Raw genomic sequence first — 48,594 nt, 5'->3', positions numbered from 1 at the left:
ATATCTAAAGATCTTCCCTCCCCCTGCATAGCAGGGGGTTTATTTTTACTGTCACACAACAAAAAATCTGCAGATTCCAATCATAAGATTGAAAAATGCAGATTTTTTACAACGATATCTGATTATTATGCCTTATTATGCCGCCTTCCGCGACTCACGTCCGGCTTATATTGCTGCAATAAGAACAACGTTATTTATTTTTCTTTGTGTTTACGATCAGCGGAACAATTTCCCCTTTTTTTACATCCACCAGTCCCTTATCAGTCAGCTTCAGTGCCGGGCTTACCGGTAATCCAAGTGTTGCCACTGACATAATCGGATTATTATGCACATATCCCAGATCTGTAAGGCTTTTTCTTACCGCCTTCAATGCAAGGCCATTCTCCCTGATTGATTTTTCGGATAAAAGCCCACATACCGGAAGTGCAAGTTCAGAAAGGATCCTTCCATCTTTTACTGTCAGAAATCCCCCCTGCAGTTCCCGGATCCTGTTTACAGCAAATAACATATCATCCGGAGAGCTTCCTGCCACAAAGAGATTATGATGATCATGAAAATATGTTGTTGCCACAGTTCCCTTTCTCAAGCAGGAGCCTGTAAGAAATCCATAGCCGATATTTCCGTTCTTCCCATGACGTTCCACCACCATAGCCAGAAGACATCCGCTGTTTTCCCAGCAGATCTTTCCGGCTTTCACCGGCATTTCCACCAGTTTTTCAGTAGTGTGGGTACGATCCGGATTGATCTCTATCACACGAACCGTTGCATATCCTTCCTGAAAAGGAGCATTCACCTGAAAATCTTTCAGAAAAATCTCCGGAAGCTGTACACTCCGGTAAAAATCTGCCGGAAATTCATATGTGGAAGCAGACAGCGGCAACTGCGGTTCATCCTTTGCATAAATCGGAACACCATTTTTGAATACAGCTTCCGGTTTAAGAACGGACGGATCTTTAAGCAGCATAAAGTCCGCAAGTTTTCCCGGTGCGATAGCTCCTCTGTCATAAAAATGCATCCGCTGACATGGTGTATATGTGGCACAGTAGATTGCCTGTTCCATCGGAAATCCCATATCGATCGCTTTCTGTACCACTGCATTCAGCGGTCCCTGCTCATACAAAACATCTGCCATAGTATCATCTGTTACAAAGGAACAATACTCGTAGAGCTGGTTCTGACAGATATATTCCAGGATTTCCGGTTTCAGCATTTTATCCTGGATTTCAAAAAACATTCCGTTTTCGATCCGCTGCTTTACTTCCTCAAGAGTATGTTCTGTATGATCACCATTAATACCCAGATAAAGAAACTTTGCAAGATCCAGATCCAGTAATGACGGACAGTGTCCCTCGATCACATATCCCGGATGGTCTTTTTTCAGATATTCCAGAAACCGGCTGATCTCCAGATCATTTTCCCGGATGATCTGCCGGTAATTCATGATTTCACCTACACATACCACATCTTTTTCTTCCAGCAGATGCTTCATTGCACTGCAGTCAATGATCCCGCCTGTTGTTTCCAGCTTTTCACTGGTTGACGGAACGCTGCTTGGAATCCCGTAAAAAATATCGATAGGTGCATTCTTTGCCGCAGAGATCATTTCCAGAATCCCTCGGATTCCTTTGACATTGGCCATTTCGTGAGGCTCTGAAACCACCGTCGTCACACCATTTTCTCCTGCACATTTTCCAAAAAAAGCCGGTGTGGCCATAGAACTCTCAATATGCATGTGAATATCTGTCAGTCCTGGAATCATGTATGATCCCTTTGCATCGATCACATTGTCAGTCTGAAGATCCGTATCCTGTTTTCTGTCTATGTAATAAAATTTTCCATCTTTCACCGCAACATTGGCAGATATGAATTTCTTAAGATAGGAATTAAATACCTTTGCGTTTTTGATCAGCAGCTGAACCTGCTCCATACCATTTCACCATCCTTAGATAATTGAATAAAAATACAACAGACAGACTGCTACCAGTACATACATGACCGGTTCAACCTTTTTGATCTTTCCTGCTGCGATCTTCATAACGAGATAAGCCGGAAGCGCCACGCAGATACCATTTGCGATATTATTTGCAAAAATCGTAAAGGTTACACATAAAAATGCCGGAATATACTCTGTAATATCCGAATAATCAATATTTCTCATAGCACCAAGCATATTGATGCCGATATAGATCAGCACCGGACCGGTTGCCGCAGATGGGATCACAAGAGCCAGTGGTGCCAGAAACAGCGAAAGTCCGAAGAAAATGCTTGTAAAAATAACCGTAAGTCCCGTTTTTCCTCCTGCTTCTACGCCTGCAGATGACTCCAGATAAGTAGTAAGACTCGGCATTCCAAACAATGCTCCAAAGCTTGTTGCAATCGCATCTACCTTAAAGCATTTATCAATACCCGGAAGATTTCCATCCTTATCCAGATAGCCTGCCTTTGCTCCCACTCCCAGAACTGTTCCGAATGTAGAAAAGAAATCCGGTACAAACAGAGCGATCAGAAATGGAATATAAGCAAAATTCAGCGCTCCCATAAAATCAACTTTCAGGAACTGATGGCCGATACCTGCCGGAAATGCAAAAATGGATTCCGGAGCATGTGTAACACCGAAAGGAATTCCTGCCAGAGTGGTCAGCAGGATCGCAAGAATCATACCACCCGGAATATTTCGTACCTTGATCACCAGAAGAATCAGAAATCCGATCACTGCTACGATCACAGATGGAGATGCAAGATCTCCAAAGGAAAGACAGTTTTTTGCATCATTTGCCACGATCAGTCCACAGTTTTTTGCACCAAGAAGTGCGATAAACAGACCAATACCGGCACTAACCGCTTGTTTCAGGCTTACCGGGATCACACGTACCACGGCTTCTCTCAGACCAAAGAATGAAATTATGATAAAAAGAACACCACTCCAGAATATCACACCTGCTGCGATCGGCATACTTACGCCTTCATTGGTAATCATAGACGCAATAATTCCAACGCTTCCAAGTCCCGGAGCCAGAGCAAACGGTCGATTGGTAACCAATGCCATTGCACAGCTGGTCACAATGATCAGAATGATCATAGCTGTCAGAGTCGTGTGTTTATCATAACCGGCACCTGCCAGAATATTTGGGATCGTGGCAAGCACATATGCCATAGTTACAAAAGTTGTCAGTCCTGCCAGAAGTTCTGTTTTTATATTTGTATTGAACTCAGACAGTCTGAACTGTTTTTCCAGCCAGTTTTTCATTTATTTTTTCCCCCTTGATATGATGATAGGATGTATTGTAAAATATGCATATCAGGAAGTCAAATTCATATTATACATAAAAATTATGCCAAAATGGAATAGTTGGAGGAAAACATGAACTATCATGAACTGAAGTACATTCTCTGCATTGCCAAATATCAGAATCTTACAAAAGCCGCACAGGAGCTTTATATTTCCCAGCCAACCCTGACCAAGCATCTCCAGAAACTGGAACGAGAAATGGGGACCAAGCTGTTCAGCCGCAGCGGAAACAGCTATACACCTACCTTTGCGGGCCGCAAATATATGGAATATGCCCGAAAGATCCTGCAGATACAACAGGACTGGGAAAAAGAGCTGAAAGATCTTACAGAAAATAATGAAGGAGAACTGAACGTTGCTTTCCCACTGATGAGGAGTACCTGTATGGTTCCTCAGATCATGACCTCTTTTTTTCAAAAATATCCTAAAGTAAAGGTCAATATCCTGGAAGAGGCATATTCTATCCAGGAAAAACTTCTGCTCAATGATCAGCTTGATTTTGGCATTTTCAATGAAGTACATAAACACCCCAAGCTGGAATACGAACTGCTGAAAAAAGAAGAAATCCTTCTGATCATGCCTCCGGAGCACCCATTGGCTGCTGCCGGCAGTGTATCCACTCACGGCATATACCCGAAGCTTGATCTCTCACTTCTGGCAGAAGAGCCTTTTATCCTGCATTTTCCAGAACAGACTACCGGACAGCTTTCGCTGGAAGCATTGAAAGCTGCCCATATCAAGCCTTATGTGCCAATTCAGAGCCGCAACACAGAAACCTGTGTCAAACTCTGCATGCAAGGACTTGGTATGTGTTTCACCCCGGAAACCTATGTCCAAAATATGGACCTCCCTGTAAAACCAGCCTGTTTTTCCATTGGTGAAGATGGCGTCTTCAGCACACTGACAATTGCATACCGAAGAGGTACCTATCTCCCACAGTACGCCCGGGATTTTATATGTACTGCGAAGAAGGTCCTGTAGTGTTTTGATCAACATATATTGAAGCAAAAAATCTTCTGTTCAGAGGGAATATTTTTATTGCATTATTCTGAATATTCCTGTATAATTGACACAATAATCAAAACTTAAGAGCGTAACGTACAAGGGCGTACAGCACATATTTCCTGTGTCTGTACGCCTTTGTGTTATTTCTGCAGTCCTGCGGATATTTCGCTTTGAGAAAGGGAGGAGATTTCTATGATGAATGCAATCGGAAGTGTGATAAACCAGATCGACAGTCTGGTGTGGGGCTGGTGGATGATCATTTTACTTCTGGGCACCCATATTTTCATGACCATCCGTACCGGTGTGATCCAGCGTAAGATTGGTACCGCCATTCGCCTGTCTGTCACCAAAGATACCAATGAGGAAGGTGAAGTCAGCCAGTTTGGCGCCCTGACAACAGCCCTTGCTTCCACTATTGGAACCGGAAATATCATCGGTGTCGGTACTGCCATTGCTCTTGGTGGTCCCGGTGCAGTCCTCTGGTGCTGGCTTACCGGTGTCTTCGGAATCGCCACCAAATACAGTGAGTCTCTCATCGCTGTAAAATACCGCGTCAAGACCAAAGACGGCCGTATGCAGGGTGGTGCTATGTATGCCCTGGAGCGCGGATTAAATATGCGCTGGCTTGGTCTGATCTTTGCCTTTTTCGGTGGCTTTGCTTCCTTTGGAATCGGATGTGCTACCCAGGTCAATGCCATTGCAACGGTATGTAATGAGAACCTTCATATTTCGCCGGCAGCGATCGGCATTGCTGTGGCAGTTCTTACTGCCCTTGTTATTTTCGGCGGGATCAAATCCATCGCCAATGTATGTGAACGTCTTGTTCCGTTTATGGCATTTTTCTATGTGATCGGATGTATCATCATCCTGGGGATCAATTTCGATTTTATCATTCCCGCAGTAAAAACCATCTGCAAATTTGCATTTACCCCTGGTGCTGCTGCAGGAGGTCTTGTAGGACGTGGTATCATGATGGCCATGCAGTATGGAATCGCAAGAGGACTTTTTTCCAATGAATCCGGTATGGGTTCTGCCCCCATCGCCGCTGCTGCCGCACAGACAAGAAATCCGGTTCGTCAGGCTCTCGTTTCCAGCACCGGTACATTCTGGGATACCGTTGTGGTATGTCTGATGACCGGTCTTGTTCTGGTAACCAGTATTATGAAAAATCCTTCGATCGACATGGGAAATATCACTGATGGCGGTGTTCTTACTACACTGGCTTTTCAGCAGATCCCGGTTCTTGGTCCTGTGATCCTTGTAGTGGGTATCATTTCCTTCGCATATTCTACAGTCCTTGGATGGGCATATTATGGCGAGCGGTGCGTGGAGTATTTCTCCGGCAAAAAGGGACTCATCCCCTATCGTGTGCTGTATATTGCGGTAGCTGCCATCTCCCCTGTTATTTCTCTGAACCTGGTATGGACCGTAGCGGATATCCTGAATGCACTGATGGCTATTCCAAACCTGATCGCAGTACTACTGCTTTCCAATGTGATCGTAAAAGAGACCAAAAAATATATCAACGATCTGGATGCACGGGATGACACACCGGTGGAAGTGATCGATAAATAAAAAAACGATAAATATAAGCATTTTATATAACAAAGTTACAGCTCCGACTGCTTCTCATATTACAAAGCAGTCGGAGCTGTCCGTTTACAAATGTCTTCTTCACTTTTTTATAATACATCCTGTGCTTTCATCTCTTCGGACACAGCAAGATATTCTTTGCTGTTTTCCACGATACCAAGCTTCTCTTCCCAGGTAAGATTTCGTTTGATCCTGGCCGGACTTCCCATTACCAGAGAACCATCCGGGATCACCGCATTTTTAGTCACAAGACTGCCGGCTCCTATGATACAGTCGTTTCCGATCTTTGCACCATCCAGGATCACGGCTCCCATTCCGATCAATGTCCGGTCTCCGATGGTACATCCATGGATCACCGCATTATGTCCCACAGTAACGTTGTTTCCGATATGGACCGGCATGTTGTGGCTCACATGAATGGTACAGTTTTCCTGGATATTTGTTTCTTCTCCGATCACTACCGGCGCATCATCCCCGCGGATCACCGCATAATATAATACACAGCTGTCACGGCCGATCGTTACATTTCCAAGGATCACAGACTGCTTTGCGATCCTGGCACCTTCTGCGATCTTTACATTTTTATAATTCATTTTTCCTCCTGAATCTGCTTTCCCTGTACAGGATTCTGCCATATGATATTTCTGATCATGGGTTCTATACGCAACAGCAATTCCTTTTTAACCCATATTATATTTCGTCCGGATCACAATATCTGTATACTGGTATTCCTTTTCCGGTGCCTTGCTGTCAAAGAGAAGCTGGAACAAAATAATCACCGGAGAATGTCCCTGTACAGCCGCATCCTGACCGATAAGGAAATTGATCGTCCCCTCTTTCAGCCATTTCAGATTTTCTTCCAGGAAATCATTGGCGATCACATGCATAGTTTTATCCTTTCCAAGCTTCTGCAAGGTCTGGCAGACACCCTTTACACCATGACCCGCAATATAGATCCCGGTCAGCTCCGGATAAAGCTCCAGAAATTCTTCCACAATCTTGGATGCCACCCATTCGTCATCATAAGAATACCTTATATCCACGATCTCGATTCCCGGAAAGCTTTCTTTGATCTCTGTCGTAAATCCTTTCTGCCTGCTGATCAGACCAGGATTGGCAACCTGTCCGGAAATTATGGCAACCTGCCCGTTTCCGCCTGTCATCTCCCCCATCAGACCTGCTGCCGTACGACCGGCCTGAAAGGTATCCTGTCCCACAAAGCATAACCTTTTTGTATCTTCCAGATCCGCATTAAAGGTAACTACCGGAATTCCATACTCTTCCTGATACTGATTGATCCTCGCTCTCAAAAGCTGATCTTCTGATGGAGTCAGCGCGATTCCATTAAAGCCCTCTTCCCGGAGTTCTTCCATTGCAGCCATTACTTTTTCCGGTTCCACGCCCTCGATCTCATAGATCTTTACTGTTCCGCCAAAGCTCTCCACTTCTTCTTTTGCTTCCAGGACCCCATTTAAAACCTGCTGCATAAAAGGAGTCTCCATATACTGAAGGATCACACCGATACGGATCTTTCTCTTTGCCATGGCAAGGGCACGACCGGCACGGCTGGGCTGGTATCCCATCTCCCGGGCGATCCTTTTGATCCTTTCTTCTACTTCCGGGCGGATACGGCCTCTGTTGTTCAGTGCCCTGTCCACAGTGCCTCTTGAAACTCCTGCTGCTTCCGCAATCTGTTGTAATGTTACTGCCATATTTTACCCTCCAAAACCTCTCCTGTGTGCTTTGTGTTCACGCGCACGCTCTTTTATCTCATTATACACATTTACACTTTCTCAGGCAATCCCTGATTTCATTATTTTTATAATTTTCCTTTACGATCAGACAGGCCCGGCATAAACAGGTGCATTCCCTCAGCCAAAAATGCTTCCGAAAAAATCTCCGGAAGCATTTTTATCATTGCAAAACAGATCCCTTTGTCAGTCCAGAAGCTCCTGTACCATCTCGGGGGTAAAGGTTACAGCCTTCACATGATCCACCTCGATCTGATACAGAGCATTGGCCGCAATATGCTCCGCAGCCTGCTCCAGATCACGGATTCCTGTGGTATCTTCAAATTTCTTAATTACTGCGTCCAGCGCCTCATCCGTTACGATACATTCTTCCTGTTTCAGGCTCATACGTTTCAGAACCTTGGGAAGCGCAAATCTGGAAAAGATGATCTTCTTTTCCTCCGGTGTGTAATCCGGAATATCGATCACTGCAAAACGTGACATCAGAGGTGCGCTGATCTGTGCCTTATCATTGGCTGTGGCAATAGGATAGACACCAACTGTCGGAACCATACATTCCATATAGTTATCTGTAAAACCAAGGTTATCCAGCAGTGTCAGAAGCACGTCTGCCGGATTTCCGTTTCCTTTACCTGATGCAGCCTTGTCAAGCTCATTGATGATAAATACCAGATTGGATTCTCCTGCCATGGAAAAAGCCTCCATGATGATTCCAGGCTTGGCATTTGCATAAACACGAGAGCTTCCTGTAAGCTGTTCCGGATCATTGATCGAACTCATATCCAGGGTTGTCCACGGCATTTTCAGGATTCTTGCAACTGCATAAGCGATCTGAGATTTACCGGTACCTGCCGGTCCTACAAGAAGCAGTCCGTAAGCAGGAAGTGTATGAGTACGGTTGATCTGAATGATCGTCTCAATGATCCTCTGTTTTACACGCTCCATTCCATAAAGCTCCTCATCCAGGATACGACGTGCTTCCTTCGGATCAATAGACTCAAAATAATTATGCTTCCACTGAATATTCATCATGATGGAAAGTGCTCTCTGGGCATGGCGTCTTTCCTCCTGAGAAACCTCATGAGAACGGGCAACTGCCAGATTTCTTCTTGCCCAGAGACGGATATTATCCGGCATAGTCTTTCCGGCACAGTTCATAAAGTCGGTGATACTCTGAATACTGGTAAGCTTCATATCGTCACCGTCTTCTTCCTCCTCATCGTTCTCATTTTCTTCTGCCGGCGCACTGCTTGCAAACAGACGCTCGATCATAAACTGAAGAAATCCGTCCTCAGCAGAAAGCTTGGTGCCTCCGCCAAAAGCGATCTCGCGGATTTTGTAAACAGCATATCCTTCTTCTGTATTCTGTCCTGAAAGACGGATGTTGATATGATTTTCTCCGAGCCATTTGATCAGGCTTGTAAAACGGGAATCGATCTTCAGGATGTCTGCCGGAAAAACACCGTCCTCTTCCTTAAACTCAAATGCAGTCTGCTTCGCAGGATTGGAAAAATATCCGCAAGAATGATGTTTCCACTCTCTTTTGCTGTTATCCAGGATCAGCATCGGTTTCTCCGGTGTGGCTTTTGTTTCATTAGAACGAAATGTTGTATATGTGCACTGGCTTTTTGTCTCTTTTTTATCTGCCGGCGCTGCGCTGAAATCAAAAACTGGCATATTTTTTACTCCTCTTTCTCTGAAAAATATCTTCATTCAGTTTATCATGGATTGGAAATCTCAACAACTGCTGATATAATTTTTTATGCATTTTTTGTATTCGTCATTTTTCCGTAAGTTGTTTAAACAATTTTGCAGTTTGCCGATTGACACTGCCTGTAAACTATGTTATCGTGCAATCATGTCTGCTTTCACTTTTACGAAAGCTGACACAGTTACCATGTATGTGATTTACTGTTTTTCACGTCATTGTAATTGTATTTTTTTGGAGGAGGAAATGAGAAATCAACTTTCACAGCAGGATGATTTTTATCCACAGATCGTTAAGCTTGTCATCCCCATCATCATTCAAAATCTGCTAAGTGCAGCGGTCAATTCCGCCGATGTTATCATGCTGAACTTTGTAGGTCAGTCATCCATCTCCGCAGTATCCCTGGCAGCGAATTATTCCAATGTCCTGTTTATGGTTTATTACGGTCTTGGTACGGGAGCCACCCTGCTTTGTGCCCAGTATTATGGAAAGGGAGATTACAAAGCCATTCAGATCATCGAGGGAATCGCTCTTCGTTTTTCCATGATCATCTCTGTTCTCGTGGCACTCGTTGCATTTACCATGCCACAGATGATGATGAAACTGTTCACCAACGATCCGGAGCTTCTGGCCATTGGTTCTTCCTATATTCGCATTATGGGTATCACCTATATCTGCTGGGGTATGACGGAGGTTTATCTGGCTGTTCTTCGAAGCATTGGACGGGTGACTACCAGCATGGCGATGAATATGCTGGCCTTTGGACTGAATATTCTTTTGAATGCGACTTTTATCTTCGGATTGTTCGGAGCACCCAAGCTTGGTGCTACCGGTGTGGCTATTGCTACTGCACTTTCCAGAATGATCGAGCTGATCGCCTGTTTTATTGTTTCTGCTTTCAGCAAAAATGTCCGACTGGATCTCCGATGTATGTTCACAAAAAGCAAACTGCTGTTCAGTGATTTCGTGCGGCTTTCCCTGCCGGCTCTTGGCAATGATATTTCCTGGAGTATTGGTTTTTCCATGTACTCTGTGATCCTGGGGCATCTTGGTACGGATGCGGTTGCTGCCAATTCTCTGGTTGTAGTAGTCCGTAATATCGGCTCTGTTTTCTGTTTCGGTATTGCCAGTGCAGGAGGTATCCTTCTAGGCAATGTTATGGGGCAGGGCGATCTGGAACGTTCCAGGCGTTATGCTTCCAAAACACTGAAGCTTACTGTTATTGCAGGTTTTTTGGGCGGACTTATCGTTCTTGCCATCACACCGTTCGTAATGAGATTTGCGTCCCTGACACCCACTGCCATGCATTATCTGAAATATATGCTTCTGATCAACAGCTACTATATTATGGGGTCTGCCGTAAATACAACCCTGATTGCTGGTGTGTTCCGGGCAGGTGGTGATACAAAGTTTGGTCTGATCTGTGATACCATTGATATGTGGGTATATGCAGTACCCCTTGGATTCTTCGCTGCTTTTGTACTGAAGCTGCCGGTTATGTGGGTGTATTTTCTGCTCTGTACGGATGAATTTGTGAAGTGGCCATGGGTGATCAAAAGGTATCTCAGTGGGAAGTGGGCTAAGAATATTACCCGCGAGAATATATTTGAAAATAAATAGAATACAGAAACATTTTAGACGGCTGGAATCTGCGTTATTTTTCAAAAATTCGCTGTTTGAGCGAAGAAAGTTTCGGACTTTTGGAAAATAACTTTAGCAGGTTCCGGCCGTTCGTTACTCAACTACCGCTGCAGTCCTTCTATCACCATCTCTGTCAGACGCACAACACTTCCCTGCACCTCCCGGATCTCTTTCTCCGAAATACCATCCTTATGAAATCCCCCGGTGCAAACCACTCTCTTTCCCAGCTCTTTCGAAACCTGCTCCGCCATCCACCGGCAGATCACCTCGTCCTTATGTCCCGGAAAATTCAAAACTGAAGAAGTCGCACTCACAGAACCATCCCCTGTCAGAGACACTCTCGGTTCCGTCTGCACCACACATCCCAGATGAGGTCTCTCTCCGCCTTTCAGACAGATAAGCACATCCTCTCCAACAAATGCAGCACTGACCTCCAGCTTACAGCCTGCAGTCTCCACACACTCTTTTACAATCCATTCCATCTGCGATACTCCTTTGCTTCGATCCCAAACGGTTCCAAAAGCTTTGCCGCAATATGATACACCATATCATCAATGCTCTCCGGTTTATGATAAAACGTCAGCATCGGCGGAATGATCCGCACTCCCGGAAGCATGGAAAGCTCATAAAGATTTCGGAGATGAATCCCGCTTAACGGTGTTTCTCTGGCTGCCAGCACCAGTGTTCTCTGTTCCTTGACCGTCACATCTGCCGCACGCAGAATAAGATTATCCGCATAGCCACTGTGGATCCCCGCGATCGTCTTCATGCTGCAGGGCACGATCAGCATCCCCTCTGTTTTGAAAGAACCACTGGCCGGTTTTGCCCCAATTTCTCCCGGTGCACATACATGATCTGCCAATCGTTTCACATCCTCCGGTTCCAGCTCCGTCTCCTGGCGAAGAGTCAGCTCTGCACTGGAACTCATGATCAGATAAGACTCAAAATCCAGATTCTCCCGGATGATCTCCAGACATTTTACAAGGAGCGGCAGGCCGCTTGCACCTGTCGCACCAACTATAATTCTCTTTTTCATTTTTTCAGCCATTTCTCCGGATCCAGTTCCATAAAACGGGCTCTGTGAAAATCTTCCTTCAGATCATAAGGCACCGTACAGTCAAAAATAGTCTTGCATGCAATTCCATGATCACGGATACTTGGAGAAAATGCAGGATCATTAGACGGATCAAGAGGATGACAACGGACACCCGGAATGGTGATCACATCCACATCCCCCTGGAATCTCGTATTCATCGCCCAAAGTACGTCATTCATATCAAAGCAGTCCACATCTTCATCTACCAGAAATACATTTTTCAGCTCACTGAAGGCGGAAAATGCAAGAAGTGCAGCCTGACGCTGTCTTCCCTCATCACTTTGAGAAAGCTTTTTAAACTGAAGGACAGCCATATACTTTCCACCTCCGGCACTGCTGCAGTATACGTTCTGAAGTCTTCCAGGCATTGCTTTTTCCACCATGCCATAGATGCTGGCCTCTGTAGGGATTCCCGCCATGGATACGTGCTCCTCACTTGGCCCGATACAGGTCTGCATGATCGGATTTTCACGATGTGTCACTGCTGTAACCTTGATCAGCCAGCACTGATCACTTGCAGGCCCTGTATATCCCGGAAACTCCGGCATGGCGTATCCGGTATTGCTGTTCTGATCTTCCTTTACACGCACACCCGGAATCACTTCTCCCTCGATCACGTATTCCGCATTGGCGATGGCACGCTCGTTAACGGTTAAACATTTACAGAGTTTCACCGGCTCTTTGCGCAGTGCACCGGCTACAGACAGCTCATCATACCCCAGTGGTGTTGTAGGCGGCTCAAAACAGGAACCGATCTCAATAGCAGGATCAACTCCGATACTGATAGAAATCGGCAGCCTTTGTCCCAGCTCCTCAGCACGCTCTGCCATTGCTCCGATATGTCTGGCACCAGGTGTAAAGAAAATGGAAAGCTCATCTTTTCCCTGAATGCAAAGACGATGAATGGTCACATCGTGAACTCCAGTATCCGGGTGTGTGGCGTAGCACATGCCAAGTGTGATATACGGGCCCGCATCATCCGGTGTGTTCGTTGGCGCAGGAACCAGCTTATAGAGGTCAAAATCCGGATCTGCTGCCTTATGCACCACCTGCTGACACGGTGCATCACTTTCAAGATCGACCGGTGGAATTGGATTCTCCACGCTTTTGCAGAGCATCTTTCCAAGATTTTCCGGCTGAGTGTCAAGTAAAGCAGCAACCCTTTTTCTGCTTGCCAGAAGACCGATAGCTACTCTTGCATCCGGGTGTCCTTTTATACGATTAAAGATCATGGCAGGTCCTTCCTTTGTGGGACGCTTCACCGTTCCACCGGCTCCTACATAACGATATACCCCTGCAAGCTCTGCCATCGGATCAACTTCCACCTCTGTTTCGATCAGCTGATCTGGCATCTGCTCCAGAAGTGCCAGAGCACTTCTCAGATCTCTTACTTTTTCTGCCATAAAAAACCTCCTGCGTTATCTTTATATTACTGTTCACTCCGTTCTCAGTAACATCTTTATTTTCTTATGTTATTTTATCTCTTTTTTACATGGTGAATCAATTCTTTCTATGATATAATTGTTTCCAATATGGAATGATTTGTCACTATTTTCTAAAAGGCAGGTGTTACCATGACTCTTGAACAGATCGACTATTTTATCTGTGCAGCTCAATCCCGGACTTTTTTTGATGCTGCAGAAGCTATGCATATCTCCCAGTCCTCCCTTTCCAAGCAGATCATGAAACTGGAAAAAGAACTGGAGCTTACCTTATGGGACCGCAGCAAGCGTACTGCTGTGCTTACTCCTGAAGGAGAGTTTTTTTACAAAGAAGCACTTAAGATTTCCAGACAGTATCATCGTTCTCTGGAAGCAGTGTACCATTTTAAGGACAGTAAGCTCCAGGCACTTCATATTGGAACACTTCCTTTTCTTTCTCAGTACCATCTTACTTCTGTGATACACAGTTTTTGTGATACACACCCGGAGCTTTCTTTTTCTCTGAAGGAGGTAGAAGACGAAGAACTTCTTTCCGGTCTTGAAAAAGACTTTTTTAATCTGATCTTTGTACGAAAACACATGATAGACCCGGAGCTCTATACTTTTCATGCTCTCACAGCAGACCGTCTGGTTGCTGTTTTTCCTGAAGCTCATCCCTCTGCGTCCAAAAAATCGGTCTCTCTTTCCGAACTGAAAAAAGAATCTTTTATCCTGATGCCTCCGCACACCTCCATTTACCGTTTCTGTATGCAAAGTTTTCATAATGCAGGGATCCACCCTCAGCTTCTGCGTACTGCCCGCGCAGAATCTATTGTCAGCGCAGTGGAAATTGGCGAAGGGATCAGCCTTCTTACAGAAAGCAGCTTTCAGTTCTTTCGTCAGCCTTCGCTTGTTGCTGTCCCGGTTAATGGACTGAAAAAGCTATCTGTTGGAATTGCCCATAAAAAAAATATGGCTCTCACAACCTCTGCAGAATGTTTTCTGCAGTTTGTGAAAAGCCATATGTAAGGTATTTTTTCTATAATCCAAGCATCATTCCCACACCATGTACCGCAAACGCAACGATCCATGCAGTGGCACACTGTACTGCTACAATACCGGCGGCAGCTCTTACAGTTCCCATCTCCCGACGCACAGTTGCAATAGCTGCAACACAGGGTGTATAGAGCAAGGTAAAGATCAAAAATACGTAAGCAGTAAACGGTGTAAACAACGTCTGAAGCAACGCCGTATTTCCGCCCAGAAGGACTGTCAGCGTAGACACAACACTCTCTTTTGCCATAAAGCCCGTGATCAATGCGGTGGATACTCTCCAGTCACCAAAGCCCAGCGGAGCAAAAAGTGGTGCCACGATGCTTCCGATCTTTGCCAGAAGGCTCTGATCTGTGCTGGTAACAAGGTTAAGACCTGCATCAAAGTTCTGCAGGAACCACACGATCAGCGTTGCCGCAAAAATAATTGTAAACGCTTTCTGGATAAAGTCCTTCGCCTTTTCCCAGATCAGCTGTCCTACACTTTTTGCAGAAGGAAGCCGGTAATTGGGAAGCTCCATGACAAACGGAACCGGCTCTCCCTTATATTTCGTCTTTTTCAGGATCAGCGCATACAGGATCCCGCAGAGAATTCCTGCAAAATAAAGGCTGATCATCACAACTCCTCTCCACTGCTTCGGGAAAAATGCACTGGTGAGAAGTCCGTAGATCGGAAGCTTGGCACTGCAGCTCATAAACGGAGTAATCAGGATCGTCATTTTCCGGTCACGTTCACTGGATAATGTTCTGGTTGCCATAATGGCCGGCACCGAACAGCCGAATCCGATCAGCATCGGCACAAAGCTTCTTCCGGAAAGTCCGATCTTTCGAAGGAGCTTGTCCATAACAAAGGCTACACGAGCCATATATCCGGTATCTTCCAGGATTGACAGGAAGAAAAACAAAGTAACGATCGTAGGAAGAAATCCGATCACGCTTCCGATACCGCTTAAAATTCCATCCACAACCAGTGACTGCAGTACTGAGCTGACACCTGCCACCTCCAGTCCCCTGCCAATAAGTGCAATTACCCAGTTCACGACCATAGTCATTCCGTCTGAAAGCCAGGCTCCCAGATAATTAAACGTCATCACAAATACAATTGCCATAATTCCCACAAAACAGGGAATTGCTGTATATTTTCCGGTAAGGATACGATCTATGGCGACACTTCGTTTATGTTCACGGCTTTCTGCCGGTTTTACCACAGTTTTCTCACAAAGCTTTTCAATAAAATTGAAGCGCATGTTCGCAAGAGCTGCCTCACGGTCCAGACCGCCATCCTTCTCCATAACATGTACCAGCCCATCAAGAACCTTTTTTTCACCTTCAGGCAAATCCAGACGTTTTTCGATCAGAGAATCTTTCTCTACGATCTTCGTAGCTGCAAAACGTACAGGAAGTCCTGTTTTTTTTGCATAGGGTTCGATCAGATGAACGGCTGCATGGATACATCTGTGAAGTGCGCCTACCGGATCCTTCGGTGACTGATTGTCAGTACAGAAATCAATTCTTCCTGGTGCTTCTCTGTATCTTGCAACATGGACTGCATGATCGATCAGCTCATCAATTCCTTCATTCTTCGCTGCTGAAATAGGTACAACCGGAATTCCTAAAATCTCCTCCAGTTCATTGATCCGAACAGAGCCTCCATTTGCCCTTACCTCATCCATCATATTTAAGGCCAGCACCATTGGGATTCCAAGCTCCATCAGCTGCATGGTAAGATAAAGATTTCTCTCAATATTGGAAGCATCTACAATATTAATGATTCCTGTCGGCTTCTCATTCAGCAGAAAATCTCTTGTTACGATCTCCTCGCTGGAATACGGGGAAAGTGAATAGATTCCAGGAAGATCCGTTACCGTTGCCTCCGGATGCCTCCGGATGCTTCCTTCTTTCTTGTCAACAGTTACACCCGGAAAGTTACCAACATGCTGATTGGAGCCTGTCAGCTGATTAAAAAGAGTTGTCTTTCCACAGTTCTGATTACCTGCCAGTGCAAACGTGATCGGTTCCCCTTTGGGAATCGTATCACCGATCCGGTTCTTGCGATAATCTCGAGCCTTTCCAAGTTCTCCCACACCAGGATGAGCAATCGGCTGATGCCGTTCATTTTCTTTCTTCGTTTCCGTCATGGATTCGATCGATACGATCTCAATCTTTGCAGCTTCCGCCAGCCGCAATGTCAGCTCATATCCGCGCAGCACAAGCTGTACCGGATCTCCCATAGGAGCTGTTTTACGAAGAGACACTTCTGTCCCCGGTGTAAGCCCCATATCCAGAAGATGATGTCTCAGCTCCCCCTCGCCACGAACACTGATGATTCTGCCACATTCTCCAGTCTTTAATTTGTCCAGTGTCATATTGTCACCTCATCATAAGTACAATTTACATGGTCAATACATATATCTGTATTATCCACTGGTACATCGTTTCGTAAATAACTATATCAATCGGATTCACAGACAAGTGAATGGTATAGTTATTTCAAAAACGATGTATTAATATAAATGTAACACAATTTAAGTTATTTGACAATAACTGATTAATCTGATAAGTTTCATATAAATAATACCAATTCAAAAGTTATTTATCATTAACATTTATATTTTTTCTCACTTTAGCACAATTCCTGTTTGATAAACAAACATCTTCATATTTTTTTCAGACATACAATAACATCCATGTATATTCCCGCAATAAAAAAGCGCAAACGACATATTATCTGTCGTCTGCGCCTTTTTATTGCGAGAACCGCTTCGGTGAATCCTTACTCACCAATTAACCAATTGTACATTTCCTCATACTGGCGTGCGGAATTGTTCCAGGAAAAATCTGCAGCCATCGCGCGATCTACCATTTTATTCCATTCACGTTTCTTGTCATAATATACACTCTCTGCATAACGGATCGTAGCAAGCATTTCATGTGCATTGTAATTTACGAAGGAGAATCCTGTTCCGGTTCCCTCGAATTCATTGTACGGGACAACTGTATCCTTCAGACCACCGGTCTCTCTGACGATCGGAAGAGTTCCATAACGAAGGCTCATCAGCTGGCTTAAGCCACATGGCTCAAACAGTGACGGCATCAGAAATGCGTCAGATGCTGCATAAATTCTGTGAGACATTGCCTCATCATAGTAGATCTGTGCAGATACCTTGCCATGATACTTCCAGTCAAAATGACGGAACATATTCTCATAACGTTCCTCACCGGTACCAAGAGCAACGATCTGAACCGCATCCTGACACAGTTCGTCCATAATATAAGCGATCAGATCAAATCCCTTCTGATCTGTCAGGCGGGATACAATACCGATCATCATAGCTTTCGGATCCTGCTCAAGTCCAAGATCTTTCTGAAGCTGGATCTTGTTCTTGATCTTCTCCTTGCGGAAGTTCTTTGCATTGTAGTTCTTGGTGATATTCGGATCTGTCTCCGGATTGAATTCATTGTAATCAATACCATTTACAATACCACGCAGGCTGTTGGCTCTCGCATTGAGAAGTCCGTCCAGCTTCTCACCATAAAACGGTGTCTTGATCTCTTCTGCATAGGTATTACTTACTGTGGTAATGGCATCTGCAAATACCATACCGCCCTTTAGGAAGTTTGCGTCCTTGTATGCTTCCAGTTTATCCGGCGCAAAGTAGTAATCGGAAAGGCCTGTGATATCCTTAACAGTCTTAACATCCCATACACCCTGAAATTTCAGGTTATGTATTGTCATAACAGTCTTGATTCCACGGAAGAATTCATTCTCCTGGAAAGAATCGTGAAGGTAAACCGGAACAAGTCCTGTCTGCCAGTCATGACAGTGGATGATATCCGGTCTGAATCCGATCACCGGAAGAACCGATAACACAGCTTTGGAAAAGAAAGCAAATTTCTCAAGATCCCATGGTACGCTGTCATATGGTTTCGGACCGCTGAAATAATATTCATTGTCAATGAAGTAAAACTGGATCCCGTCATACTGCATCTGCATAATGCCTACATAGCAGTTCTTAAATCCCAGATCCATATAAAAATGGGTCACATACTCCATTTTGTCTTTCCATTCCTGTTTCATACAGGCATATTTCGGTAAGATCACGCGGATATCAAAATATTTTTTGTCAAAGCACTTAGGCAGTGAGCCGGCAACATCAGCGAGTCCTCCTGTTTTGATAAAAGGTACTGCTTCTGATGTAGCAAACAGAATTTTTTTCATCTGTATTCCCCTCCCTGGGTACACCCGTTTTTATTTATGATTATACTCCAAAATTCATCTAATTTAAAGACCGATTTTTATATTCTAGTCTGATTTTATCTGCGATCAGTGCTATAAATTCAGAATTCGTGGGTTTCCCTTTTCCGGTGCTTACAGTATATCCAAACAATTCATCAATGGTATCCATCTTTCCCCGGCTCCATGCCACCTCGATCGCATGTCGGATCGCCCGCTCCACTCTGCTCGGTGTTGTCTGATGGCGTTTCGCAATGGTTGGATATAATACCTTGGTAATGGAATTGAGCATTTCCATGTCATTGACAGACAAAATGATCGCATCCCTTAAATACTGATACCCCTTGATGTGTGCCGGAACTCCGATCTCATGAATGATATTCGTCACATCGGTTTCCAGATTCCTCTCCGGCTGAGGCTTTTTGGTTTCTGTGATACCTGGCCTTGCAATCTCCCGCACTCTTCTGTCCCCAATCTTCCGAATATGTTTGATCCGGTTTAAAAGTGTGGTGTTGTCAAAAGGCTTCAAAACATAATAGTCTGCTCCAAGACTGAATGCATCCTCTGTAATCCTCTCCTGTCCAATTGCAGATAATACGATAAACACTGGAACTTTTTTGACATTTGCGTTATGGGAAAATTTCTCCATAACGGAAAGGCCGTCCATCTTCGGCATAATGATGTCGAGAATCACCACATCCGGCTCCTTATCTTTGATTATGTTACAGATTTCTTCTCCGTTGTGTGCTTTTCCGACCAGTTCAAGGTCTTTATCTTCTTCGATCATCTGACCGAGCATGTCTGTCATTTTCGCGTTATCATCAGCAATTGCAACATTTAATTTGTCCATGAGGACCCTCCTAACTTCTATCTCCTTGGGTTTCCAGACATACCCCCTGTCACCACGGCAGTAACCGACACTGTTAGCTGCCTGCGCTTTCCCCTTGCTGGCGACAAAATTATTATAGTGGAAATCCTGTAGTAAAATCAAGATAAAAGTAGTTATTTTATCACACTTTCGTACGATATTTTTCGACATTTTTTCTCTTATATATCACAAAATTCACCAAAATGTAGGTATTTCAATCTGTATCCGGCATTTTTCCCCATATAAAAAAGAGGCACTTTTCCCGGACTTTTTCCATGTTTTTGTGCCTCTTTCCTCAACTGCAGATTATGCATTGCCTGTCATATTTTCAATAAAAATCCCATATCCGCCGGTAGAATCCTGCACAAATACATGAGTCACGGCACCAAAGAGTTTTCCGTTCTGAAGCACAGGACTTCCAGACATTCCCTGAACGATCCCACCTGTTTTTTCCAGGAGTTCTTTATCTGTAATCTGGATCACGAAGCTCTTATTAGAATCCTCATGGTTCATATCGATCCTGGTGATCTCCGCGGCATATTCTTTTACTTCGCCGTCTGTGCAGCAGAGAACAGATGCGGGTCCAATTTTCAGATCCTGTTTGTAACCCACAGGAATCTTCTTCAGATCCAGATTTTTCACCTGATCAGCATCCACAGTTCCAAAAATGCCGTTTTTACTGTTTTCGGAAATCTCACCCAGGATATTGTCAGCTTCGTATCGGATCAGACCAGATAGTTCTCCAGGATTTCCTTTTTCTCCTTTCCGGATCCCCAGAATCTGGGCGTTGTAAAGATTTCCATCTGCGATACTTAAAAGTTCGCCGGTATCCACATCGCTGATCCCGTGACCAAGAGCACCGAACCCTCCATTTTCGTCCACATAAGTCAGGGTTCCGATTCCCTGTGTATCGTCCCTCACCCAGATGCCAAGCTTATAGTTTCCTTTCTCATCTTTCACAGGCGTCAGGGACAGGGGAATCGTCTCCTTTCCCCGGCGGACCTTCAGTGTTACAGATTCTCCGCAAAGATCTGCAAGATCCTCCAGAAGATCCTGCTTGCACTGGATCCGGTTCTGATCAAAAGCCACAATATAATCTCCCGGCTTTACAATGTCCCGGGCCGGTTCTTCCATCTCACCACTTTCCGAAAGAATCTCGCCTGTATCAATGATCAGAACTCCTTTCGTCTGCATATAAATACCTACTGCATCTCCGCTTGCATATACTTCTTTTGCAGTTATATTTTTTACCTTCACATCTTTAAAAGGGATCACTCCCAAGAGTCTGCAGTGCAACTTATAGCTGTCTTTTCCTGAAACGGTGATCGCATCATCAAAGCTGATAAAAGGGCGTTTAAGAAGATTGGCTACGTCCCGGCTGTCCTCATGATCCACCAGGATCTGATCCGGGATCTTTCTGTCCAGAAGCCGGTAGCCCAGCCATCCCATCAGAATCAGATCCAGCGCAAGAAATACAAGGAGCCAACATCGGTATTTTCTTTTTCTGTTCATCTTACGTCACATCCTTTGTAATTTTCTGATACAAGCAAATCCCCACCCACTGCCTATTGCTTTTCGCAACTGAAGCAGGGGACTGACTTGATTCGGTTAAAAAAGAGGACCGACCTTTCGGCCGTCCTCTCTTAGTATGTAACGTATAAATTATTTCAGTCTTGTATTTTTTTGTTGCTGTGCCAATTCCTTCATCTCTCTTGCATTTCCAAGAACAGCCGGCGTGATCTGGGCACCGCCCAGAAGTCTGGCAAGCTCACGAACAGATTCCTCTCCTTCCAGAGGATGGATCTGGGTGATAGTTTCTGTTCCTTCTACATGTTTCTCAATCTCAAAATGGGTATCTGCCATTGCTGCGATCTGTGGAAGATGTGTGATACAAAGCACCTGCCTGTGCTGTCCGATCACTGCCATTTTTTCAGAGACCTTCTGTGCAGTACGCCCACTGATCCCTGTATCGATCTCATCAAAGATCAGTGTATCGATCTGATCTTTATCTGCAAGGATCGCTTTGATGGCAAGCATGATCCTGGAAAGCTCACCACCGGATACGATCTGTCCCAGCGGTTTTCTGCTCTCACCTGGATTTGTGGAAATCTCATATTCCACCGCATCATAACCATTATCTGTATAATTTTTTCTGCGGTCAAAACGAATAGAAAAATCCACATCCTCAAAATTCAGTTCCTTCAATCCTTCGATAATCTTTTCATCTAGCTGCTTACTGTATTCTTTCCGGATCTCTGAAAGTTCATGCGAAGCTTCCTCAAGAATCTTTTCTGCCTGCATAAGTTTTTCTTTCAGTAACCGGAAATTTTCTTCGAATCTTTGAAGTTTTTCTAATTTTTCCTGCTGTTCCTTCTGATAAGACAAAATTTCATGGATCGTCTGTCCATACTTTGCCTTCAGACTATTGATCAGATCCAGTCTTTTTTCTGTTTCAAAAAAAGTTTCTTCGTCAAAAGTCAAACTATCCATATAAGAGGACAGATCACGGCAGAAGTCACTGAGAAGTGAATCGATTTCCACAAGAGCTTCCTGTAAAGGTGCAAGCTCCTTATCGTAATCTGCAATTCTTGAAAACTCTTTCAGGGCATTTCCGGTCATATCTGCGGCGCCCTGTTCATATCCGGTCATCCCACGAACCATTTGTGCTGTTTCCATGATTCTTCTGGCATTGCTCAGCTTCCGGTAGCGGTCCTCCAGTGTTTCGTCCTCTCCCGGAATAAGAGCTGCCTCCTCGATCTCATTGATCTCAAATTCCAGAAAGGCTTTTTCACGGTTGCGCTGTTCCTCATCCATATCCAGTGCTTTCAGCTGATCCACACAGTCCCGATACTCCTGATAAGCTTTCCGGACCTTCTCCCTGGCAGGAAGGATCTGTTCTTTTCCGTATACATCCAAAATAGCCAGCTGGCGGTCTCCATACAGAAGTGACTGATGCTCATGCTGTCCGTGAATGTCCAGAAGACAGGCTGCTGCTGCTTTCATCTGGCTGACAGTACTTGTCTCTCCGTTAATCTTGTTGATACTTCTGCCGTCCATGATCTTGCGGGACATCAGCACCTGTCCGTCTTCCGGATAGATGTCAAGCGCCGCAAGGGACTCTCTGGCTTTCGTGTTTTCAACCTGAAACAGCAACTCTACCAGGGCATAGGAAGCATTTTCACGAATCATGCTTCTGGAAGTTTTTCCACCCAAGATAAGCTGTATGGATCCTAACAGAATGGATTTTCCGGCTCCGGTCTCACCAGTTAAGATATTTAAGCCTGGTCCGAATTCCACCTCTGATTCCTCTATCAGTGCAAGATTTTTTACATGCAGATGTACTAACATTGATTTCCTTTCTGGTATAAAGCATTTACATATTCTGTCATTTTATTTTCCTCTGGATAAGATCCCGCCAAGCTTCTGAACTACACCCGGTGCCTGTTCAGAGGTTTTCACCACACACATAATGGTATCATCTCCGGCAATACATCCCAGGATTTCCGGCCATTTCATAGCATCAAGAGCTGCTGCTGCCGCCATGGCCATTCCCGGAATTGTTTTTACCACTACGATATTCTGTCCGATGTTCATAGCGATCACTGCATCTTTCAAAACTCTGGAATATTTATCACTTAACACATCCGGTGTATGTTCTTCCAGGATCGCATATCTGGACTTTCCGTTGCTGCCTGCAACCTTTGTCATTTTCAGAGCACGGATATCTCTGGATACGGTAGCCTGCGTAACCTTAAAACCGGCCTCATTCAGTCTTGCTGCAAGTTCTTCCTGTGTATCGATCTCGTACTGACGGATCAGTTCGATAATTTTTTCATGTCTTGCTACTTTCAAAATTGAACCTCCTGCATCAGCTGTTACTCATTTTCTGTCTCAGAACCTCCACAAAGCTCAGATGGTTCAGCTTGAGGATTTTTGTCCTGACTGTGGCTTTCCGGATCACGATCCGGTCACCGGTGACCATGGATATCTGGGTATCCCCGTCGAAAGAGGCCACCGCTTTCTCAATGGTATTATGTCTTCCCTCACCGATCTCTACTGTAACTGCCTCTTCCCCGGAAAGAATGATACTTCGGGTGTTCATAGTATGGGGAGCGATGGGGGTCATGATCATCATACTGGCACTGGGAGAAACCACGGGACCTCCCGCTGACAGACTATATCCGGTAGAACCGGTCGGAGTGGAAATGATGATACCATCTGCATTGTATGAATTCATATATGCATCATTAACATAATTCTTGAAACGGATCACACGGAGATGTCCTTCTCTTCCGATCACAATGTCATTTAATGCGATATCTTTTCCAATAAGTTCTTCTCCACGATAGATCTTTCCTTCCAGCATCATACGATCTTCTAGCTCATAGTCATCTGACAGAAGCCGATCCAGAGCCGGATACACGGAATTTTTATCCACCTCGGCAAGAAATCCCAGAGTTCCCAGATTGATTCCAAGAAGAGGGATATCCAGATGCACCATATCCCTTGCAGCCTGCAGAAGTGTTCCATCTCCACCCAGTACAATAATGCACTGTGTATCCTGCGGAATCCCATCCGGGTCCGTATAATGATACGGTCCTTCCATTTTTTCGGTGATCTTCTGCACATGACACCTGGCACCATGCTTCTCCAGATAGGCAATGATCCTATTAGAAAATGTCAGTTCCGGATCCTTGGCACTGTTTGGAATTATATAAAATCTGTCCATATTGCTTCAGTCCTTTCCAAACATCAGTCCAGCTGTCCGTGGGCTTCCTTTACCACATCCTCTACGGATACGTCAAGACTCACAGGTACTTCTGTTCCTTCCGGATGTTTTTTCAGATGAAGGAGATATTCAATATTTCCTTCAGGTCCCTTGATGGGAGAAAAGGAAAGATGACAGGGCTCCATAAAAATACTCATGGCATAATCTCTGACTTTCTCAATGACTTCTTCATGGACCTTCGGATCACGGACAACGCCTTTTTTTCCGACTTTTTCTCTGCCGGCCTCAAACTGAGGTTTGATGAGACATACGATCTCTCCGTCCTCTGTGAGAAGGTTTCTTACAGGAAGAAGCACTTTTGTAAGGGAGATAAAAGAAACATCGATCGAAGAAAATGCTGCCGGACCTTCCAGATCTTCCGGTACCACATAGCGGATATTTGTTTTTTCCATGCATACAACTCTTGGATCATTCCTGAGTTTCCAGTCCAGCTGTCCATATCCCACATCAATGGAATAGACTTTGACCGCTCCGTTCTGAAGCATACAGTCTGTAAAGCCGCCGGTGGATGCGCCTACATCCATACACACCTTATCCTTAAGTGTCACACCGAAATTTTTCATGGCTTTTTCCAGCTTCAGTCCGCCTCTGCTGACATAAGGAAGAGTCTTTCCTCTTACCTCCAGCTTGACAGTCTCAGCAAACATGGAGCCAGCCTTGTCTTCCTTCTGACCGTTGACATATACTTCCCCGGCCATGATATACGCTTTTGCTTTTTCGCGTGACGGTGCAAGTCCCTGTTCCACCATCATGATATCCAGTCTTTTTTTCATATTATCCTCCAACAGCCCGGCTCTTTATGTGCCGGGCTGTAAAATGCCTCACAGCTTCGTATTCTTCTGCAAAGGCTATGTCCTTTATTTTCTGTTATTCACAAGATTTTCCCAGCTCTGTTCTACCGCATCCAGGATTCCCTGTACATTTAAACCTATTTTCATTCGCTGACGGTCCACCGTTCCATGCTCAATAAAATGATCCGGTATTGCCAGTGGAAGAACTCTTACTTCCGGATGACAGGCTTCCATATAAGCAGATACATGTTCTCCGAACCCACCGCTTTTTACATTCTCCTCCACAGTGACCAAAAGACTGTGGTTCTGCGAAAGCCGATCAAGAAGCTCTGTATCCAGAGGCTTTACAAAACGGACATTGACAAACGTAGCTCCTGCCATTTTGTGATCTCTTATCTCTTCACAGACCTTCTGACAGACAGAAACCATGCTGCCAACCCCGAGAACTGCAATCTCACTGCCTGGAGTGATCACTTCACTTCTGCCCTTCTTAAGTGGCTCATGACATTCTTCCATATCGGTACATGCCAATCCTTTCGGATATCGGATCGCACAGGGACCATCCAGCTCTTCTACTGCAAATTTCAACATCTCCTCAAGCTCTTTTCCATTCTTGGGAGCCATAACTGTCATATTGGGGATCATGGATAAATAAGAAAGGTCAAAGCATCCATGATGTGTTTCACCATCTGCTCCGACAAATCCTGCCCTGTCAATGGCAAAGATCACATGAAGATCCTGCATACATACATCGTGAAGGATCTGATCGATCCCTCTCTGCAGGAACGAAGAATATACCGCAAAAACCGGGATCATTCCCCCAAGTGCCATGCCTGCCGCAAAGGTTACTGCATGTTCTTCCGCAATACCAACATCAAAAAAACGCTCCGGGAATTTCTTCCGGAATCGGTTCAGTCCGGTTCCATCTGGCATAGCAGCTGTAATAGCAACTACTTTTTTGTTCTTCTCTGCCAGAGAACATATTGCACCGGAAAAATGATCCGTATATGTCGGCGCTGTTTTTGCTGCAAGGGGTCTGCCACTCTGGATGTCAAAAGGACCTGTTCCGTGAAAACGCTCCGGATGGGAAGATGCCGGTCCATAGCCTCTGCCTTTTTCTGTAAGGACATGGACAACAACCGGTCCTTCCACTCTCTTTGCCTCATTAAAAAGCTTCATCATCTGACGCATATTATGGCCATCTACCGGTCCCAGATAAGTCAGCCCCATATTTTCAAAAAGCATTCCGGGAATGATCAGCTGCTTGATGCTGCTCTTGGTCTTTCGGACCGTATCTACCACGGCGGTTCCAACATGGGGAATCTTTTTGAGTGTTTTTGTCACGCCGATCTTCATTCCTGTATAAGTCTCAGCTGTACGCAGAGCGCTTAAATAGGTGGACATTCCTCCTACGTTCTTGGAAATAGACATGTTATTATCATTGATGATAATAATAAAATTAGTCTTCAGCTCAGCCGCATTGTTCAATGCTTCATAAGCCATCCCACCGGTAAGCGCACCATCTCCGATCACGGAAACCACATGGTATTTCTCTCCCATCAGGTCTCTGGCACGGACATAGCCAAGTCCTGCGGAAATGGAATTGGAACTGTGTCCGGTATCAAACGAATCACAGTTACTTTCATTCCTTTTTGGAAAACCGCTTAAACCTCCTTCTTTACGAAGATCCTTAAAGCCGTCTTTTCTTCCTGTAAGGATTTTATGTGTATAAGCCTGATGTCCCACATCCCAGATCAGCTTATCCTGTGGAAGATCAAGCACATTATGCAGAGCAAGAGTCAGCTCCACCACACCCAGATTGGATGCCAGATGGCCACCTGTCTCACTTACACTCTGGATCAAAAAGCTCCTGATTTCCTCAGCAAGGCGCGGAAAATCCTCCAATGAAACTTTATGAATATCATTTGGCTTTTTAATTTTTTCCAGAATCATTTGTACCCTTCCTTTGTTCTTTCTATTTCCTGCGGCTGACAAGACTTTCCACAAGAAGATCCAGAAATCCGTTCTTCCTGTCAAGGTCGTCTAAAAGTTCTACCGCATGGTCAGAAAGTTCTTTAACCCTGCTGGCTGCTGCCGGGGCTCCAACAAGGCTTACATAGGTAACCTTGTTGTTTTTTTCATCACTGTGGATCGGTTTTCCCAGTTCCTCCTGGGTACTGGTCACATCAAGGATATCATCCTGGATCTGAAAAGCCAGCCCGATGTTTTCTGCAGCCTGTTCCACAACCTCAAGTTCTTTCTCAGATGCCCCTGCCAGCACAGCACCGGTCATCATGGAAGCCTCGATCAATGCGGAGGTCTTGTTTTTGTAAATATAATCCAGCATCTCGTGTTCCAGAGGTTTACCATCGTTTTCCACATCCACACTCTGTCCACCCAGCATACCGTTGATACCGGTCTTATCTGCAATGATCCGCATGGCGGCTATCACACGGTCTTTATCCCCGGTCAGGTCAAAAGCGGAAAGCATCACTTCGTAAGCTCTGTTAAGGAGTGCCACGCCGCTTAAAACTCCCATGGCCTCTCCGTATACTTTATGCGTAGTCAGCCTTCCTCTCCGGTAATCATCGTTATCCAGTGCAGGGAGATCATCATGGATCAACGAATGTGTATGGATCATCTCCATAGCCGCCATAAAAGGCTCACAAAGCTTATCCTTTCCTCCAAACAGCTCGTAGGTTTCCCTGATCAGGATCGGGCGGAGTCTCTTTCCGCCTGCCGTCATACTGTAATTCATGGCCTCTGCCATGGTTTTTGCAAAACCGGATTCTTCCGGAAGATATTCCCGGATCACATGTTCTGCTTCTTCTGTTCTTCTTTTCAGTTCTTCTTTAAAATTCACGAAATGTCCCATCCTCATTCATCTGAAGCATCTTTTTTTCTACAGTATCCAGTCTTCCGTTCAGATCCTTAAGGAGCTCCATTCCCTGTCTGTAGAGACGGAAAGACTCCTCAAGAGGTGTTTCTTTATCCTCTAGCTTCCGGGCAAGCAGATCAAGCTCCCCAAAAGTATCTTCTATGGATTTCTCTTCTTTCTTTGCTTCTGTCTCTGCCATTATCGCTCTTCCTTCCTGATGCGATCCGCAACTGCTTCTATGACTCCATCGGTTACTGCAATGGAGATCCTGTCGCCTTTTTTTATCTGACTGATCTCTGTCACCGCATGTCCGTCTGAGTCGGACACAAACGCATATCCTCCATTTAGCTTTCTTAATGGAGAAAGTCCCTCAAACCGCTGGATCCATATTGCCAGTTCATGTCTTTTCTCTGTAAGCTTTTGTTCCATGGAAGAACGCAGACATTCCTCCAGCTCCGATGCATACTGACGTTTTTCACGTAACATGGACTCCGGGCTCAGATACTGGAATCTGTTCTCATAGGCCTTAAGTTTTGCGGCAAAAAGTTCTGTCTTACTGTTCATAGCACGCTGCAGACGGTCTCCGTACATATGAAAGCTCTCCAGAACACTGCGAAAATCGTCCACTGCCAGCTCTGCTGCAGCAGATGGTGTAGGTGCCCGCAGATCTGCCACAAAATCCGCAATGGTAAAATCCGTCTCATGTCCCACTGCCGAGATCACCGGTGTCCTGCACTCAAAAATAGCACGGGCAACGCTCTCCTCGTTAAAGGCCCAGAGATCTTCAATAGAGCCACCTCCACGGCCGACGATGATCACGTCCACCCCTGCTTCGTCCAGCATCCGGATTCCCTTTACGATACTCTGCGCCGCTCCCTCTCCCTGCACAAGTGCCGGATAAAGGATCAACTGCAGATATGGATTCCTTCTGCCTGCAATATTGCGGATATCCTGTACTGCTGCACCAGTAGGTGCTGTCACCACGCCAAGGGTATGAATAAAATGAGGAATGGGCTGCTTATATTCCTGGGCAAACATCCCCATATCCTCCAGTTCCTGTTTCAGTGCCAGATACCGCTCATAGAGGGCACCAGCACCCTCCAGTGTGATCTCTTTTGCATAAAGCTGATAACGCCCGTCTCTCTCATATACGTCTACAATTCCGCCTGCGACTACCTTATCCCCGTCCTTCATGCGAAAAGCAAGACCCCTGCGGTGTCCCGCAAACATCACACAGCTTAATGTGCCTGTTTCATCTTTCAGAGAAAAATAAATATGTCCGCTGGTATGGTATTTACAGTTGGATACTTCTCCCTTTACATAGACTTTCCGGAGAAAGTAATCCTGGGTAAACATATTTTTGACATAATGGTTTACCTGACCGACAGAATAGACGTTTCTCATGCGTTCTCTTCCGGGGCCTCTGCTGCCTTCTCTTCTGTATCAGCAGTCTCCTCCTCGTTTTTCTTCTCATCCTTCTCAGATGCGATCTTACCCAGTACTCCATTTACAAAAGAACCGGAAGCATCTCCGCCAAATCTTTTGGCGAGTTCTACCGCTTCATTGATAGCTACTCCTGTCGGTACGTCTGCATCATATTCCATCTCATATACTGCCAGACGAAGTGCTGCAAGATCTACACGGCTCATACGCTTTGTCTTCCATCCACGGCTTGCACTGTTCAGCTGTGCATCGATCTCTTCCAGATGTTCTTTCACATGTGCGTACTTCTTCTTCATATATTCCTGGTCCTGTTCTGAAAGTTCTCCAAGACCTTCAAAATAAAGAGAGAGCTGTTCTGTCATCTCTTCTTCTGAATTAAACTCTGTCATAAACATAAGTTTAAATACATGTTCTCTCTGTTCTCTTCTTCTCATAATTTCCTCCTAAGACGGAAAAAAGGAAAGGTTTACTTTCCTTTTTCGTTCTCCATATCCACGCTGGCAATATGAATATTTACATCTGCAACCTCAAGTCCTGTCATATTCTCAATAGCGGATTTAACCTTCTCCTGAACCTTCTTGCTTGTCTCAAGAATGTTTCTGCCATACTCGATATTCAGTGACAGATCCACGGTAACGACTCCTTCCAGAATGGTTACTCTCACGCCCTTGGACAGATTCTTCTTTCCAAGTTTACTTACCAGCTCATTGGTGATATTTCCTGCCATGGAAGCAACTCCATCCACATCTGTTGCTGCAAGTCCTGCAACGATCGCAACAACTTCATCTGCAATGTGAACTTCACCGATTCCACCCAGATCCTGTATCTTATATGTTGTTCTTTTTTCTGCCATGGGAAACCCTCCTACGGATATAATATTTTTGTTCGTAATTTTATACTATTATATCAAAAAAAGTTATGAAATAAAAGGGCTTATTTACTGAATTCTGTCAGTACCAGCTCAGGGTTTCTATCCTCAACCATGCCAACACTCCATGCATTGACAAAAAGCAGTAACGGATTTCCTTTAAGGTCTGTGACTTTCTTCATATCAGAAGTTCCCACGATCTTGTCTACTTTTACAGTCTCCTTGTTGGCGATCCAGCGGATATGCTCATATGGAAGTGTTTCCAGACGGATATCTACATTGTACTCATTCTCCAGACGGTATTTCAGGACATCAAACTGCAGAATACCTACAACACCCACAATGATCTCTTCCATACCGGTGTTAAACTCCTGGAATATCTGGATCGCACCCTCCTGGGCGATCTGGTTGATACCTTTTACAAACTGTTTTCTCTTCATGGTATCGATCTGACGCACACGTGCGAAATGCTCCGGCGCGAAGGTCGGGATCCCCTCAAAGGCAAATTTCTTTCCAGGTGCGCAGATGGTATCTCCAATAGAAAAAATACCCGGGTCAAAGACACCGATGATATCACCTGCATAAGCCTCCTCCACAACATGACGGGATTCTGCCATCATCTGCTGCGGCTGAAGAAGTCGCATCTTCTTGTCTCCCTGCACATGATAAACCTCTTTGGTCGCATCAAACTTGCCTGAACAGATCCTCATAAATGCGATACGGTCTCTGTGAGCCTTGTTCATATTAGCCTGAATCTTAAATACAAAGGCTGAAAAATCATCACTCATAGGATCTACCGGTCCGCAGTCTGCAGTTCTCGGAAGCGGAGAAGTGGTCATCTTCAGGAAATGTTCCAGAAATGTTTCCACACCAAAGTTGGTAAGAGCAGAACCGAAAAATACCGGTGTCAGCTGTCCTTTGCTGACCTCTTCCTGAGAAAACTCCGCGCTTGCGCCATCCAGAAGCTCGATTTCTTCCATCAGCTGCTCTTTCTGCTCAGGATCCATGACCTCATCTGCACGGGGATCATTAATATCAATCTCTTCTATCACACCTTCCTTGGTGCCCTTCTGTGTATCGGAAAAGGTAAGGATCTTCTTTGTATTACGATCAAACACACCCCGGAATTTCTTACCGGAGCCGATTGGCCAGTTGATCGGACAGGTTGCAATACCAAGCTCTTTTTCGATCTCATCCAGAAGATCAAAAGTATCGTTGGCATCTCTGTCCATCTTATTGATAAAAGTAAAGATCGGAATGTGTCTCATAACACAGACCTTGAAAAGCTTACGGGTCTGTGCCTCAACACCCTTGGATCCATCGATGACCATAACTGCTGAATCCGCAGCCATCAATGTACGGTAGGTATCCTCGGAGAAATCCTGATGTCCAGGTGTATCCAGAATGTTTATACAATATCCGTCATAATGGAACTGAAGAACGGATGAAGTAACGGAAATACCTCTTTCCTTCTCGATCTCCATCCAGTCTGATACTGCATGGCGGGCCGTAGCCTTACCCTTTACACTTCCGGCCAGATTGATGGCCCCTCCATACAGCAGAAATTTTTCTGTTAATGTTGTTTTACCAGCATCCGGATGAGAGATGATGGCAAATGTTCTTCTTTTTTCTATTTCTTTCGTATACTTCGACACGTGAGCCTCCTGTATATTCTCTGATATCTCTATTTTACTATAACCTTTCCTATTCTAGTATAGACAAGGCTTTGCTGTCAAGGCAATTCAGTCGTAAATTCCCTCTGTATCAATAGTCTGATCGTTCTGGATATCTGCAGCCGTCTCTGCGTCCTCAGATGTTTGATCCGCCGGATCGCTTTCCACAGATGCAGCGGTATCCTGCACCTCCTCACCTGTACTTTCCGCATTATCCTCTGCACCTCCCGTATTTTTTTCAGCTTCATCTGCAGTATTTATGACATCCGATGCATTTTTACTTTGACTCAGAGGCGTGATCACAATGCTCTCTGCTGCCACACCGGTTTTCCTCTTTACAATATCCTCGATCTGTGCACGTTTTGCATCCTCCAGATCTGCATCCGGCACCACAACATCCGCAGTTTCACCCGTTAGATTTACGATCACATTTTCAAAGCCCTTCGCCTCCAGAAGAAGCTCTGCAGCCGCCTCTTTTTCTGTAAGATCTGTCATGGAAACCATTGTGTTAATAGCATTCTGTTTTTCCTCTTCGCTGATATCTTTATTACTGATGATCGCCTGCAGGTCCGCTTTGTTCTGGGAACGCACCTGCTCCCTGCTGACTTTTGCCTGTGCTGCAAAATCCGAAGCACCGGTAAGTACGGCCTCGCCCGGGGATGCGGTATCCATCACCTCCGACTGGGTTGTGCCATCTGCCCCGTTCTCATCCAGAAGGGCTGTTTCATCGGTCAGGTCATAATCCACGTCATCCAGGATACTGCTGCTGTCTGTACTCGTCTCCTTATCCTTAAATCCCAGATCCACATCTGCGAAATTCAGATATCCGGCCACAGCAATGAGAATGGCCAGCGAGGTGATGATTACCTGATTTTTCTTCATGATCTTTTTCACTTCTACTCTCCTCATTTCATTTTCATTATTCTAATTTTATTAGCGTCGATCTGAAATAATGCCATAATTGCCTGCTGAATATTCTGGACTGTCACTGCGCTGCCTGCTCCCTGGGCCGCCACCAGCACACCGGTAACTTCATTTTTGCTGCTTATGGAAAAGTTTTCCGTATTTCCCTCATCCCCGGTCATAATGATCACTTCCACTTCTCCGACTCCTTCCACATTGGAAAGCAGTTCCTCAAGGCGGCTCTCCAGGCGGGTTTTCTCCGCATTCTGATTCTCTGCTGTTTTACTGTTCTTTCGGGTTACCGGAAGTCCTGCCACCAGAAGAAGGATTCCCAGAAGAAGGAAAACTCCCCACTCCTTCCATCCCATCCTCAGAAGCCAGGATCTGATACTGTCCTTTCCTGAGTCCGCAGATTCTTTCGAGCTCATTTTTCACCGCCTCCCTCTGTTTTTCTGTGACTGTTCCATAAAGTGTTATGGTCAGCTGAAGTTCTTTCTCCATATCTACTTCTGTTTTTGCCGAAAAAACCCCTTCTTTCCTGAGGATACCCTGAACCTGATCCTTCAACTCCTGTTCATATGCTCCTTTAAGAAATGTTTCCCTTATTCCTTCTGCTTCTGTCTTCATACGTACCTGTTCTTCTCTCCCATAATTATTGCTGAATCCGGACAGAAGTTTTTCACTTTTTCCCACTACGGCAAATATAGGCGTACAGATCAAAAGCACCAACAGAAGCCCCATAAACAGCCGTATATACTGCTCATAACGCTTATCAGGCAGAATATGCAGAAGTGCTGTAGTAAGTACATGAAAAAAAGCCAGGCTTTTCATCCACTGATAAAGTTCTGTTCTCATCCCAAGCCTCCTCCTGCCATCAGGATCAGAAATGTAAGCATACATAAAATTTCCGCAGTAAACAGGATTCTCATCAGAAGTGCACATCCCTCTGCCATGGTACCAAAGGCTTCTACCAGCCGTTTGTCTGATACAGGCTGCGCCGCAGCCGCCAGAAAGCGATAAGTCAGTGACAAAAGTCCATATCGGACCAATGGCCCCGCCCCCACCGCCAGGATCACCAGTAAAAGCGCAATGCCCAGACTGTTTCTTACAAGAACAGCTGTGGTAAGGACCAGTTCCGTAACTGCATTTACCGCGCTCCCGATCCCAGGAAGAGCACCGGCAGTTTTTCCCACAGCACTCCGCTTCAGAGAATCCATTACCGGAGCTACAAGCCCACGCACCACCTGCAGTCCTGCTGCCACTCCAAGTAATGTCCGAAGCCCCCAGGAGATCACCGTCTCGATCAGCTCAGCCATTTTTCCCAGCATTTCTTCCCTGGAAAGATGATTTACAAATCTCAGAAGAATATATAAACTCACTCCGGGAAGCAGTACTTGTTCCAGGATCCATTGAAAAAGCCACACCAGAAGCAGTACTCCCTGATAAAAAGCAGCTGCACTGGATGCACCTGACGCTGCTGCCACTGCCATAAAATACACCGGTGAGAGTTCCTTCATAAACTCCGTGATCCACGCAAGTATTGAAAGCAGTGATGCACTCAAACCGGAAAAACTGTTCATCAGAAGAGTAAAAACAAGAAGATACACCACATAAAAACTGATCTCTCCCACCTGCCCGTTATCAAAGGCACCGGCAAACCCGGAAAAAACGGCAGCGAACAACAGCAGAAGCAGTAACTTCACGATCAGCTCTTTTTCTCTTTCAATGCCATAAAAAAGGAGACTGTGCAAAAATTCCCGCACACTCTCCTCCGAAAGCACCTCTTCCCCTGACAACAGTCTGTGAAACGCTTCTGTAACAGAAAATGTTTTTTCTCCAAGCATCTCATCTACCATGGACTGCAGGTTGGTAAGCTCCATCTGATCTGTGATCTGTTGTTCCGCCGAAGAAGCATAAACGATCACACCGCCAAAACAGTTTATAACTACAGCAAGAAACAGGGCTGCACAAATCTCTGACCAATATCTTTTCATGCAAGAAATCCCTGTATAGTATCCAGCAGTGCCAGAAGAACCGGCATACTTAAAACCATTACAGATAACCGGCAGAACAGTTCGATCTGTGCACCAGTGGAGGAATATCCTGCATCTCTGCATATACCGGATGAAAATTGTCCGATATAGGTGATCCCGATCATCTTCAGCAAAGTAGTGATATAGCTTCCATCAATCGGGAGACTCTGTTTCAGTCTCTCCAGGGACTGGAACAGATAGCTGATCTTCCCTACCGCTAATCCCAGTATCACAAGACCTATTCCCATCGTAACAAGGCTTACATACTCCGGTGCACGGTCTTTCAGAAGAATTCCCAGAAGAACCCCCGCTGTTCCCAGAACAGAAATCTTCAGAATATCCACGGTTCTTTCCCTCCCCTACAGTACAAAAAGCTGCTGGATATTTTTAAAAAGCTCATAAATATACGGCACGATCCAGAACAGTACTAAAAGAAGTCCTGAAAAACTCACCAGAAAAGCCTGTTCCTCCCTTCCGCTATGTTTCAGGATCTGAGAAAGAACAGAGACCAGGATCCCTACTGCACCGATCTTAAATATGATACTGACCTCCAAATGATCCCTCCTTTTCTTCTGAAAGCCTGTCCTTCCTACTACTGTCTGATAAACAATACTATACCAGGAGAACCGCAAGCAGCAGGCCTCCAAGAATCCCAATTCCCTGGTACAGTTTTTTCTTTCCGGAAACCTCCGCTTTCCGCTTCAATATCTCTGCTTCCAAATTATTTTCATACAGGGAAAGCTGTCGCATCTGCATTTCCAGATCCATATAGCCCAGATATTCTCCGAAAGAAAAAAAAGCGTCCTTTTCCCCATGGGTAAGGCAGCTTTTTTTCAGGGCGCTTTCCGCACATTCCCTGCATATCTGTGAAAGTTTTTCTCCTGTTCCCGCTTTCATCCTGTCCGCGGCACTGATGAGAAACTCTCTGTATTTTCCATTCATTCTTCCTGCGGCTCCATAAAAAGCATCCGGCAGTGATGCATTCCCGCAGCGGATCTCGCCTTTCAGGCAGATCACCATCTGAAGCAGTTTTTCCAGTATACGGATCTGCTCCGAAAGTCTCATACTTCCGGAAAATCCCATTCCGGCTCCTGCCGCCACTACCAGAATACATCCTACAATCCGGTACATAGGCATTTCCCATTTTCATCATAGATTCCTTCCACGATTCCTGCACGTTCATGCTTTCCCAGAAAAATATATCTCTGGAAAACCCGCGCTTCCCACAATTTCCGGAAAAACGGCTGGGATAATGTTTCTTCCATGGAAGCTCCATGTGCAGTTGCGATCAGACGACATCCACAGTGGATAACTGATTCCACAGCCTTGAAATCTTCTTCTTTTCCAAGTTCATCCACAGCAACCACAACCGGCGACATTGACCGAATCAGCATCTGCATCCCTTCTGCTTTCGGACAGCCGTCCAGGATATCCGTACGCATTCCAAGGTCATTCTGAGGGATCCCCTGATAGCATCCGGCCAGCTCACTGCGCTCATCGACTACTCCTACCGTAACACCGGAAATATTTCCCCATCCATTACTCATCTGCCGGATGATATCCCGAAGAAGCGTGGTCTTCCCACATCTGGGCGGAGAAACGATCAAGGTATGCATGATCTGCTCTCTTGTCTGGATATATGGCAGCACTTCTTCTGCACATCCCTGGATCTCATGTGCCAGACGGACATTGATGCAGGAAATATATTTCATCCCACGGATACGGTTTCCGTCCAGGATCACCTTTCCGGTAACTCCTACACGGTGCCCACCCTGTACACTCAAAAACCCCTGGCGAATCTCATCTTCATAAGCATACAGGGAATAGCCGCTGACATACTCCAGTGTTTCCTTAAGATCCTCCCGCGTAACCAGATAAGGTTCTGTATCTTTTTGCCGGAGGAAACATTCTCCCCCATCATAAGTGAGGAACAGAGGTCTTCCCACGCGGAGACGTATCTCATATAATTTATCATAATCAAGGTCTGCATCCACCAGAAGCTGGCGGACATTACTGGCAAACAGGTTCTGGATCTGGTTTGCGTCCATGTTTTCACCTCTTACACTTAAATATATTGCGGACATGCCGGATTTAGTACCTGTTGTCTTTTTTGATGCTCTCTCGTTTTTTCTTTATTCCGACAGAAAAAAAAGACTTTCTTCTTCGTCATAGGTCTCCATCTTCGAAAGATTCAGCTTCAGGACCCGATCCACAATATTTACGGAGGACGCACGGTATGCATAGGCACAGGATTCAAACATCACATAAAGGCTGTCACCCTCCACCACGATCTGTTCCAGTCGTTCCGGAAAACGATAAGTTCTGGCAGAATTCTCGTTTACATACAAACGCTTATCGGATTGTTCATAAAACACCAGCCTGGATGGCAGGATTCCAAAAGAATGAGAGATCAAAAGCTTATCATTATAAAAAGCAATTCCCTGAACCTGCTCCGATATGGTGGAATAATCCAACGGAACTGCCATTTCAAAATCCATGCCCAGTTTCTCGTCCATGGTATTGATCAGTTTTCCCTCTTCGTCAACTCCGTATCGTGCAATTACACTTTCGTTATATTTTTCAAAGCAGCCTACATACAGACATCCCTTATAAAAGGTCATAAAAGAATCTCTCACGATCCCATAAAGACTGACTATCTGGAAAGTATCCACCGGCAGATGGCTGTCATCATAATCGTAGGCTTCTATTGTATCCATCTTTATACTCACTGCCTGTGCGATCCCGTTGATATTGGAGGAATACCATAATAACTTATGCTCCGGGTCATAGGCAAGTCCTCCCACATGAGGCTGTCCAGGCAGTATCACTTCTTTAATAAAATTATGTTTTTCCTTATCGATCACATAAATGACCGAATTATGTTTCTGTGTGCTGCAGTAAGCGCTGACCAGCACATAATCCTCTGTAACCGCCAGTCCCTGAGGCGTCATGGACGTACACATGGCAGGAGTGGCACCCTTTTTTGTGAGCAGCGTCCTGGTATTCTTCAGCCCGGGAATGACATATGTTCCATATTCCTTCTCTTTTTCTCTCCCATCAAAGGCAAAATAAGAGAAATCCTCTTTCTGGGAAAGCATCTGTTTCTGTCCCCGCAGTGTATACACTGCAGCACCTCGGTTTGTCACCACAGCTTTTGTGGGCAGCTCAGTTTTTGCACGGTAAACAAATGCATATAAAAAATAACATATGCACAGCACAAAAACAACTGCCAGGATCTTCAGAATGAAAATCCTGAAGCTGCGTTTCATCTCTTTGTTCATTTCATCGTCTCTATTTGCTATCTCAAAATGATGTCTTCGTATTCAAATCGTAATTCCAGGCTGTCTCTGGACCAGATTGCACCACTGTATCCCGGTTCCAGCTCCAGCATTATGTAATTTCCCTTATCCATGGAAATCGTACGCAGATCCCTGGACAGTCCCTCTCCGGTCCATTTGATATATGCCTCTCTCAAAACCCACTGGGCAAAAAAGGCTTTCTCCATATCATCTGCATCCAGGATTTCCCGTATCATATCTGCCGGCACCATTCTTTCAAGGAGCCGTTCGTAATTTACCTTCTTGTGGATCTGCACATCAATGCCCACCTCTTCTCCGGCAAACAGACACATCACATATTTTCCGGAATGTGTGATATTATAATGAATTCTTGGAAGCAGGGTAAAAAACGGTTTCCCATGTTCCCCCTTTGACCGAGGCTCAAAAGCAAGCTTCCGTCCAAATTCCCGCTCAAGTCCGATTTCCAGAAGCTTTTCCCCGATCATATGCTCCATGTTCTTGCCGTTATATTCATCTCTGATCTTCGTATAATAAATAATCCCATTCATAATCCGGCCTCCTCAAGAAAACGGGACGGTTCCCGTTCCTTCTCATACTGCTGTCTTACATAATACAGGCAGAGTTTCTTCTTTGCCCGTGTCATACCAACGTAGAAAAGCCTCCGTTCTTCCTCCAGATGTGCCTCCAGGACTGCCTTCCGATAAGGCATGCTACCTTCATTTACATTCATGATATATACATTGTCATATTCCAGACCTTTGACCGCATGAAGAGTGGATATCACCACTCCTTCCCGTTTCACATCCTGTTTCTTCGCCTGTTCTTCCAGCTTTCTGGTATACTCGTCCATATAGGCCATCCATTCTTCCAATGTTTTCATTCCTCTGGCACTTTCATGGATCCGGTTCAGGGTTTCCATAAGCTCTTCCGGTTTTATTTTACGATACCTTGCATATTCCTGCAAGTATTCTTCGTATCCCATGCCATTCCGGATAAAATTAATAGCTGCATAAGGGGCCATAGTCTTTAAGATCCGAAGATGTGTCTCCATCGTTGTGATCCTGTCACACATCCAGTCTTTGTCTTTGTAAAACTCTCCCAATGCTTTAAAATCAACGTTTTTTTCTGTCAGAGCGTCTCTGGCTATGTATCGGTTTGGCCGGTTCATGATCTCCAGAAATGTACTGCGGCTCCGGTCTCCTTCTGCCATTTTCAAATAAGCGATCATATTCCGGCAAATCCAGTGTCGGAACAGGTTGGGCAGTTTTTCCTTCATAGTGAAAGGAACCCCATACTCCATCAACGCAGCGACCAGTCCTTCGGTTTCCTGATTAGTCCTGAAAAGCAGCGCTGTATCTTCAATATTATCCCCTTCTTCCATCCGATTCCGCAGCAGGCCTGCAACTGCCATATATTCGTCTCTGGGATTTCGAAATTCTTTTATCTGCACCGGCTCTCCCGGTTCATTTGGTGTGGAAAGTTTTTTTGCATAACGGTTTTCATTGTAATTGATCACCTTCATGGCTGTATCCAAGATATTTCCACTGCACCGGTAATTGATATTCAGGATCACCGTCTCCGCATTTTTAAAATCTTCCGGGAAATTCAGCATGATCTCCGGGCGAGCGCCACGAAAATGATAGATAGACTGATCATCATCTCCCACCACAAACAGATTGTTCTCCGGTGCTGCCAGCATCTTCACGATATCATACTGAAGATGATTGATATCCTGAAACTCATCCACCAGAATATAGTGAAACTTTTTCTGCCATGCAGACAGGATATCTTTTCGTTTTTTCAGAAGTTCATAACAGCTCAACAGCATATCATCAAAGTCAAGTTTTCTTCTTTCATTCAGGAATTTTCGATATCCCTGAAAGATCTGTCGGAACACTTCATCCGGGCAGCAGGAAGAATAATAATGCTCCAGAGCGATTCTTCCACCCTTTACAACACTGATCTCCTTGGCAATATCTTCCACAAAATCCCCTTCCTGGGACTGTTCTGCAGCACAGTTTACCACCAGTTCTCTTAAAATCGCATATTTTTCTTCTTCTGACAGGATATTTCCTCCATTCAGACCATAAGCCTGTTTGAGGATCCCGTAAAACACTCCGTGAAAAGTCCCGAAAGTAACGCCGGTTCGCTGAACACTGGTAAATTTCAGAAACCGTTCTTTCATTTCCACTGCTGCTGCCCTGGAAAAAGTCACAACAAGAACAGAGGAAGCCGGTATCTTCCCTTCCTGGATCATATGTGCTGTTCTTTCTACTATGACGGAAGTTTTCCCCGAACCGGGGCCTGCCAGAACCATCATAGGTCCTGACAGGTGGGCGATCGCCCTTTTCTGAGATGGATTTCGTTTCATAACTGGATTATCGATCACACTCTTATTTATTTTCAAGCTTTTCGATTGCTGCATGTACACGTTTCAGTGTCTCTTCCTTGCCAATGATCTCCATGATCTCTGTTGCACCGGCCGGTGTCATCTGCTTGCCGGATACTGCTGTACGAAGTGGCCACATAACATAACCATTCTTATATCCGTGCTCCTTTACAAAAGCGCTTAAAGATGCATACAGCGGATCATTGGTATAATCCTCCTGTGCTTCCAGTACCGGAAGCACTTCCTTGAGAACTGCAAGAGAAGTCTCCTCTGTTGTTTTCATCTTTTTGTGGCGGTACATCGCACTGTCATACTCCGGAACTGCCTCAAAGAAATCTACAAGCTCCGGAATATCCGGGAATACTTCAATTCTGGTCTGAACCATTCCTGCGATCTTCTTAAGATCAAAGTCTTTTTTCAGAACTTCTTTCAGATACGGAAGTGCTCTCTCATAGAATGCCTCCGGATCCATCTTCTTGATATACTCACCATTCATCCATTTCAGCTTGGCAATGTCAAAAACTGCCGGTGATTTGTTGATATGATGATAATCAAATGCCTCCACAAGCTCCGGAAGAGAAAAGATCTCACGGTTGTCTGCCGGGCTCCATCCAAGGAGTGCAACATAGTTGATCACTGCCTCTGTCACAAATCCCTGATCGATCAGATCTTCATAGGAAGAATGTCCACATCTCTTGGAAAGCTTCTGATGTGTCTCGTCTGTGATCAGCGGACAATGAACATAGGTCGGGATTTCCCATCCGAATGCCTCATAAATACGATTATACTTCGGTGAAGAGGAAAGGTATTCGTTACCTCTTACAACATGTGTGATTCCCATAAGGTGATCATCAATTACATTTGCGAAGTTGTAGGTCGGATAACCGTCAGATTTGATCAGGATCAAATCCTCCATCTCCTCATTGTTAACGGTGATATCTCCGTAAATAACATCATGGAATGTAGTGGTTCCCTCTGTTGGCATATTAAAGCGGATAACATGCGGCTCACCTGCATCCAAACGGCGCTGAACCTCTTCCTTGGAAAGATGGAGACATCTCTTGTCATAAATAGAGATCTCCTTACCTGCAACAGTACGTTTCATGCTTTCCAGTTCTTCCTTGCCGCAGAAGCAGTAATATGCATCTCCCTGCTCAATAAGCTGTTTGGCATATTTCAGATACATGCCTGTTGCCTGACGCTCGCTCTGTACATACGGGCCAAATCCGCCATCCTTGTCCGGTCCCTCATCATGGAGAAGTCCTGTTTTCTCAAGAGTACGGTAGATGATATCTACAGCTCCCTCCACATAACGTTCCTGGTCTGTATCTTCAATACGGAGGATAAAATCTCCGCCTTCATGTTTTGTGATCAAATAAGCATAAAGAGCTGTTCTTAAATTACCCACATGCATTCTTCCTGTAGGGCTCGGTGCAAATCTTGTTCTGATCTTTGTCATTTCTTTTCTCCTCGTTTTTGTTGTTTCTCTTTATAGGTGCTATTATATACCCAAATCCTTCAAAATGTCCATAGGTTTTCCGGCGGAATACCCTGCCATCCCTCTCATGTATCTTCGCATATACAAAAAAAATCCTCTGAGACACTGTCGTCCCAGAGGATCCTAGATTTCTGCTTATGCTTCTACGCCTTTGTTCTTAAGATAATCGATCACATCTCCAACTGTGTTCAGATCTGTAAGCTCCTCTGCCGGGATCTCAACATTGTACTCATCCTCAAGAGCCATGACCAGTTCAAACAGGTCAAGAGAATCTGCACCAAGATCATCCTTGAAAGATGTCTCCGGTGTGATTGTAGATGCCTCACAATTTAACTGCTCTGCAAGCATTTCTTTCATTTTTTCTAACATGTCTTATTCTCTCCTTTAATCGTTACAGATCGAATCTGTTTCCTCTTTTTGAGCAAAGTATATAGTCTGCAAAAACAGTTGTCAAGAGGATTTTCCCAAAAAATGGCTCCAGGGCAAAAATATTTTGATTTTAAAACTATTTTACTCTTGAAATTTTATCTGACGGGCCACGCTGAGAGCTATTGCCATCTCCAGCATCAGGAACACAATGGACGTTCCTCCGTAACTGATAAAGGGCAAGGTGACACCTGTATTGGGCATCAGATTCAGTACAACGGCAATGTTAAGGATCACCTGCAGCGCAATATGTATAAAAATCCCGGTAACGATCAGTGAGCCAAACAGATCCGGTGCATTCTGCGCAATAAAAAACAACCTGTACAAAAGATATCCGAACAGGATCAGTACAAAAATCCCTCCGAAAATTCCAAGCTCCTCACAGATAATGGAAAAGATCATATCATTTTGTGCTTCCGGAACACTTCCAAGCTTCTGGATACTATTTCCAAGCCCGCGGCCAAAAAGCCCTCCGGAGCCAATGGCATACAATGCCTGCAGCGTCTGATAACCGCCTTCATCGGAATATTTCTCAGGCTGAAGCCATACAAGTACTCGCATAACACGGAAGCTGTCACTGTTCTTGGTCGTCGCAACCAGAAAAAGTACTCCGATCACAATAAGGATCACTCCTGCCGCTGCCACAGCAATAAACGGACGCATATCCGGATGTGCCACAAACACCATTCCAACTGTTATTCCCAGAATGATCATGGCTGTACTCAGATTATCTGTAAGTATATAAGCCGCAAGCGCAAGTCCTGCCCCCGGAAGTCCCAGGATCATACAGCTCTTTAAAGTTTTCACCTTTCGTCCCATTTTTCCGATCATGTAAGCCATCATGATAATAACCGCGATCTTTGCCAGCTCGGCAGGCTGGAAGTTGATCGGTCCGATATACAGCCATCTGGTAGCACCATGAGAGGAATGTCCCAGCGGAGTCCGCACAAGTCCCATAAGGATCAGCGAAGCCACATACAACGCAGTTGTAAAAGGAAGAAGGATATGATAATCCAGTATTTTTGAAATAAATAACGCTCCGATCAGACATGCTGCACTGATCAGTGCCTGTTTCTTAAAATAAAACATATCGTTGCCATAATTCACTTCTGCCATATATGAACTGGTGCTGTAAAGCATGACCAGTCCAAAGCACACCAGCAGTACAATAACAGCTACCAGATTATAATCATAATAATCAGATTTCTTATTCTGCTTTTTTCTGTTAAGCAGAGTTTTTTTCATTCTATCACCATCGCTTTCTGTATCTGCGAAGAATTTCCTGATATCCACGAGTAATAAAGAAAGTAAAAAAAATTCCCGGAAAGCCGCATAAATGCTGTCTTTCCGGGACGTTCCATAAATGGACCTGAGGGGAATCGAACCCCTGTCCGAAAGCCTATCCCTTAAGGCATCTCCCATCACAGTCGCTGATTTAACATTCCCTCGGCAGTACGCCCACCGACAGGCTTACTGCTTCAGTAGCTTCATGATACATCTACCGGGGCAAAGCTTACCCGGCAAGGTTTCTCACATGGTCGACGCCAGATTCCCGATGTGTGAGTGCAACGGGGCTGACGAGCAGCTTAGGCTGCTAACGCTAACTTTTCGTCTGCGTTTATATTTAGTTCCCGGTTGGTACGCAGTCCAGGAGTCTGCGGATGGCTTCCCTAACTTCAAAGCCCCCGTCGAAACCAGTACAAGCCCTTAAAAGACTTCTGTAACCGGATCATTTCCGGTCATCTCTGGTGGACAGACGAACTTCTTAGTCAGTTTTTTGACTGGGTTTAATTATACCAGAATGATTTTTCGTGTCAAGGATATTTCAAAAAAAGTCCAGACTGTACCGTTTTTTCTTACCTGTGCAGTCTGGAATATGCATTCAAACTTTGGTATTTTAAATACTGTCAAAATGATCTTTTAATTTTATGGCACAAAAAAACCCGCGTACGCGGGTTTTTTGCTGCATTATACACGTGAGAGATACTCACCTGTTCTTGTATCGATCTTCAGTTTGTCGCCCTGATTTACGAACAGAGGAACCTGAACCTGTGCACCTGTCTCAACAGTTGCCGGTTTGGTAGCACCCTGTGCTGTATTTCCTGCGAATCCTGGCTCTGTCTCAATAACCTCAAGCTCTACAAAAAGAGGTGGCTCGATCGCGAATACCTCTCCGTTATGAGAGCAAACCTTAACCATCTCATTATCCTTAACAAATTTCAGAGAATCGCCAACCTGCTCCTCTGTAAGACCAACCTGATCATATGTCTCTGTATTCATGAAGTAGTATAAACCACCATCCTGATACAGATACTGCATATCTACACGCTCAATACGTGCTACCGGGAATTTCTCTGTAGGACGGAAGGATTTCTCTAATACAGAGCCTGTGATAATGTTCTTGTATTTTGTTCTTACAAAGGCTGCGCCTTTTCCTGGTTTTACATGCTGGAATTCAACGATCTGACATACGTTTCCATCAATTTCAAGTGTGATACCATTTTTGAAATCACCTGCTGAAATCATAAATATTTCCTCCTTAATATATGCGGTTCTTTTTCGCTATGGATTATTCTATAATACCTTTTGCCATTTTTCAACTGTTTTTTTGTTTAAGCCTTCAATTTTTCTTCAATTTCTGCGATCAGTTCATCAAAAGGCTTCACTCCTGTGACAACTTTAATGTCCGCAAACTTCTCATAAACCGGATCTCTCTGTTTCAGAAGTTTCTTGATCTTCTCTTCTTTATTCTCAGTTCCTTCCAATGTGGGATTGTTACTTCCTTCCAGACGTTTGATCAACGTTGCGGCAGATCCCTTCAGATAGATGATCGTTCCCATACTCTGGAGATATTTCTGGTTCTGCTCCTGAAGAGGCAATCCCGCACTTACAGAGATTACCTTCCGTTCGCTGTCTGTGGACAGTTCCTTGACTGCCATAGTCTCCAGCGCACGGTAAAATGCTTCTCCAAAGCGTTCAAATATCTCCTTTACTGACATGTTCATTTTTTTCACGATCAGTCTGTCCACGTCAATAAACGGAAGCCCCAGGTCCTTCGCCAGTCTCTTTCCAACTCGTGTCTTTCCTGAACCCATAAAGCCGATGATTACAATATGGTTCATGAATTCTTTCCCTCCTCTTTTTGGTAAAAATGTAATACTATTTTTTCCAGATAACGCTTCAGCACGATCTGGATCTCCTCTTTTGGATGAATCGGTTTCACAAGGATCGTCCGGATCCCCGCCCTCTTTGCTCCATAAATATCCGTAAACAGCTGATCTCCTATAAAAATCGTCCTGTCAAGATCGGTTCCGATCACCTGGCAGGCTTTTTTATAATTTTTCCCAGCCGGTTTATGGGCATTTTCTATAAAATCCCCCTCTACTGCTTTGGCAAAGGGCTCTACACGAGGTTTCTGGTTATTGGATACAAAACAGTATCGAAACCCGAGAGCCCTTAGCTTTTCAAACAGTTTCTTTGCCCGGTCATCTGCCGGTGCCCCGTGGGGAACAATAGTATTATCGATATCGAAGAGCAACCCTCTGTATCCTTCTTTGTACAGCTTCTCATAATCGATCCCATACGCAGAATCCAGATATTCATCCGGAAAAAAACATCTGAACATCTATTCCACCTCAGTCCTTTCCTATCGCTCGCAAAGAGGAATATACTCTGCTTCCGGAAGGACATTCTTATATGCGGGACGGATGATCTTATCCACATTGATAAGCTCTTCCATACGATGTGCGCTCCAGCCTACGATACGTGCAATAGCAAACATCGGTGTGTAAAGCTCCAGCGGCAGATCCAGCATGCTGTAAACAAATCCGCTGTAAAAATCCACATTGGCACTGACACCCTTATAGATCTTACGCTCCTCTGCGATAACCTTTGGTGCAAGACGCTCTACTGCAGCATACAGCTGATAATCCTTCATTCTGCCCTTTTCTCTTGCAAGCTGTTCCACATAGCCTTTAAAGACTTCTGCACGTGGATCTGAAACAGAATAGATCGCATGTCCCATACCATAGATCAGTCCACGTTTATCAAAGGCCTCTTTATGAAGAAGCTTCTTAAGGTATGCACTGATCTCCTCTTCATCACTGTAGTCATGTACGTGTTTACGCATATCGTTAAACATTTTTACGACTTTGATGTTGGCACCGCCGTGTTTCGGGCCTTTCAGAGAACCTAGTGCTGCCGCGATCGCAGAATACGTATCTGTCCCGGAAGAGGAAACCACATGTGTAGTAAAAGTAGAGTTATTACCACCGCCATGCTCCATATGAAGGATCAGAGCAATATCAAGGATCTCTGCCTCCAGTGCCGTATACTTCTTATCCGGTCTTAACAGACGCAGGATATTCTCAGCTGTGGAAAGCTTCTTTTTAGGCTGATGGATATAAAGACTCTTGCCTTTCTCATAGTGGTTATAGGCCTGATATGCATAAACAGATAACAGCGGGAAAACGCTGATCAGGTTGATACACTGACGGAGCACATTCTCCAGTTCAATATTATCCGGGTCTTTGTCGTAGGAATAAAGTGTCAGCACGCTTCTTGACAGAGCGTTCATAATATCTCTGGATGGTGCCTTCATAATGACATCCCTTACAAAATTCCGCGGAAGCATACGCTGGTTCGCAAGAATCCCGGAAAATCCATTCAGTTCTTCCTGATCCGGAAGCTTTCCGAAAAGAAGCAGATAGGTTACTTCCTCAAAACCGAAGCGCCGGTCATTGATAAAACCATTTGTCAGATCCTTAATGTCATACCCGCGATAAGAAAGCTTACCTGCGCAGGGAACCTCTTTTCCGTCCACGATCTTCGTTGCCTGGACATTGGAGATCTGGGTCAGTCCTGCAAGGACACCCTTTCCATTCAGGTCACGCAAGCCTCGCTTGACATCGTATTTGCCATATAAAGACAGATCCAGTTTGTCATTCTCACGACAGATCTGGGTAAGTTTCTCAATCTCAGGTGTCACTTTCATGTTGAATTTGCTCATCAGTTATTTCCCCTTTCGATTTCTGTTTTATTGCTGTTCGATAACGGTCCCTCCTCATTCCCCTCTCAAGCAATTCTGGTCTTATTTGTATATCCCGGCGTAGCTGGCCGGGATATTTCAGATATATTATAACATTTTTTTCGGTTCCGGTCTATGCCGAAAATATAACCGAATACCTGCTTTACAGTTTATCGGTTATGAGCAGGCAGCGAATGCGGATCGCAAATCTCTTCTTGTCTATCTGCGATCAGCCCTGCTTATATGTAGCAAAGAACTCTTTCATCTTCTTCATTGCCTTGTCAAGCTGGCGGATATCCGGCAGATAAACAATACGGAAGTGATCCGGCTGGTTCCAGTTGAATCCCTTGCCCGGAACAACAAGCACCTGTTTCTCATGAAGAAAATCCAAAGCAAACTGTTCATCATTGAAAATATTGAATTTCTCAGTATCGATCTTCGGGAATATATAAAATGCCGCATGTGGTTTTACAACGGAAATTCCCGGAATATCATTCAGTGCCTTGTAAATAAAGTCTCTCTGCTCATAAACACGTCCGCCCGGCTGCGTATATTCATTGACACTCTGATATCCGCCAAGTGCAGTCTGTACAATAGACTGTGCCGGAACATTTGAGCAGAGACGCATGGAAGAGAGCATATTGATTCCCTCTATATAACCCTTCGCCTTACTTTTTGCACCACTTAAGATCATCCATCCGATGCGGAAACCTGCGATCATATGAGACTTGGACAAGCCTGAAAATGTTACACAGAACACATCGGGTGCAAGGGATGCAATCGAAGTATGTTTATATCCATCCATAACAAGACGGTCATAGATCTCATCAGAAAAGATGATCAGCTCATTTTCTCTTGCAATGTCTGCGATCTGTTCCAGGATCTCCTTCGGATATACTGCACCTGTAGGGTTATTGGGA

At 44.9% G+C, this 48,594-nt stretch carries 46 protein-coding genes and 1 other RNA gene (1 of these 47 only partly in view); 4 read left to right on the top strand and 43 right to left on the bottom strand.

Annotated features, from left to right (window positions below; all coding sequences use genetic code 11):
* Positions 1-190 precede the first annotated feature (190 nt).
* Both DWW77_RS13980 and DWW77_RS13975 read right to left on the bottom strand, forming a co-directional pair.
* Entirely contained in the window at positions 191-1,927 is a 1,737-nt protein-coding gene (locus DWW77_RS13980; protein WP_118608928.1) for an adenine deaminase C-terminal domain-containing protein, read from the bottom strand.
* A 15-nt stretch (positions 1,928-1,942) separates the two neighbouring features.
* Positions 1,943-3,247, bottom strand: coding sequence for an NCS2 family permease (locus tag DWW77_RS13975; RefSeq protein WP_021650670.1), 1,305 nt, complete (start codon positions 3,245-3,247; stop codon positions 1,943-1,945).
* A gap of 114 nt (positions 3,248-3,361) precedes the next feature.
* Here DWW77_RS13975 and DWW77_RS13970 point away from each other — a divergent pair, with 114 nt between their 5' ends.
* Both DWW77_RS13970 and DWW77_RS13965 read left to right on the top strand, forming a co-directional pair.
* Entirely contained in the window at positions 3,362-4,270 is a 909-nt protein-coding gene (locus DWW77_RS13970) for a LysR family transcriptional regulator (protein WP_118608927.1), read from the top strand.
* Between the two features lie 219 nt (positions 4,271-4,489).
* Complete coding sequence (locus DWW77_RS13965; protein ID WP_353616943.1) at positions 4,490-5,869, top strand: alanine/glycine:cation symporter family protein; 1,380 nt, start codon at positions 4,490-4,492, stop codon at positions 5,867-5,869.
* A 107-nt stretch (positions 5,870-5,976) separates the two neighbouring features.
* Here DWW77_RS13965 and DWW77_RS13960 read toward each other — a convergent pair whose 3' ends face one another.
* From DWW77_RS13960 to DWW77_RS13950, 3 genes are all read right to left on the bottom strand, one after another.
* A complete protein-coding gene (locus DWW77_RS13960; protein ID WP_059086860.1) occupies positions 5,977-6,480 on the bottom strand; it encodes a gamma carbonic anhydrase family protein in 504 nt (167 codons plus the stop codon).
* An 87-nt stretch (positions 6,481-6,567) separates the two neighbouring features.
* A complete protein-coding gene (locus tag DWW77_RS13955; protein ID WP_118608925.1) occupies positions 6,568-7,599 on the bottom strand; it encodes a LacI family DNA-binding transcriptional regulator in 1,032 nt (343 codons plus the stop codon).
* A 225-nt stretch (positions 7,600-7,824) separates the two neighbouring features.
* Positions 7,825-9,315 (bottom strand): AAA family ATPase, encoded by a 1,491-nt coding sequence (locus DWW77_RS13950; protein ID WP_110102992.1) that lies wholly within the window; start codon positions 9,313-9,315, stop codon positions 7,825-7,827.
* Positions 9,316-9,592: 277 nt separating this feature from the next.
* On the opposite strand from DWW77_RS13950, the gene DWW77_RS13945 reads away from it, so the two are divergent.
* The gene (locus tag DWW77_RS13945; RefSeq protein ID WP_118608924.1) at positions 9,593-10,966 is read left to right on the top strand and encodes an MATE family efflux transporter; all 1,374 of its coding nucleotides are present in this window, start codon (positions 9,593-9,595) and stop codon (positions 10,964-10,966) included.
* A 122-nt stretch (positions 10,967-11,088) separates the two neighbouring features.
* Here DWW77_RS13945 and lpdD read toward each other — a convergent pair whose 3' ends face one another.
* The 3 genes from lpdD to DWW77_RS13930 are packed head-to-tail and all read right to left on the bottom strand — an operon-like array spanning position 11,089 to position 13,486.
* The gene (gene lpdD, locus DWW77_RS13940; protein ID WP_021650678.1) at positions 11,089-11,469 is read right to left on the bottom strand and encodes a prenylated flavin chaperone LpdD; all 381 of its coding nucleotides are present in this window, start codon (positions 11,467-11,469) and stop codon (positions 11,089-11,091) included.
* Positions 11,454-12,023, bottom strand: coding sequence for a UbiX family flavin prenyltransferase (locus tag DWW77_RS13935; RefSeq protein ID WP_182431226.1), 570 nt, complete (start codon positions 12,021-12,023; stop codon positions 11,454-11,456). The genes lpdD and DWW77_RS13935 overlap by 16 nt, the downstream gene beginning before the upstream one ends.
* A complete protein-coding gene (locus DWW77_RS13930; protein ID WP_118608922.1) occupies positions 12,020-13,486 on the bottom strand; it encodes a UbiD family decarboxylase in 1,467 nt (488 codons plus the stop codon). The genes DWW77_RS13935 and DWW77_RS13930 overlap by 4 nt, the downstream gene beginning before the upstream one ends.
* A 171-nt stretch (positions 13,487-13,657) precedes the next feature.
* Here DWW77_RS13930 and DWW77_RS13925 point away from each other — a divergent pair, with 171 nt between their 5' ends.
* On the top strand, positions 13,658-14,533 hold the full coding sequence (locus tag DWW77_RS13925) for a LysR family transcriptional regulator (protein ID WP_118608921.1): 876 nt from the start codon (positions 13,658-13,660) through the stop codon (positions 14,531-14,533).
* A 10-nt stretch (positions 14,534-14,543) separates the two neighbouring features.
* Here DWW77_RS13925 and feoB read toward each other — a convergent pair whose 3' ends face one another.
* The 35 genes from feoB to DWW77_RS13750 form a co-directional block, all read right to left on the bottom strand.
* Positions 14,544-16,922 (bottom strand): ferrous iron transport protein B, encoded by a 2,379-nt coding sequence (feoB, locus tag DWW77_RS13920; protein WP_118608920.1) that lies wholly within the window; start codon positions 16,920-16,922, stop codon positions 14,544-14,546.
* A gap of 407 nt (positions 16,923-17,329) precedes the next feature.
* Positions 17,330-18,775, bottom strand: a complete 1,446-nt coding sequence (gene glgA, locus DWW77_RS13915) for a glycogen synthase GlgA (RefSeq protein WP_118608919.1) — start codon at positions 18,773-18,775, stop codon at positions 17,330-17,332.
* A gap of 58 nt (positions 18,776-18,833) precedes the next feature.
* Positions 18,834-19,640, bottom strand: coding sequence for a sporulation transcription factor Spo0A (gene spo0A / locus DWW77_RS13910; RefSeq protein WP_015524464.1), 807 nt, complete (start codon positions 19,638-19,640; stop codon positions 18,834-18,836).
* A 324-nt stretch (positions 19,641-19,964) separates the two neighbouring features.
* A complete protein-coding gene (gene spoIVB / locus DWW77_RS13905; RefSeq protein ID WP_118608918.1) occupies positions 19,965-21,170 on the bottom strand; it encodes a SpoIVB peptidase in 1,206 nt (401 codons plus the stop codon).
* A 150-nt stretch (positions 21,171-21,320) separates the two neighbouring features.
* Positions 21,321-23,006, bottom strand: coding sequence for a DNA repair protein RecN (gene recN / locus DWW77_RS13900; protein ID WP_118608917.1), 1,686 nt, complete (start codon positions 23,004-23,006; stop codon positions 21,321-21,323).
* A 42-nt stretch (positions 23,007-23,048) separates the two neighbouring features.
* Entirely contained in the window at positions 23,049-23,510 is a 462-nt protein-coding gene (gene argR / locus DWW77_RS13895) for an arginine repressor (protein ID WP_021650687.1), read from the bottom strand.
* A 16-nt stretch (positions 23,511-23,526) separates the two neighbouring features.
* Positions 23,527-24,387, bottom strand: a complete 861-nt coding sequence (locus tag DWW77_RS13890; protein WP_118608916.1) for an NAD(+)/NADH kinase — start codon at positions 24,385-24,387, stop codon at positions 23,527-23,529.
* A gap of 23 nt (positions 24,388-24,410) precedes the next feature.
* Positions 24,411-25,220, bottom strand: a complete 810-nt coding sequence (locus tag DWW77_RS13885) for a TlyA family RNA methyltransferase (RefSeq protein WP_021650688.1) — start codon at positions 25,218-25,220, stop codon at positions 24,411-24,413.
* 84 nt (positions 25,221-25,304) lie between these two features.
* The gene (gene dxs / locus DWW77_RS13880) at positions 25,305-27,191 is read right to left on the bottom strand and encodes a 1-deoxy-D-xylulose-5-phosphate synthase (protein WP_182431225.1); all 1,887 of its coding nucleotides are present in this window, start codon (positions 27,189-27,191) and stop codon (positions 25,305-25,307) included.
* Positions 27,192-27,213: 22 nt separating this feature from the next.
* Positions 27,214-28,119: a polyprenyl synthetase family protein gene (locus DWW77_RS13875; protein ID WP_353616942.1), complete on the bottom strand. Its 906-nt coding sequence runs from the start codon at positions 28,117-28,119 to the stop codon at positions 27,214-27,216.
* Positions 28,091-28,315: an exodeoxyribonuclease VII small subunit gene (xseB, locus tag DWW77_RS13870; protein WP_118513312.1), complete on the bottom strand. Its 225-nt coding sequence runs from the start codon at positions 28,313-28,315 to the stop codon at positions 28,091-28,093. Before xseB ends, DWW77_RS13875 begins: the two co-directional genes overlap by 29 nt.
* Entirely contained in the window at positions 28,315-29,520 is a 1,206-nt protein-coding gene (xseA, locus tag DWW77_RS13865; RefSeq protein WP_118513313.1) for an exodeoxyribonuclease VII large subunit, read from the bottom strand. The genes xseB and xseA overlap by 1 nt, the downstream gene beginning before the upstream one ends.
* Positions 29,517-29,993, bottom strand: a complete 477-nt coding sequence (gene nusB, locus DWW77_RS13860; protein WP_015524454.1) for a transcription antitermination factor NusB — start codon at positions 29,991-29,993, stop codon at positions 29,517-29,519. Before nusB ends, xseA begins: the two co-directional genes overlap by 4 nt.
* A gap of 32 nt (positions 29,994-30,025) precedes the next feature.
* Positions 30,026-30,412 (bottom strand): Asp23/Gls24 family envelope stress response protein, encoded by a 387-nt coding sequence (locus DWW77_RS13855; RefSeq protein ID WP_015524453.1) that lies wholly within the window; start codon positions 30,410-30,412, stop codon positions 30,026-30,028.
* Between the two features lie 80 nt (positions 30,413-30,492).
* Positions 30,493-32,082, bottom strand: a complete 1,590-nt coding sequence (locus DWW77_RS13850; RefSeq protein WP_118608914.1) for a peptide chain release factor 3 — start codon at positions 32,080-32,082, stop codon at positions 30,493-30,495.
* 87 nt (positions 32,083-32,169) lie between these two features.
* Positions 32,170-32,994, bottom strand: coding sequence for a SpoIIIAH-like family protein (locus DWW77_RS13845; protein ID WP_044960974.1), 825 nt, complete (start codon positions 32,992-32,994; stop codon positions 32,170-32,172).
* Positions 32,995-33,005: 11 nt separating this feature from the next.
* The gene (locus DWW77_RS13840; RefSeq protein WP_286188022.1) at positions 33,006-33,320 is read right to left on the bottom strand and encodes a SpoIIIAG-related protein; all 315 of its coding nucleotides are present in this window, start codon (positions 33,318-33,320) and stop codon (positions 33,006-33,008) included.
* A complete protein-coding gene (locus DWW77_RS13835) occupies positions 33,286-33,858 on the bottom strand; it encodes a stage III sporulation protein AF (RefSeq protein WP_173733882.1) in 573 nt (190 codons plus the stop codon). The genes DWW77_RS13840 and DWW77_RS13835 overlap by 35 nt, the downstream gene beginning before the upstream one ends.
* Positions 33,855-34,997: a stage III sporulation protein AE gene (locus DWW77_RS13830; protein ID WP_118608912.1), complete on the bottom strand. Its 1,143-nt coding sequence runs from the start codon at positions 34,995-34,997 to the stop codon at positions 33,855-33,857. Before DWW77_RS13830 ends, DWW77_RS13835 begins: the two co-directional genes overlap by 4 nt.
* Positions 34,994-35,380, bottom strand: a complete 387-nt coding sequence (locus DWW77_RS13825) for a SpoIIIAC/SpoIIIAD family protein (RefSeq protein WP_022426372.1) — start codon at positions 35,378-35,380, stop codon at positions 34,994-34,996. Before DWW77_RS13825 ends, DWW77_RS13830 begins: the two co-directional genes overlap by 4 nt.
* A 15-nt stretch (positions 35,381-35,395) precedes the next feature.
* Positions 35,396-35,590 (bottom strand): stage III sporulation protein AC, encoded by a 195-nt coding sequence (spoIIIAC, locus tag DWW77_RS13820; RefSeq protein WP_021650700.1) that lies wholly within the window; start codon positions 35,588-35,590, stop codon positions 35,396-35,398.
* 58 nt (positions 35,591-35,648) lie between these two features.
* Positions 35,649-36,167 (bottom strand): stage III sporulation protein AB, encoded by a 519-nt coding sequence (locus tag DWW77_RS13815; RefSeq protein ID WP_021650701.1) that lies wholly within the window; start codon positions 36,165-36,167, stop codon positions 35,649-35,651.
* The gene (gene spoIIIAA, locus DWW77_RS13810) at positions 36,152-37,084 is read right to left on the bottom strand and encodes a stage III sporulation protein AA (RefSeq protein ID WP_015524435.1); all 933 of its coding nucleotides are present in this window, start codon (positions 37,082-37,084) and stop codon (positions 36,152-36,154) included. The genes DWW77_RS13815 and spoIIIAA overlap by 16 nt, the downstream gene beginning before the upstream one ends.
* Before the next feature lie 84 nt (positions 37,085-37,168).
* Positions 37,169-38,317 carry a YncE family protein gene (locus DWW77_RS13805; protein ID WP_021650703.1) on the bottom strand — a complete coding sequence of 383 codons (1,149 nt, stop codon included), beginning with the start codon at positions 38,315-38,317 and terminating at the stop codon, positions 37,169-37,171.
* A 17-nt stretch (positions 38,318-38,334) separates the two neighbouring features.
* A complete protein-coding gene (locus tag DWW77_RS13800; RefSeq protein ID WP_015524433.1) occupies positions 38,335-38,883 on the bottom strand; it encodes a 4'-phosphopantetheinyl transferase family protein in 549 nt (182 codons plus the stop codon).
* Entirely contained in the window at positions 38,880-40,742 is a 1,863-nt protein-coding gene (locus DWW77_RS13795; RefSeq protein WP_330603426.1) for an ATP-dependent helicase, read from the bottom strand. The genes DWW77_RS13800 and DWW77_RS13795 overlap by 4 nt, the downstream gene beginning before the upstream one ends.
* Positions 40,729-42,183 (bottom strand): glutamate--tRNA ligase, encoded by a 1,455-nt coding sequence (gltX, locus tag DWW77_RS13790; protein WP_015524432.1) that lies wholly within the window; start codon positions 42,181-42,183, stop codon positions 40,729-40,731. Before gltX ends, DWW77_RS13795 begins: the two co-directional genes overlap by 14 nt.
* A 174-nt stretch (positions 42,184-42,357) precedes the next feature.
* The gene (gene acpP / locus DWW77_RS13785) at positions 42,358-42,591 is read right to left on the bottom strand and encodes an acyl carrier protein (protein ID WP_015524431.1); all 234 of its coding nucleotides are present in this window, start codon (positions 42,589-42,591) and stop codon (positions 42,358-42,360) included.
* Positions 42,592-42,732: 141 nt separating this feature from the next.
* Positions 42,733-43,893 carry an FtsW/RodA/SpoVE family cell cycle protein gene (locus DWW77_RS13780; RefSeq protein WP_092070471.1) on the bottom strand — a complete coding sequence of 387 codons (1,161 nt, stop codon included), beginning with the start codon at positions 43,891-43,893 and terminating at the stop codon, positions 42,733-42,735.
* A 116-nt stretch (positions 43,894-44,009) separates the two neighbouring features.
* Positions 44,010-44,355: a transfer-messenger RNA gene (gene ssrA / locus DWW77_RS13775) on the bottom strand.
* A 261-nt stretch (positions 44,356-44,616) separates the two neighbouring features.
* Complete coding sequence (gene efp, locus DWW77_RS13770) at positions 44,617-45,174, bottom strand: elongation factor P (protein WP_118608911.1); 558 nt, start codon at positions 45,172-45,174, stop codon at positions 44,617-44,619.
* Between the two features lie 86 nt (positions 45,175-45,260).
* Complete coding sequence (locus tag DWW77_RS13765; protein WP_118608910.1) at positions 45,261-45,770, bottom strand: shikimate kinase; 510 nt, start codon at positions 45,768-45,770, stop codon at positions 45,261-45,263.
* Positions 45,767-46,273 (bottom strand): YqeG family HAD IIIA-type phosphatase, encoded by a 507-nt coding sequence (locus DWW77_RS13760; RefSeq protein WP_118608909.1) that lies wholly within the window; start codon positions 46,271-46,273, stop codon positions 45,767-45,769. The genes DWW77_RS13765 and DWW77_RS13760 overlap by 4 nt, the downstream gene beginning before the upstream one ends.
* 21 nt (positions 46,274-46,294) lie before the next feature.
* Positions 46,295-47,656: a citrate/2-methylcitrate synthase gene (locus tag DWW77_RS13755; protein ID WP_118608908.1), complete on the bottom strand. Its 1,362-nt coding sequence runs from the start codon at positions 47,654-47,656 to the stop codon at positions 46,295-46,297.
* 247 nt (positions 47,657-47,903) lie between these two features.
* A protein-coding gene (locus DWW77_RS13750; protein ID WP_015524426.1) for an aminotransferase class I/II-fold pyridoxal phosphate-dependent enzyme crosses the window boundary here: on the bottom strand, positions 47,904-48,594 show its 3' portion. Its footprint extends 527 nt past the window's final position; only the last 691 of its 1,218 coding nucleotides appear in the window; the start codon falls outside the window, past its right edge; it ends in the stop codon at positions 47,904-47,906.

Origin of the sequence: Ruminococcus sp. AF17-12, assembly GCF_003479245.1 — a bacterium.
Lineage (GTDB): Bacteria > Bacillota > Clostridia > Lachnospirales > Lachnospiraceae > Blautia_A > Blautia_A fusiformis.
The sequence above is the reverse complement of the archived record's forward strand: the minus strand, read 5'-3'. Positions and strand labels throughout refer to the sequence as shown.

Bases quoted from the DNA above. Each gene is read 5' to 3' on its own strand.
- DWW77_RS13980 (WP_118608928.1), bottom strand. From the start codon at position 1,927: ATGGAGCAGGTTCAGCTGCTGATCAAAAACGCAAAGGTATTTAATTCC.
- DWW77_RS13960 (WP_059086860.1), bottom strand. From the start codon at position 6,480: ATGAATTATAAAAATGTAAAGATCGCAGAAGGTGCCAGGATCGCAAAG.
- DWW77_RS13975 (WP_021650670.1), bottom strand. From the start codon at position 3,247: ATGAAAAACTGGCTGGAAAAACAGTTCAGACTGTCTGAGTTCAATACA.
- DWW77_RS13890 (WP_118608916.1), bottom strand. From the start codon at position 24,387: ATGGACAGATTTTATATAATTCCAAACAGTGCCAAGGATCCGGAACTG.
- lpdD (WP_021650678.1), bottom strand. From the start codon at position 11,469: ATGGAATGGATTGTAAAAGAGTGTGTGGAGACTGCAGGCTGTAAGCTG.
- DWW77_RS13765 (WP_118608910.1), bottom strand. From the start codon at position 45,770: ATGAACCATATTGTAATCATCGGCTTTATGGGTTCAGGAAAGACACGA.
- DWW77_RS13855 (WP_015524453.1), bottom strand. From the start codon at position 30,412: ATGGCAGAAAAAAGAACAACATATAAGATACAGGATCTGGGTGGAATC.
- DWW77_RS13835 (WP_173733882.1), bottom strand. From the start codon at position 33,858: ATGAGAACAGAACTTTATCAGTGGATGAAAAGCCTGGCTTTTTTTCAT.
- DWW77_RS13800 (WP_015524433.1), bottom strand. From the start codon at position 38,883: ATGAATGGGATTATTTATTATACGAAGATCAGAGATGAATATAACGGC.
- DWW77_RS13950 (WP_110102992.1), bottom strand. From the start codon at position 9,315: ATGCCAGTTTTTGATTTCAGCGCAGCGCCGGCAGATAAAAAAGAGACA.
- DWW77_RS13830 (WP_118608912.1), bottom strand. From the start codon at position 34,997: ATGAAAAGATATTGGTCAGAGATTTGTGCAGCCCTGTTTCTTGCTGTA.
- DWW77_RS13965 (WP_353616943.1), top strand. From the start codon at position 4,490: ATGAATGCAATCGGAAGTGTGATAAACCAGATCGACAGTCTGGTGTGG.
- DWW77_RS13780 (WP_092070471.1), bottom strand. From the start codon at position 43,893: ATGAAAAAAACTCTGCTTAACAGAAAAAAGCAGAATAAGAAATCTGAT.
- DWW77_RS13930 (WP_118608922.1), bottom strand. From the start codon at position 13,486: ATGGCAGAAAAAGTAAGAGATCTGAGAAGTGCTCTGGCACTTCTGGAG.
- spoIIIAA (WP_015524435.1), bottom strand. From the start codon at position 37,084: ATGGACGCAAACCAGATCCAGAACCTGTTTGCCAGTAATGTCCGCCAG.
- nusB (WP_015524454.1), bottom strand. From the start codon at position 29,993: ATGAGAAGAAGAGAACAGAGAGAACATGTATTTAAACTTATGTTTATG.
- DWW77_RS13885 (WP_021650688.1), bottom strand. From the start codon at position 25,220: ATGAAAAAAAGACTGGATATCATGATGGTGGAACAGGGACTTGCACCG.
- dxs (WP_182431225.1), bottom strand. From the start codon at position 27,191: ATGATTCTGGAAAAAATTAAAAAGCCAAATGATATTCATAAAGTTTCA.
- recN (WP_118608917.1), bottom strand. From the start codon at position 23,006: ATGTTAGTACATCTGCATGTAAAAAATCTTGCACTGATAGAGGAATCA.
- DWW77_RS13955 (WP_118608925.1), bottom strand. From the start codon at position 7,599: ATGGCAGTAACATTACAACAGATTGCGGAAGCAGCAGGAGTTTCAAGA.
- DWW77_RS13935 (WP_182431226.1), bottom strand. From the start codon at position 12,023: ATGAAAAAGAGAATTATAGTTGGTGCGACAGGTGCAAGCGGCCTGCCG.
- gltX (WP_015524432.1), bottom strand. From the start codon at position 42,183: ATGACAAAGATCAGAACAAGATTTGCACCGAGCCCTACAGGAAGAATG.
- DWW77_RS13945 (WP_118608924.1), top strand. From the start codon at position 9,593: ATGAGAAATCAACTTTCACAGCAGGATGATTTTTATCCACAGATCGTT.
- DWW77_RS13925 (WP_118608921.1), top strand. From the start codon at position 13,658: ATGACTCTTGAACAGATCGACTATTTTATCTGTGCAGCTCAATCCCGG.
- glgA (WP_118608919.1), bottom strand. From the start codon at position 18,775: ATGAAAAAAATTCTGTTTGCTACATCAGAAGCAGTACCTTTTATCAAA.
- DWW77_RS13805 (WP_021650703.1), bottom strand. From the start codon at position 38,317: ATGAACAAAGAGATGAAACGCAGCTTCAGGATTTTCATTCTGAAGATC.
- spoIVB (WP_118608918.1), bottom strand. From the start codon at position 21,170: ATGAACAGAAAAAGAAAATACCGATGTTGGCTCCTTGTATTTCTTGCG.
- DWW77_RS13970 (WP_118608927.1), top strand. From the start codon at position 3,362: ATGAACTATCATGAACTGAAGTACATTCTCTGCATTGCCAAATATCAG.
- feoB (WP_118608920.1), bottom strand. From the start codon at position 16,922: ATGACACTGGACAAATTAAAGACTGGAGAATGTGGCAGAATCATCAGT.
- DWW77_RS13875 (WP_353616942.1), bottom strand. From the start codon at position 28,119: ATGAGGATGGGACATTTCGTGAATTTTAAAGAAGAACTGAAAAGAAGA.
- DWW77_RS13755 (WP_118608908.1), bottom strand. From the start codon at position 47,656: ATGAGCAAATTCAACATGAAAGTGACACCTGAGATTGAGAAACTTACC.
- DWW77_RS13815 (WP_021650701.1), bottom strand. From the start codon at position 36,167: ATGTACCGGATTGTAGGATGTATTCTGGTAGTGGCGGCAGGAGCCGGA.
- DWW77_RS13760 (WP_118608909.1), bottom strand. From the start codon at position 46,273: ATGTTCAGATGTTTTTTTCCGGATGAATATCTGGATTCTGCGTATGGG.
- spo0A (WP_015524464.1), bottom strand. From the start codon at position 19,640: ATGGACAAATTAAATGTTGCAATTGCTGATGATAACGCGAAAATGACA.
- acpP (WP_015524431.1), bottom strand. From the start codon at position 42,591: ATGTTAGAAAAAATGAAAGAAATGCTTGCAGAGCAGTTAAATTGTGAG.
- efp (WP_118608911.1), bottom strand. From the start codon at position 45,174: ATGATTTCAGCAGGTGATTTCAAAAATGGTATCACACTTGAAATTGAT.
- xseA (WP_118513313.1), bottom strand. From the start codon at position 29,520: ATGAGAAACGTCTATTCTGTCGGTCAGGTAAACCATTATGTCAAAAAT.
- xseB (WP_118513312.1), bottom strand. From the start codon at position 28,315: ATGGCAGAGACAGAAGCAAAGAAAGAAGAGAAATCCATAGAAGATACT.